Genomic DNA, 57,671 nt, shown 5'->3' on the forward strand with positions numbered 1-57,671 from the left:
ATCTATAAACTTACGTCTGACCAGCAGCCGCGACGCCGGCTGCGATTTACTGCGTGCCCTGCATCCACAGGCTGAAGTACTTAAGGCCGACTGGTACGACCCCGGTAGTCTGCCCGCCGCCTTTACCGACGTAGACAAGGTGTTTATTGTCTCGCCGGATTTTTACACCGACGAAAATATTGTCACCCCCAACCTGATTAACGCCATTCAGGAAGCCGGCTGTGTTGCCCAGGTACTGCGCTTGATCTCCCTCCCGCCAGGGCTGACGGCTGATCAATTGGAGCCGGACATTCTGGCCACCCGATGTGGGGCCAACCTCTCGGTTGTCGCCAAACCACTGTTTGATGCCAGTGGCTTACCCATGACCTACCTCAATGTTGCCAGTTGGCTGATGTTCAATGTGCCCTGGTTCCTGGCTGCCGAGATTAAACAACACCGGCGCCTGGCCATGCCGCAGGCCACCCATGCATCACGCCTGTGGTTGTCTGAGTGCGACGTTGCCGCAGCCGCCGCCAGGATCCTCGCAAGCGATGCCGCTCTCCATGTGGGTCACGAGTATCTGCTTACCGGCACTGAGCGCATCGACTTTACCCAGCTCGCCGAGCTACTGGGCGAAGTGATCGGTGAGCCGGTCACGCTGGTGGACGATGACCAGCCCCTGCGCACCGCCACCGGAGAGGCCTTCGATTTGCTCATGACCTACTTCCGGCATGAAACCCGCGATTACCTCGACATTCCTGTCACCGACAGCTTTGCGCAGTTGACCGGTCGACCTCCCATGGCCTTGCGCGACTATCTGATAGCCAATCGAACCCTGTTTATCTGATTCACTGGCGCCGCTGGAAAGCTGTGCGAACGCCGCCCAGCCCTGCGCTCCGACCTCTAACAATAATAGGAGACACCTCGTGAATAGCATGTTCAAACGGACTTTGCTGTTTAGCGCCCTGCTTGCATGCTGGGGCCTGAGCACGGCACAGGCGGCCACTTCAGCTGAACTGGAACAACTCGGCAAAAAACTCACCCCCTTCGGCGCGGAGCGGGCTGGCACCGTGGATGGCAGCATCCCGGCCTGGGAGGGAGGCCTGGCCCGTGCCCCGGCTGGCTGGGAGCCCGGCCATGGTGACCCCTATGGGGCTGACAAGGTGCTTTTCAGCGTCAATGCACAGAATCTCGCTCAACATCAGGCAAAGTTGCCCGCCGGACAGATTGAACTGATCAAGGCCTATCCCGGCTACCGCGTGGACGTTTATCCGACCCATCGCAGTTGCACCTTCCCGGACGCCGTGGCGCAGCGCACCAAACAATTCGCCGCACAGAGCAAGGTTGGCGCTGACGGTTGGCAGTTGGAAGCCGCGGCCGGCGAAGCGATTCCGTTTCCGCTACCGGCCAGCGGTGTCGAGGCGATGTGGAACTACAAATTGCGCTACATCGCCAAGGGTCGGCAATTCGATGCCGCGTTTCTGATGCGGGACAAAGGGGGGACGCTGACACAAGTCGAGCAAAAATCCTACGAGTTCTACCCCTATAACGACCCGGCCGTAAAAGCCCCGGCAGATACCGGCAATATCGAAGCCAAGCTGATGTATGACCTGCTTTCACCCTCGTCCCGGGCGGGCGAGATGTACCTTGTGCATGCACAATTGGATAAGCCGCAGGATGCCTGGATCTACTTCCCTGGCCAACGCCGCGTGCGGCGTGCCCCCTCCTTTGCCTACGACAACCCGATTGCTGGCTCCGACAGCCTCTACTACGTTGACCAGATCAATATGTACACCGGTGCGCTCGATCGCTACGACTACAAGCTGGTCGGCAAAAAGGAAATGATTGTTGCGTACAACTCTTACAAATTGGTCGATAAGTCGAACCGCTATGAGCAGTTGATCGGTCAGGACTACCTCAATCGTGACGTGCAGCGTTACGAGCAGCACCGGGTCTGGGTGGTGGAGGCAACGGTGAAAGCTGACAAGCGTCACTCCCTGGCCAAGCGGGTGTTCTACTTCGACGAGGACAGCTGGGCATTGCTGCATGTCGATATGTTCGACGCCAAGGGCAACCTTTGGCGTGCCCAGGAAGGCAGCGTCTGGGCCAATCCACAGATCCAGGCATGCACCTCCATCGAGTACGTCAGCTATGACCTGATTGCCCGTCGCTACATCGCCGACGGCTTTACCCAGGAAGGCAAGGTGCTCGACCTGACCGCAGGCCTCGAAGGACGGGTCAACGACAAGATGTTCAACTCCGACGAACTGCGTCGCCGCGGCGAACGTTAAGTCCGACCTGAGGAAAAGCTCATGCATAACAAAAATAAAGGCGCGGCCCTTGCCGCGCCGGGCTTCCCGCGTGTCAAAAACAACCTGACCCTGCTGATGATGGCGGCCTGCAGCCTGGTCTGGAGCGCGCCGAGCCATGCGTTTCGCTTCGGCTCGGACGCGGGGATATCCGGCAGCCTGGATTCGAGTCTGTCCTATGGCTTCGCTCAGCGCCTGGAGCCGCAGGACTGCCATATCCTCGGCGGCGACAGCGGTGGCTGTAACAACGGCACCCAGACTCAGACCGGGCGCTTCTACAATCTGAGCAAAGGGAATGGCTACGCCAACGCCGATATCAGCTACAGCAATGCTGACGATGGCAACCTCAACTACAACAAGCACGATGTCTTCTCGCACGTGATCAAGGGCAACCATGAGTTGAGCCTGAAACTCGGTGAGGGTTGGAGCGCACTCGGCCGGGTCGCCTGGGCGAAAGACTTCAAGATGGATGACACCCGAAATACCGAACTGGATGACGACGCCAAGCGGGAAGCCACCGAGCGCCTGGAGCTGCTCGACCTCTGGGTGGCGAAGAGTTTCGACCTGGGTGAGATGCCAGCCAAGGTCAAGGTCGGCAACCAGGTGATCAGCTGGGGCGAGGAAATCTTCGTGACCGGTGGCATCAACCAGATCAACGCCATCAACCTTGCGAACTACCACACCCCCGGCACCCAATTGAAGGAGGTGTTCATCCCGGCACCTATGGCTTCGTTCAACCTCGGGCTGAGCGAGACCCTCAGCGTTGAGGCCTACTACCAGTTCAAGTGGAACGCCTATGGCATCGACCCGGTGGGCACCTACTACTCGGGGAGCGATGTGGTGGGTGAAGGCAATCTGCCGATCTACCTCTCGACCAGCTTCGTCAACAATATCTTCAGCCCCTTGCTTGGCCTGACCTGCGCCGACCTGACGCCCACTGGACGCTGTGGCGCGCCAAACATCAGCGGCCTGAGCGACGAGCAGATGTTCGCCACGGGACTGGCGATTCCCTACGCCGGCAAGCGTGAAGCGAAAAACAGTGGTCAGTACGGCATCGCCCTGCGTTGGACGGCGGAAGAGATCGAGACCGAGTTCGGCGTGTTCTACCAGCGTTACCATGACAAGTTGCCCTTCGTCGGCTACACGGCCACCCGCTCCCCCGATACCCTGCTGGTCGACAACTACTTCATCAACTATGGCGAAGACAAGAATCTGTTCGGCCTGTCGATGAACACCATGGTCGGACCGGTGGCGGTCGGCGCGGAGCTGTCCTACCGGCCCAACGACAGCGTCAGCATCGACCCCCTAGTGCCCTTTGGCGCGGCCTTCACCGGCCGGTTCAATGAATTCAGCGTGTACGACAACGGCGTCAGCAAGGGCTATGTCGAAGAGAAGAAATGGCAGGCACATGTGAATGCCGTCTACAGCTTCTCGGCCAGCGACCCGCTGGGCTTCATTCCCAGGAGCCTGGGCGCCTCCGATGGCTTCCTACTGACCGAGGCGGTCGTCACCCACTACCCGGATCTGGATACCTCGGGCGAGACGCCGTACCTCCTCCCGGACTATTCGCTGCCGGACAAAACCTCCTGGGGATACGTCGCCGAGATGGGCATCAACTACCCGAATGCGTTCGGTAGCGGTATCACCCTCACGCCGCAGCTGGACTTCTACCACGACGTCAATGGCACCACGCCGAACGCATCGCCGTTCGTCGAGGGCCGTAAGTCGCTGACCAGCGCCTTGCTGTTCAACTACCGCGACCGTTGGAAGGGTGGCCTGCAGTGGGTGCAGTACTGGGGCGGCGGCGACAACAACCTGATGACTGACCGCGATTTCATCAGCGGCAACATTTCCTACTCGTTCTGACCGCCGGCGCAAGGCGGGCCAGTCCCGCCCTGCTCCGTTCGCTTGGTAATTTCAGGAAGGCGTAACCATGCTGACTTCCCTGGTGCTCGGCCTCGAGCGCTTCTTCTTCCGTCATCGTCTTGCCACCCTCGGCGTGCTGGCCCTGGTTACCCTGGTGATGGCTGGCTTCGCCGCGCAACTGCGCATGTCTGCCGGCTTCGACAAGCAGCTGCCGCAGCAACACGAGTTCATCAAGACCTTCAACCAGTACCGCGACGTGCTGTTCGGCGCCAATCGCATCATCGTGGTGCTGCACGCCAAGCACGGCGATATCTGGAACAAGGAGGCACTGACCAAGCTCAACGACCTGACCCAGACCCTGTTCTTCATGCCCGGCATCGACCGCCGCACGGTGACCTCGCTGTGGACCCCGAACACCCGCGCGGTACAGATTACCGAAGAGGGCATGAAGGCCGAGGATGTGGTGGGGGGCGACGTCACCGTTGCCACCCTGAACGACCAGGCCATAGCCGGCATTCGTGAGCGCACCCTGATCGGCGGCTTCGTCGGTAGCCTGGTGGCCAACGACTACTCCGGGGCCATGGTGTTGGCCGAGCTGGCCGATCCTGACCCACAGACCGGCCAACGCCTGAACTACCTTGAGTTCAGCCAGCGCCTGGAGGACGAAGTGCGGGCCAAGTACGGCGACGACCAATACGAGGTGCAGATCATCGGTTTCGCCAAGCAGATGGGCGACATCGGCGCTGGCGCCACGTCGGTGATGGGTTTCTTCGCCCTGGCGTTCCTGCTCACCGTACTGGCGGTCTATTGGTACACCCGCTCCTGGGCGTTGACCTTCCTGCCGCTGTGCTGTTCGCTGGTGTCAGTGGTCTGGCAGTTCGGCACCATCACGCTGCTCGGCTTCGGCCTCGACCCGCTGGCGATCCTGGTGCCTTTCCTGGTGTTCGCCATCGGCGTGTCCCATGGCGTGCAGCAGGTCAACTTCATTTCCAAGGAAGTCTGCGCCGGCGCCGATGGCATGACCGCCGCGCGCCGCAGCTTCTCCGGATTGCTGATTCCCGGCACGCTGGCGCTGATCACCGCGTTCGTCGGCTTCGCTACGCTGGTGCTGGTGCCAATCCCAATGATTCGCGAGCTGGCGATCACCGCCTCGGTTGGGGTGGCCTACAAGATAGTCACCAACCTGATCATGCTGCCGGTGCTGGCCAGCTATTTCCGCTTCGATCAGGCCTATGTGACACGCGTCGATCGACTTCGCCGCGGGCGTGACGGCGCCATGCTCAAGCTCGGGCGCATAGCCGAGACGCGTAATGCGGCAATCGGAGCGGTGCTGTGTCTGGTGCTGCTGGTCGCCGCCGTGTGGCAGAGTCAGGGTCGGCATGTTGGCCATGTCCTGCCGGGCGCGCCGGAGCTGCATATCGACTCGCGCTACAACAAAGACGTGGAAAGCGTCGTCAGCCATTTCGGTCTCGGCCTGGATCTCTTCACCGTCGCGGTGGAAACGCCGCAGAACAGCTGCTATCAGCACGAGGTGATGGCCTACATCGACCGCCTGACCTGGTACCTGGCCAATGTGCCGGGTGTGCTCTCGGCGCAGTCGTTGCCTGTACTGACCAAGCTCACGGCCTCCGGAGTCAACGAGGGCAATCCGAAATGGGTGGCGCTACCGGCGGATGAGCTGTCACTCGGTGAGGCGGTGCGCCAGGTACCCGAGGGACTGCGGCTGTACAACGCAGACTGCAGCTTGCTGCCGATCAACCTGTATCTGGCCGACCACAAGGCCAGCACCCTGAAAACCGTGGTGGAGGCCGTGCAGCAATACCGCGCCGAGCACCCAATGGTGGGGGTGAACGTGCGCCTCGCCAGTGGCAATGCCGGGGTGCAGGCGGCCACCAACGAGATCGTCGAAAGCTCCGAGCTGCCGATGATGCTCTACGTCTACCTGACCATCGTGCTGCTGGTCTTTCTGGTTTACCGCGACTGGCGAGCGATGGTCGCCTGCTGCCTGCCGCTGACCTTGGCCACCTTTCTCGGTTACTGCTTCATGAAGGCGCTGGATATTGGCCTGACTGTCGCCACTTTGCCGGTGATGGTGCTCGCGGTCGGCATCGGCGTGGATTACGCCTTCTACATCTATAACCGTCTGCAGTTGCACCTGGCCGAGGGGCTGGACATCGCCAGCGCCTTCAAGCTGGCGCTGCGCGAGGTCGGCGTGGCGACCATCTTCACGGCCATCACCCTGTCCATCGGTGTGGCTACCTGGTCGTTCTCGGCGCTGAAGTTCCAGGCTGACATGGGGCTACTGCTGACCTTCATGTTCATGGTCAACATGCTGATGGCGATCACCCTGTTACCGGCCATCGCAGTGATGCTGGATGTGCTGATTCCGCGTCGGGGGCCAGTTTGCGCGCCTCTGGTTGCGCACTGATTGGAGGACACGAAATGCCCAAGAGAGACTTCACTCCCGTGCGTTTGCTGCTGGTTTGCGCCTTGCTGGCAGGCGCCAACATGGTCCTCTACAGCCATGCATCTGAACGGACTCCCTCCATGCGCCAGACCCAAGCACAACACGCCCCGCTGGTGGCGGTGAGCCAGGCCGGTGAGCGCCTGGTCGCGGTGGGCGATTATGGCGTCGTGGCGCTCTCCGAGGGGGGGCAGGACTGGCGGCAAGCCAGGGCGGTTCCTGTCGATACGCTGTTGACTGCGGTTAGTTTCGCCGACGCGCAAAATGGTTGGGCGGTCGGTCATGGCGGCGTGCTGTTGCACACCCGCGATGCTGGCGAGAGCTGGACTCTGCAGCAGCGCCTGGAAGGCAACCCCGTACTGCTTTCCGTCTGGTTCGAGAACACCCGCCACGGCATAGTCACCGGTGCCTATGGCTACGCCAGCGAAACCCAGGACGGTGGCCAGAGCTGGCAACGCCTGAGCCTGGGAGCGAACGATGATGACTATCACCTCAATCACATCTTCTGCGCACCGGATGGCAGCCTGTTCATCGCCGCGGAGGGCGGCAACGCCTACCGCTCGCGCGACAACGGTGTGACATGGGAGGCGTTGGATACCGGCGTCAGTGGCTCGTTATGGAGCGGCATCACATTGCGCGACGGCCGCGTACTACTGGCTGGCATGAGCGGGCGGGTGCTGCTCAGCGAAGACCGCGGCGATTCCTGGCGCGAGCTGGACAGCGGCAGCCAGGAGGCGATCACCGCCGTGACCCAGTTGGCCGATGGCCGCGTGGTGGTGGTTGGCAATGGTGGGCTGGTCAGCGTCGCAGATGCTGACCTGAAGCATTTCAGTACCGCGATTCGTGAAGACCGCTTGAACCTTTCTGCGCTGCTGGCTGTGGATGACGATCAATTGACATTGTTCAGTCAACAGGGTGTGTTGCATCAGCGGCTGTCATCGCGGCAATGAGTTGCTCAGGCCGACCCAGTAAGGACAGCAGTCGACTCAAAGCAGCCCTTCGAGAAGGGCTGCTTTCGACCGATTCTGTTGAAAAATTCGATCTGCCCAAACGGCCTGATCATTGACTGGTGAAAACGCCTTTTTGTACGACTCCAACAACCGCGTCCTCCTGCTGACTGGCGCCAACGGTGGTATTGGCCGTGAAGTGGCGAAACTGTTCTATCAGTACGGCGCCTCGCTGGTTCTCACCGACCTGGACGGCGACGGGCTGGTGGCATTCGCCCAGCAACTTGATCCCAGCGGCGAGCGCATCGCCACCTTGCGAATGAACGCGGCCGACCCCGATGACTCGAGCACGGCCGTGCAGCTGGCCGTCGAGCGCTTCAGTGGCATTGACTTCCTGGTGCCGTCGGCCGGCCTGTACCAGTCACAGCCGATTCGCGAAATGACCGATGAACAATGGCGCCAGACCCTGGGCATCAACCTCGACGGCGTATTTTACCTGTGTCGCCGGGCGATCCCGGCATTGCGCAGCAACAGCGCAATCGTCAACCTGACCTCAGTGGCCGCACACCGCGGCGCGTTTTCCAACGCCCACTATGGCACCTCCAAGGGCGGACTGCTGAGCCTGACCCGCGCCCTGGCTCGGGAGTTGGGGCCGCAGACCCGGGTAAACGCGGTGTCTCCCGGGATCATCGAAACCCCGATGACCCAGCACCTGATCCCGACTCGCGGCAACGATTCGCTGGAGCAGACGCCGCTCAAACGCCTGGGTCACCCGAGCGAAATCGCCTCGGTGATCGCCTTTCTGTGCAGCAATGGCTCAAGCTTCATGACCGGCGAAGTACTGCACGTGAACGGGGGGCTGTACATCGCCGGATGAACCATACGCTCCTCGTTTTTTGAACGTTGAGCGTTCAAGGGAGTCGAGCACGCGACTGCGAAGTGAGCGCGCCCTTCAGGGGCGCAGCTTCATGGGGCCAGAGGCAGCACTTAGGCGCTCGCTACCTGCAAAGCGCTACGCACCTTGCCTGGATTGCTGCCGGTGATGCGCCGAAACCAATGACCAAAAGAATCCCCCGAAACAAATCCCAGGTGCTGCGCCAGGGTCTCGTTGGAGTGCTAAACGCATACCTAAATCGTGGGGCTGTGCAGGAAAATACGGGGATATTCAGACACAAAAAACCGGCTATAGAGCCGGTTTCTCTAGGCCTCAGCTGTTTACGGGAACATCTGAAACCATACTATTGGTGCCCCGAGCCGGAATCGAACCGGCACGCCCTGCGGCGGCAGATTTTAAGTCTGATGTGTCTACCAATTTCACCATCGGGGCATGGGAAATGCTAAAGCAGGCGCTGATTTAACCCTAAAACAAAACCAGAATCAATCACTTAGGAAACCAGGCAGACCTTACTACCATGAAAGTCAATGTTACCAAGTCCCCGTTGGGCGATATGACGTGATCAGGCGGAACTGCAACTGAGTTACACCCTACAGAGAGATCGGCGGGATGTAACCTGGGAGTTAGCCGCAACGAAGGCCGCTACCTCAGCCCACCGCCCGCAACCAATCAAGTAAATCCATTTCCAAGCTGCCTGGCTTGGGTGCGGTGGGAGATAGCAGGCAGTAGCGTGAGCCATCTTCAACAAATCCCAATGGCGCGACCAATACACCGCTCTGGATATCGTCGCGCACTAAGTGCCATGGACCAATGGCCACTCCGAGGCCTGCAACAGCCGCTTGGATGCTGAAGTAAAAGTGTTCAAAAGTTTGCACTTCCATGGAAGGCGTGGGCAGCCCTTTTGCACAAGCCCACTCCTGCCAAGCCATAGGTCGGCTGGTCGTCTGAAGCAGTGGGGCCGTGGAACGCAGACATTTCCTGTTTTTGCTGAACCATTGATCGGCCATATCTGGCCGGCATACAGGGCCGACCTTTTCTGGGAACAGGCTCTGCGCATGATAGCCAGGGGGACGAGGAAAATCGTCCCGCCGAATGGCCAAATCGATGCCATGGTCGAACGAAAAGCTGCCGCCGCCGGCCACTAAATGAATGCCTGGCCCTCGATGAAGTGTTTGGAAGTCGCTCCAACGAGGGATCAACCACCGCATCAACAGCGTTGGCTCGCAGGATAGGACAAGCTGACGAGCACGACGGGCATCGCTGCGTATCTCGCGCACTGCCTGGCTCATCACTCCAAGCCCTTCACTCACGGCTTTGGCCAGGCGTCTTCCGGCGTCCGTTAAAAAGACCCTTCGGCTGCGCCGCTCGAACAGGTCAACCCCCAGATCCTCTTCAAGCAAGCGCACTGCCCGGCTTATGGCGCCGGGTGTCAGATGCAGTTCTTCAGCCGCACGGGCGAAATTTTCGAACCTTCCTGCCGATTCGAAGCAACGCAACGCGAGCAGTGAAGGTGTCCGAGCTTCAGAGATTGGTGAGTTGTAGTCACTATTTCCTTCAGAAATCATCGTTATTACCAGAGCACAGGATCTGTAAAAATTGGCTTTTAACAGCACCAATGTGAAGGGTACCCCATGAGCGAATGGATAGCAGTAATCACCATTACACTACTTGCCTGCATCAGTCCCGGGCCGGATTTCGCCATGGTGTCTCGCAACGGATTACTGCTGTCTCGACGGGCGGGCGTCCTCACCGCGGTGGGAATTGGATTTGGGGTACTTGTCCACGTCTGCTATACGCTGCTCGGACTGGGGCTGGTGCTTCAACAATCGCCTTGGTTGTTCAATGCGCTCAAGCTGGCCGGCGCTGCATACCTCGTCTACCTAGGCATCAAAATGCTTCGTTCCAAGCCAGCGATTGAACAGCTAGACGCGCCGTCACCTGCCTTGTCGGACCTGGCGGCTCTACGTACGGGATTTCTCACAAACGCGCTGAACCCGAAAACGTCGATCTTCATCGTTAGCTTGTTCATGGGCGTGGTACGACCGGACACCGCCGTGACAGTGCAAGTCGCGTATGGACTGTTCATCGCGGGCGCCCACGCGGCGTGGTTCAGCCTCATCGCCCTGTGTTTCTCGGCCGGGACGGTGCGCGAGAAATTAGTGGCTTCACGACAATGGATTGATCGAATTTTTGGCGGCCTACTCGTGAGCTTCGGGGTTCTGCTGACAATCGCTCAGCGTTCAGCCTGAGTTGAGCGCAGGGGGGGCAAGCACACCGTATGTCAGCTAATCCGAGTACGATCATGCAGATACAACGGGGTAGCCTTGGCTTGCTCAAGCAGCCAGTCAATCAGTAGCACTATCTCGGGCACTCCACGACTTTCTTCGTTACAAACACAGTAGTAATCCATCCCAGCAGGCACTTTCATGGCGAAGGGTTGTACCAATCGACCCTCCTCCAGGTCCCGGGATGAGTTGATCTCATCGCTCAGTGCTACTCCGTAACCGTCTCTCGCTGCCTGCAGTGCGATTCCCAGGTCTTCGATATGAACATCCGCGTCTCCCGGATATGGCAAACCTGCCTCGAGAAGCCAGCGGCGCCATTGAGAACCATCATCTTCGTGCAACAGTCTATGGTGCCCCAAGTCCGACGGCTGGCGTAAAGCATGCTGGCCCCGCAACAACTGCGGACAACAGACTGGAAACATGTGTAGGGGTTGCAAGGGGCGCCACCAGAAACCCTCCCAGATCGGCGCATCATAGAGCACAGCGATGTCAGCTCTGCGCCAGTCCACTAAGTCCAAGCCGTCGGCGCTGATCACTCTGAGCTTGATATGAGGATGTTTCGCACGAAAAGCGAATAGCCTCGGCATCAGCCAAGATGCGCCAAAAATGGGCTCAGTAGAGATCGTCAGCACTTTGGCTGGAGGCACTTTAAAGTGATCCTGCGATATCAGACGCACGCCTTCAGTGATCTCTTGAATACCTCGACTAACTGAGCGTTGTAACGCTAACCCGCTTTGGGTCAGGACTAAATGACGACCCTGCTTGCAAAACAGATCAATCCCCAAGGTGCTTTGCAGCATCCTTATCTGCTGACTGACTGCGCCAGGGGTCACGTGCAACTCGGCGGCAGCGGCACCAACATGACCGAGGCGTGCAACACATTCAAATACTCGAAAGGCATGTAACGGAGGCAAGGGCATGGGGGTCAACCGTTTAGTTTTACTGCTCTGCGAAATGGCAATTTATATAGATTGATTGCCGTTGAAACAATATCAACAATCGCAGGGTGGTCAAGCCAAAACAACAACCCTAAGGGCCCCTCCTATGACAGTCGCTCAGATATATCGAAAACAAGGAGGCAAGCGAGCAGATGCGCACGGCTTGCTCCGTCACTCGTTGCGGGAGCGTGAATCATGAAAGCCATCTCTGTGCTGATGTTGGCGGTTCTGGCCTTACCTGTCAGCGCAGCTGAACGGATCGTGCAGTTCTACGGGTGGGCCGAGTATGTAGGGGCATCAACTCTCAAAGCCTTTGAGGCCGAGACGGGTATCAAGGTCCAGTACGACACCTTTGATAGCGCTGACGTGCTTGAGACCAAACTACTCACTGGACGCAGCGGTTATGACGTAGTGGTTCCCAGCATCGCCATGCTGGATCGACTGCTACAGGCCAAAGCACTCCAGCCGAGCCACATTCAGCAGACTGAACGGTTTGCTGAAATGGACCCCGTACTGTTGTCGCAACTGGCCACGGTCGACAAAGGTAACCTCTACGCGGTGCCTTACACTTGGGGTACCACTGGCATGGCAATTAATCGTCAGGAAATCGATAAGCGAATCCCTGACGCGCCAATAAGCAGCCTTGATTTGTTGTTTAAGCCCGAATATGCGAGCAAGTTAAAAGACTGCGGAGTTTCGGTGATTGATGCGCCCCAGGAGGTCATCAGCATGGCACTGAACTATTTGGGTAAATCGCCGTACAGCAAAAATCGGTCAGACCTCGTAGCAGCTCAGAAGTTACTGACGCTACTGCACCCCTCGCTGCGCTACATCGGCACAGGCACGCAAAGTAGCGACCTTGCCAATGGAGACTTGTGTCTTGCACTGACATACAGCGGCGACGCAGTCCTCGCCAGGATGATGGCTGAAAACGCAAAAAAACCGTTTGAAGTCGACTACATGATTCCCCAGGAAGGCACCCTCAACTGGATCGATACGTTAGCCATTCCTGCCGACGCGCCTCACCCAGAGGAGGCCAGGGCTTTTATTGAGTTCTTAACGCGACCGGAGTCTCTCGCGGAGCTTACTAACAATTTCTATTACGCAAACTCCAACACTTCAGCAACCAAATTGATCGATAAGCCTATTACTGAAAACGGCGGTATCTATCCCTCCGACGCTGTACGTAACAGTTTGTTCGGTGAAGAACCCATGACTCTGTCACTGATGCGCGAACGCACCAGGATCTGGTCCACCTTTCGTAGTCAACGCTGAGTACCCTCATGGAAAACAACAACCCAACCGATCAGGCAATCACCCGCACGAGTCTTTATGGCACTGAGGCTGAATCTACGTATGGCGGGATCACCAGCTTCATGCGCCGGCGTTACAGCCGAGACCTTCAAGGTGTAGATCTTGTGATCAGCGGGATCCCCTTCGATACTGCAACCAGCAACCGCCCTGGTAGCCGATTCGGTCCACGCGCCATACGTGAAGCCTCGGTCCAGTCGGCCTGGGCCCGACACTGGCCCTGGGAATTTGACCCCTTTGACTTGCTGGCTTGTGTCGATTACGGCGACTGCCACTTCGATTATGGTTCACCTCAGGACACCCCTGCTGCAATCAAAGCGCACGCGGATAAAATCTTGGGAACCGGTGCAGCCATGTTGACGCTGGGTGGCGATCACTTCATCAGCTATCCGCTGTTGCAATCCCACGCCGAGAAACATGGTGCGTTGTCCATGATTCATTTCGATGCACATCACGACACGGAGTCTGATGGAGATGAAAAACGCATAGATCACGGTTCAATGTTTTATCACGCGGTCAGGGAAGGATTGATCGATCCAAGCCGATCAATTCAGATCGGTCAGCGCATGACCAACGATGACCTGATGGGATTCCAAGTAGTAGATGCACGGCAAGCCAACACAAACTCTGCAGAACATATCGCACGCATTATCCGTGAGCGGGTTGGCGACCATCCGGTGTACCTAACATTTGATATCGACTGCCTAGATCCGGCGTTTGCACCTGGCACTGGTACTCCGGTATGCGGAGGTTTATCTACTTTTCATGCCTTTGAGATTTTGCGTGGGCTGCGCGGGATTAATGTCATAGGTATGGATGTGGTAGAGGTTGCACCTGCCTATGACCACGCAGAGATAACCGCGCTGGCGGCCTCCGCGCTGGCTATGGAAATGATCTGCCTTTATGCAGCTCGACATAAATTCTAATGAGGCAAATGCGTCTTGCAGCTGCAATAAATAGCCTGAGTGACACTTCGGCTCTTTTTTGCAAAAAACGTAGTCTGACGACAGCATCATCCTATTGAGGGTGATGCTGTCGCCAAGTGCGAATCAATCAGAAGCGCGAGTGGGCCCACAGCCTAAGCAGCCCTTGGCTTATGCCCGCCTTCTTTGCGACGATTACCGCCAGCCATCACCCCGGCCATACATCCCCTCAACGTTCGCAGTTGCGGAACACCCCCCAAACTGCGGAACACTTCACTTTCCTGCAAGCAAAAAAAACCCGTAACTCATTGAGTTACGGGTTTTTTAAGAGTGGAGGCCGAGGTCGGAATCGAACCGGCGTAGGTGGATTTGCAATCCACTGCATAACCATTTTGCTACTCGGCCTCAAACGTCGGATGCCTGAAAAACAACACCAAACGCAAACAAACTGGAGAGGGAAACTAGATTTTCGTCTACTTCCAACCCTTTGAAATCTAAAGGGTTTTTCTCGTCCCCTAAGCGGGAATGGACGCAATTCTGGACTGCTTCCGATGTCCTGTCAAGGACGCAAAGTAAAAAAATCTCAAGGTTTTCAATTCCCTGGCCCAGGGTGAGCCGGGCCAAGGGGAGATTATAGATACCAGCGGTATTCCCGTGCGCTTATTTCCTGTTGGAAGGCCAAGTGGTCCTGGCGTTTGTTTTCGCAGTAGACGTCGACGAACTCGGCGCCCAGCCCTTCGCGCAGTTGTGGCTGGTGTTGCATCTGGCGTACTGCCTCGAGCATGTCCAGGGGGAAGTCGGTGCCGCTGTTGCGGTCTTCGTTGAGGGGCGGGATGGGTTCGCGGCCGGCATCCAGGCCCTGCTCCAGGCCGACCAGGATCGCGGCCAGGACCAGGTACGGGTTGGCGTCGGCGCCAGCCAGGCGGTGTTCGATGCGCAGGTTTTTTGCGTCGGATTCGGGGATCCGTACACAGGCGTCGCGATCTTCGAAACCCCAGCTGGCGCGGGTGGCGGCGTTGACGGTGCCGCCCAGGCGGCGGTAGGCGTTCTGGTTGGGGGCGAAGATCGGCATGCAGTGCGGCAGCAGTTCCAGGCAGCCGGCGACGGCGTGGCGCAGGGCCTGTTGCTGGTTGGCCGCCAGCAGGTTCTGGCCGGCGCCGTCGTACAGGCTGACGTGCACATGCATGCCGCTGCCGGGGTGCTGCAGGTACGGCTTGGCCATGAAGCTGGCGCGATAGCCGTGCTTGAGGGCCACGCCCCGGGTGCTGCGACAGAACAGAGCGGCCCAGTCGGCGGCTTGCAGGCCGTCGTTGAGGTGGCCGAAGTTGATTTCGAACTGGCCCGGGCCCAGTTCGGCGGTGATCACGGTGGTGTCGATGCCCTGGATGCGAGCCGCTTCGACCATTTCGTCGAGCACCGGGGAAAACCGCGACAGGCGCTCGATGTGCATGTTCGGTTGATCGTCGGTGTCGTCGGTCAGGCCATCGCGGGGGAACTGCGGCAGACCGTCACGCAGTTGCTTGTCGAACAGGTAGAACTCCAGCTCGAAGGCCACCACCGGGTGAATGCCTTTGCCGCGCAGGCGCTGCAGCACTTGGGCCAGGACTTCCCGGGGTTCGAATTCGATGGGCTTGGCGGTGCCGTCGGAGGTAATCAGCATCTGCCCCAGGGGCTGGGACTCCCAGGTCACCGGCTTGAGTGTGCCCGGCACCAGGCGCCGCACAGCATCCGGGTCGCCGTCGTGGAAGCAGTAGTCGCCGATCTTGAACAAGCCACCCTGCACACCCAGCAGCACGCAGTTCTGCGGCAACTTTAAGGCCGTGCCGGCGGCGACTTTTTCCAGCATGTCGATCGGATAGCGCTTCCCGTAGAAGTGCCCCGGAATGTCCAGGGAGATGAGGTCGACATACCGCACCTCAGGGTAGCGTTGGCGAAAAGCCCGTACTTCGGCCAACAGATCAGAGCAGGCAGCGTCCATCTTCAAAGTTCCCGTTGTAGTGATCAGGTGTAAACCCACAGCACACGCGTGAGTTGGTCAGTGAGGTTGCCGTAGCGGCAGCGGGTGTGGCTGTCGAGCTGGAAACTGTCGCCGGCCAGCAGGGTGACGGGCTCGTCGTCCTCGTCCAGCCACAGGGTCAGCTCGCCTTCGAGCACGTAGCCGCCCTGCTCCGAGCTGTCGCTCAAATGCCGCTCGCCGCTGTTGGCCCCGGCCTCCAGGCGGCTTTCAAGCATCGAGAAGCTGGCGCGCATTTTCGGCGAGACCAGGATGTCGGTGATGCCGTTGGCGTAGTACAGGGTGCGGCGCTCATCCGGCCGGGTGACCCACGGCAGGACCTTGGGTTTGGGCAGGCTGTAGAAATAGGTGGTCGGCACCCCCAGGGTCTCGCTGATCGCCGTCAGGTCGGCCACGGTCGGGCGGGACAGGCCGCGCTCGACTTGCGAAAGGAAGCCCACGGAGCGCTCGATCTTGTCTGCCAGTTCCTTGAGGGTGAATTTCTTGTGCTTGCGCAGGTCGTGGATCAGGATCGCCAGCGCGGCAATTTCTTCTTGCTTGTTCATGCCTGAAATTCCGGAAGAGGATTGATCAAATGCTGTCGCGCAGTCGGTACCAGGCCTTGCCGATGGCTTCCAGCGGCGCGGCCAGGTATTTGCCGCCGGGAAAGCGCTCGTTTTGCAGGCCCTGGTACAGGGCCAACTCGTCGGTCTGGCCGAGGATGGCCGCCGATACCGCGCGCGCGGCGGCCAGGGTCGGCAACACACCGTGTCCCGAGTAGCCCTGCAGCCAGTAGAGATCGCCGCGGCGGCCGATGTCTGGGGTGCGCTTGAGCGTCAGGTCGATGTGCCCGCCCCAGGCGTACTCCAGCTCGACGCCTTGCAGTTGCGGGAACACCCGTTCGAGGAACGGCCGGGTTGCCGCGCCAATGTCCCGGGGCATGCCACCCAGGTAGGTGCAGCCGCCACCGAACAGCAGGCGGTGGTCCGGGGTACGGCGGAAGTAATCGAGTACGAATTGGTTGTCGGTGACGCACACATTGCTGGGCAGCAATGCTTTGGCCAGGGCGGGCGCCAGCGGCGCGGTGGCGACCTGGTAGGTGCCCACCGGTAACACACAACTGGCCAACTGCGGGTCGAGTTGATCGAGGTAGGCATTGCAGGCCAGCACCAGCACATCCGCGCGCAGGCGGCCCTGCTCGGTCTCGACCACGTACCGGTCACCCACTGGGTGGTAGCTCAGGGCCTTGGATTGCTCGTAGATACGCCCGCCTGCGCTTTCGATGGCGGCGGCCAGGCCCAGGGCCAGTTTCAATGGGTTGAGGTGCCCGCCTTCGGGATCGAACAGCCCGGCCTGGTAACGCTCGCTGGCGACCCATTCCGGCAACTGTTCGCGGGGGATGAATTGCAGGCCATCGTGGCCCCATTTGTGGCTGGCCTCATGCTGCCACTCGGTCAACAGACTGACCCGCCGCGGCATGACGGAAGTCCACAAATGCCCGGGGCGATAATCGCAATCAAAGCCGTGGCGCGCCGGCAGTTCACGTAACTCCCGGGCGGCCCAGCGCATGCTGTCCCACAGGCGGCGTGCGCGCTCATGGCCGAGCGCCGCCTCCAGGGGTGGCATGTCACAGGACCAGCCGAGAATCGCCTGGCCGCCGTTGCGTCCGGACGCAGCCCAGGCCACCCGACTGGCTTCCAGCACCGTTACGCGCTTGCCGGCCAGAGCCAGGCGCAACGCGGTGTGCAGGCCGCTGAAACCGGCACCGATGATCACCACCTCGGTGTCCTGCTCGCCCGAAAACACCGGACGTTCCAGCAATCGATCGGCGCAACTGTGGGCGTAGTAGCTGTCGACGTGTTGCTTGGATTGCTGAAACATTCGAACACCATGAAATTATGTTTTTATAATTTCATGAAAAACTACAGCATAATTTTCATCAACGCAATCGCTGCCCCCACCTCAAAAGGCAAAGCACGAACAACCGAAGGCCCCCCAGAATCCCTGGAAGTCGCTCACCGGGACGTTCGACAGACGCGCGCGCTGGTGACCGTGGCCATGCACGCCACAGGGCCCGCTGCACTGGTGCACCTGGGTCTGCAACGGCGCAGCGGGCCGCCAATGCCCCGGAACCTTGACCACCGGCGACCAGTCCGGGGTCACCGGCAAAGTCGGCGGCGCCAGCCGCTGAAAATCCCCCGCCGCGTGTACCACCTTGCCGCCAACCACCGTCAGCAGCGACTCGATCCACTTGATCGCCTCATCCTCGACACTGAAATAGTCCGCTGACAGCGCCACCAGGTCCGCCAGTTGCCCGACCTTGATCTGCCCTTTCTTACCCTGCTCCGAGGAGAACCAGGCGCTGCCGTGGGTGAACAGCTGCAACGCGGTGTCCCGGGGCAGCCCTTGCGGATACAGCGCCAGCCCGCCCACGGTGCGCCCACTGACCATCCAGTACAGCGAGGTCCAGGGGTTGTAGCTCGACACCCGCGTGGCATCGGTGCCAGCCCCCACCGGCACGCCCTCGGCGAGCATGCGCTGGATCGGTGGGGTCAGCTCGGCCGCCTTGGCGCCGTAGCGTTCGACGAAGTACTCGCCCTGGAACGCCATTCGATCCTGGATCGCGATACCTCCGCCAAGCGCCCTCACCCGCTCGATGTTGTTCGGGCTGATGGTTTCGGCGTGATCGAAGAACCACGGCAAGCCATTGAACGGGATATCCCGGTCGACCTTCTCGAACACGTCGAGCATGCGCGATATCGATTCGTCATAAGTGGCGTGCAGGCGAAACGGCCAGCGCTGCTCCACCAGGTGTCGCACCACTGGCTCCAGTTCCTGTTCCATGGTCAAGGGCAGGTCCGGGCGCGGTTCGAGGAAGTCTTCGAAATCCGCCGCTGAGAACACCAGCATTTCCCCGGCGCCGTTGTGGCGCAGGTAATCATCGCCCTGGTGCAGGGCAACGCTGCCGGTCCAGTGCTTGAAGTCGTTGAGCTCTTCCTTGGGTTTCTGGGTGAACAGGTTGTAGGCGATGCGGATCGTCAGTTGGTCCTTGGCCGCCAACGCGTTGATCACCGCGTAGTCGTCCGGGTAGTTCTGGAAACCACCGCCGGCATCGATCGCGCTGGTGACCCCGAGGCGATTGAGTTCACGCATGAATTGGCGGGTCGAGTTGAGCTGGTACTCCAGCGGCAGCTTCGGTCCCTTGGCCAGGGTCGAATAGAGGATCATCGCATTGGGCCGTGCCACCAGCATCCCCGTCGGCTCGCCATTGGCGTCACGTACGATCTCGCCACCGGGCGGGTTCGGCGTATGACGGTCGTAGCCCACCACCCGCAGGGCCGCGCGGTTGAGCAAGGCGCGGTCATAGAGGTGCAGGACAAACACCGGCGTATCGGGGGCGGCCTTGTTCAGTTCGTCGAGGGTCGGCAGGCGTTTTTCGGCGAACTGGAATTCGTTCCAGCCGCCCACCACCCGCACCCACTGCGGGGCCGGTGTGCGTTCGGCCTGGTCCTTGAGCAGGCGCAAGGCATCCACCAGCGACGGCACCCCTTCCCACCGTAATTCCAGGTTGTAGTTCAGGCCGCCGCGGATCAAGTGCAAGTGCGAGTCGTTGAGCCCGGGGATCACCGTGCGTCCCAGCAGGTCGATCACCTGGGTGCCCGCGCCGCGCAGGGCCATGGCCTGGGCGTCGTTACCCACCACCACAAAGCGCCCGTCCTTGATCGCCACCGCGCTGGCCCGGGGCTTTGCCCGATCCACTGTGTGCAGGCGACCGTTGTGCAGAATCAGATCGGCAATCACGTTATTCATCACAGGCTTCCTGGGTCGATGGAATAGGCAAACAACCGCCGCGTGTCAGGCGCTGGGGGCTTGCAGCCATTTGCTGAACAGCCGCGTCACCCGCGGCATGAAGACGTAGACCACCAGCAACACGATGCTTGCGGTGATCAGCACGTTGGCCTGCACATGACCGCCCAACCACGGCACACGATTGAACAGCGGCTTGAACAGCATCGGCACCAGGAAACTCAGCGGCAGGATCACCAGAAAGGTCACGCACGCCTGCTTCCAGCGCGGTGGTGCCGGCGCGCCGGCCTCGACCGGAGTGAACCAGAACTCGCGATCGGCGTTGATTTCGGTCTGGTCGCCATCGGCAAGCATCGGCTGTGCTTCGGCGACCAGGCTGCGACGGTCCGTGGAGTCGAGCCAGTGCTGCAGTTGCTCGGTGCTGGCAAAGCGCAGGACGCTGGTGAACTGCGCCAGGCCCTGGCGGTGGCCGCGCATCACGTCGATCCCCAGGTGCCCGGGGTAACTGCGCGCCATGGCGATGGTGCGGCGCAACCAGTGCTCGTAGGCCTGGTCCTGGCCCTTCTTGATGGTGTGGCGCACTAGCAGGGTGACCACCCCGTCGGACAGTTCGACATTCATCACTGGCACTCCCCGGTATCGGCGACTTTCAACGATAGTTGAACAACACCCCGGGCATGCTGGATTACTCAGCCCAGACGATCACCGGTCGTGCCCATCCACCGTCGGCAACGCCTGCGCGCCCTGGAACCGTGCCCGATAACGCCCCGGGCTTTCCCCCGTCCACTTCTTGAACGCGCGGTGAAAGGCGCTGGGCTCCTGGAAGCCGATCTGCTCGGCAATCGTGGTGACGCTGGCCTGGGTGCGGCGCAATTGCTCAATCGCCACCGCGCGGCGCACTTCGTCCTTGATCTCCTGGAACGCACAGCCTTCGCGCTCGAGCTTGCGCCGCACGGTGCTGGGGCTCAGGTGCTGCTCGCGAGCAAAGGCTTCCAGGGTCGGCCACTGGCTGTAATCACTGTTGCGCAGCCGCTGGTGAACCTGCGCCGCCAAGCCGTGCTGATTGCGAAAGCGGATCACCAGCCATTGCGGGGCACTGCGCAAAAAGGCCTTGAGCGACGCCAGGTCCTGGGTCACCGGCAGTTGCAGGAAGCGGCTGTCGAACTCGATTTGCGTGCGTGCCGCGCCAAAGGTCAGGTTGGCGCCCCAGAGCAAGGCATCGTCCGCCAGGGACAGACGCGGGTGCTGGAAGTCGGCGCGGTCGATGGCAATCCGTCGTCCGCCCAGCCAGCACAGCAGGCTGATCATCAGCACCAGAAAGGTCTCTTCCCCAAAACGCGCCAGCTCAACGCTTTGCGCCTGGGTCTGCAGGCTGATCACCGCGCGTTTGCCGCGCACGGTCAGGGTGCCGCGAAAGTCCCGCAGAAACAGGGCAAAGTTGGCCAGGCACTGGCGCATGGCTTTTTCCAGGGTCGGCTCCTGGATCAGCGCCCGGCAGATCAGGGCGAAGCTGCCAGGTGGCATGCCGTGGGAATCGAGGCCAAAGAATTCGTCCTGCAACTCACCGATCTGCGCCAGCCACAACGCGGCAAACGCCGAGGCCGGAACCCGTGCCGCCGGCTGCTCCAGCAGTTGCGGATCGATCCCCACTTGCCGCAACACCGCGTGCAAACGCTGTGGGTCCGCGCGCAAGGCCTGGATCATCGGGTACACGAAGTACACCGCTACCGAATCCGTCTCCCGCATGTATTTCCCTGGCTCCCGATCATCTGAACATGGCAAAAAACGCCACCACCCTTGCGCAGTTTTGGCATAGGCGCCGTGGCGCGGCTGACTCTAGACTCAGCGCCATAAACCAGCCTCCCCCAGCGCGCCCATACTACGTGAGCCGCGCGCTGCCCACGATACCCAGGGAATATTCATGAAGCATTCCGATATTTTTGTCCTCAGCGCCGTTCGCTCCGCCATTGGTGGTTTTGGTGGTTCCCTCAAGGACGTCTCGCCGATCGACCTGGGCACCGCCGTGTGCCGCGCCGCCATCGAGCGTTCGGGCCTGGCCCCCGAGCACATCGGCCACACCGTGATGGGCCATGTGATCCCGACTGAAGCCCGTGATGCCTATATCTCCCGGGTGATCTCGATGAACGCCGGCCTGCCCAAGGAAACCCCGGCCTTCAACGTCAACCGCCTGTGCGGTTCCGGCCTGCAGGCGATCGTCAGCGCCGCCCAGAGCCTGATGCTCGGTGACGCCGGCGCGGCAATGGCCGGTGGCGTGGAATCCATGAGCCGTGGCGCCTACCTGCTGCCACAGGCACGCTGGGGCGCGCGCATGGGCGACATCCAGGGCATCGACTACATGCTCGGCGCCCTGCACGACCCGTTCGCCGGGATCCACATGGGCATCACCGCGGAGAACATCGCTGAGCATTTCGGTATCAGCCGCCAGGCCCAGGACCAACTGGCCCTGCTCAGCCAGCAGCGCGCTGCCCGGGCCATCGCCGAAGGGCGTTTCGAGGGGCAGATCGTGCCGATCGAAATCGCCACCCGCAAAGGCACCGTGACCTTTGCCACCGATGAACACGTGCGCGGCGACGTCAGCAGCGAACAGCTGGAACGCATGAAGCCGGCATTCAAGAAAGACGGCAGCGTCACCGCCGGCAACGCCTCGGGCCTCAACGACGGTGCCGGTGCACTGATCATGGCCACCGGCAAAGTGGTGCAGGAGCAAGGTCTCAAGCCGATGGCACGCCTGGTGGGTTACGCCCACGCCGGTGTCGAGCCGTCGATGATGGGCCTGGGTCCGATTCCCGCCACCCGCCTGGTGCTTGAGCGCGCCGGCCTGACCGTGGCTGACCTGGATGTGATCGAGTCCAACGAAGCGTTCGCCGCCCAGGCCTGCGCCGTGGCCCAGGAGCTGGGCTTCGATCCCGCCAAGGTCAACCCTAACGGTTCCGGGATTTCCCTCGGTCACCCGGTGGGCGCTACCGGCGCGATCATCGCCACCAAGGCCATTCACGAACTGCATCGCGTGCAGGGCCGTTACGCCCTGGCAACCATGTGCATCGGTGGCGGCCAAGGCATCGCCGTGCTGTTCGAACGCGTATGAGCAAGGATACCCACATGACTCTGCAACACATCGGCGTGATTGGCGCCGGCACCATGGGCAACGGCATCGCGCAGGTCTGCGCGGTGGCCGGCTTCCAGGTGACCCTGATCGACATCGCCCAGAGCGCCTTGCAAAAGGCCCTGGCCACCGTCGGCAAGAACCTTGATCGCCAGGTGGCCAAGGGCAGCCTGAGCCAGGAGCAGAAACTCGCGGCCCTGGACAAGATCAACACCAGCACCGACTACGCCAGCCTGCACGGCGTGCAACTGGTGATCGAGGCCGCGACCGAGAACCTCGAGCTGAAACTGCGCCTGCTGCAACAAGCCGCAGCCCAGGTCAGTGCCGAGTGCGTGATTGCCTCCAACACCTCGTCGTTGTCGATCACCCAGTTGGCGGCGAGCGTCAGTCACCCAGAACGGTTCATCGGCCTGCATTTCTTCAACCCGGTGCCGGTGATGGCGTTGATCGAAGTGATTCGTGGCCTGCAGACCAGCGACGCGACCCACGCCCTGGCCCTGGACATGGCCCAGCGCCTGGGCAAGACCGCGATCACCGCGGGCAACCGCCCGGGGTTTGTGGTCAACCGGATCCTGGTGCCGATGATCAACGAAGCGGTGCTGGTACTGCAGGAAGGCCTGGCCAGTGCCGAAGACATCGACGCCGGCATGCGCCTGGGCTGCAACCAGCCGATCGGCCCGCTGGCCCTGGCCGACCTGATTGGCCTGGATACCTTGCTGGCGATCATGCAAGCCTTCTACGACGGCTTCAACGACAGCAAGTACCGCCCGGCCCCGCTGCTCAAGGAAATGGTCGCGGCCGGCTACCTGGGTCGCAAGACCGGACGCGGCTTTCATGTCTACGACTGAGCGCTGCTCGCGCTTTGCCCAAAGCCGGGACAAGGCCCTGGAGCTGTTCGCCAGCAAGGGCTTTGGCCAGGTCGGGATGCGTGAACTGGCGGCGTACCTGGGGCTTACCCCAGGTTCGCTGTATCACCACTACCCGAGCAAACAGCACCTGCTGCTGGATTTGATCGAAGAATTCTACGAAGAACTGCTGGCCACCCTCACCCGCATCGAACGACGCTCGCGCACCTCCCAGGGCAGCCTGTTGCCGCTGATCCAGGCGCACCTGAAACTGCATCAGGACATGCCCTGGCACTTTCGCCTGGTGGAACGCGACAGCAGTTGCCTGAACGACGACCAGCAAGTGCGCGTCCGTCAGCTACAGCAACGCTACGAGCAACAGCTGATGCGCATGCTCTGCCCGGCCATCCGACTCGGTGACCAAGCCCTGCTGGCCGCCGGACACACCATCGCCTCCCTGCTCAACAGCGCCCCCGGCTGGCTGAGCCAACACCCCCTGCCCCCGCGGGAACGCGACCGCCTGCTGCACAGCTTGCTGGTCGGCGCCATCGAACGCATCCTGGCCGACAACGCGCCGCTGCAAGCCAACGTCGCCTGACGGCTCCACAGGTTTGGCGGGTGTACGGACAATCTGCGAACAACCTGGATTAATGTGGGAGCGGGCGCCCGCTTGCGGCGCCCGCTTGCGGCTTGCTCGCGATGGGCGTCAACAATGACGCGTATTGCCTGGATATATGCGGTGCCTGGAAGACCATCGCGGGCAAGCCCGCTCCCACAAAGACATCCCACAGAAATATTCCAGTCAGGGAAAGCAGGCCGGCCGGTAAGCCCCATCGGCAGGCTGAGCGAAGGTATTCATCCGGGGGGAGGCGCGTAGCGCCGTGCGGCGAAGCCGCATGCATCGAGAGCAGGTGCAGCGAAGCAAACCGGAGGCGATGCCCCCGGATGGATACCGTAGCGAGGGGCCGTACGTCAGGGTGGAACCCTAACCCGCCACTACCGCAGCAACGGATCCACCCACAAATCCAAGCATGAACCTCCTACAGGGCCAAATGTACGCAAGGCCCTGCAGGCACAGCTAGCCTCTGCTACCAAAGCGCCAAGGTATAGCTGACGATCAAACGGTTCTCATCGATGTCGCTGGCGAAGCTGGACCGGTAGGTCGCATTACGCCATTTGAGCCCGACGTTCTTCAGTGCGCCACTCTGGATCACATAACCGATGTCGGTGTTGCGCTCCCACTCCTTGCCTTGTCCTGGGGCGGCGCCCAGGTTGATTTCATCACCCTTGACGTAACGGGTCATGAAAGTCAGCCCGGGAATGCCAAGGCCGGCGAAGTTGAAGTCATAACGCGCCTGCCACGACTGTTCGTCCTGGTTGGCGAAGTCGTTGATCTGCAGCAGGTTGACCAGGTAAGGGTCGGTGCCGTTGACGTTGGCAAAGCCGGTGTCGCCACTCATGTCCTGATAGGAGATGCCAAACGCATGGGCCCCCAGCGAGTAGGTGAACATGGCCCCCAGCATGCGGTTGTCGACGTTGCTGTTGCCGTCATCGGTGGCGCTGGACCAGCGCAGGTCGGACTTCAACGACTGTCCTTCGGTCACCGGCAAGGTGTGGGTCAGCGTCAGGTAGTGCTGTTTGTACAGATCGTCCAGGTGCGCATAGTGGTACCCGGTGGTCAGCGCGCTGTTCCATTTGTAGTCGCCGCCGATGAAGTCGAACTGGTCAGTCAAGGGGTTGGCACTGGTGACGATGTTGCGCCGCGGCCCCTTCATCAACGTCATGTCTTCACGGTTGCTGGAGTTGCGCTGGCTGACCTGGGTCAGGCGGCCGGCGTTGAACGACAGGTTCTCCAGATCCAGCGAGTTCAACTGCCCGCCCTGGAAGGTCTGGGGCAACAAGCGCGATTCGTTGGGTACCAGCACCGGCAACTTGGGCATCAGGGTGCCGAGCTTGAGGGTGGTTTGCGAGACTTTGAGTTTGCCAGTCAGGCCCAGCTCGCTGTAGTCATCCGGGGCCCGTTTGGAGACCGGCCCCTGGGGCAGCAGCCCGGTGACACCAGCGCGATCCGGGCTGGAATCAAGCTTGATCCCCAACTGCCCGAGGGCATCGATCCCGACCCCCACCGGCCCCTCGGTGTACCCCGACTCCATACGCAGGATGAACCCCTGGGCCCACTCCTCGCCTTTGCTTTGCGCAGCGCCGGATTGGCGGAAATCCCGGTTCATGTAGAAGTTGCGGGTTTCCACACTGGCCTTGCTGTCGTCGACAAAGGCCGCCGACGCCGGCGCGCACACCCCGATGACCCCGGCGATACCAGACAACTGAACAATACGGACAGAACGTTTGACGTACATAAGGCTCTCTTTTTTATTGTTGTTGTGAAGCGCACCCGCGCAACCCTGCGCGGGCTCCAGACAGCAATCGCAGCGAATCGACGATTAGAAGTTGCGGCGGCTGAGCTTGAGTACCCAGCCGACAATGCCGACCCGGAACAACAGCACGCAGATGACAAAAATCAGCCCCAGGATCACGTGTACCCATTCCCCCAGCGGGCCGTTGGACAGATAGCTTTGCAGGGTCACCACCACCGTGGCGCCCACCAACGGTCCGAGTACCGTGCCGACACCCCCCAGCAAAGTCATCAGGATCACCTCGCCGGACATGTGCCAGTGGGCATCGGTCAACGACGCCAACTGGAACACCACGGTCTTGGTCGAGCCCGCCAGGCCGGTCAACGCCGCCGAGATGACGAACGCCAATAGCTTGTGGGCATCGACGTTGTAGCCCAGGGAAATCGCCCGTGGCTCGTTCTCGCGGATCGCCTTGAGCACCTGGCCGTAGGGCGAGTGAATGGTGCGCTGGATCACCGCGTAGCCGAACACGAACACCGCCAGCACGAAGTAGTACAGGGTCAGGTTGTTGTTCAGGTCAAACAGCCCGAACAACTGGCCGCGCGGCACCCCGTGCAGGCCATTCTCACCGCCGGTGAACGGCGCCTGGACGTAGATGAAGAACACCAGCTGGGCCAACGCCAGGGTGATCATTGCGAAGTAGATCCCCTGTCGGCGGATCGCCAGCAGACCGAACAGCAGCCCCAGCACCGCCGAGGTCAGGGTGCCGGCGAGAATCCCCAGTTCGGTGCCCAGGCCACTGTAGTGGCTGAGCAAAAAGCCGGTGACATACCCCCCCGTGGCGAGAAACGCCGCATGCCCGAAGGACAGCAGGCCGGCATAGCCCAGCAGCAGGTTGAAGGCACAGGCGAACAGGGCAAAACACAGCAGCTTCATCAGGAACACCGGGTAGATCGCCATCGGCGCCACCAGTGCCACGGCGAACAGGGCCAGGTAGAACCAGCGCTTGCGGCGCGTGGCCGCCTGCTGTCGTTCCAGCACTGCCTGGGGTTGCAGGCGCGCAGCGCCCGTCTTGATCTGCAGACTCGTCATCTTCACGCCTCCTTACCGAACAGTCCTGCCGGACGCACCAGCAGTACCAGTACCATCACCAGGAATACCACGGTGTTGGCCGCCTCGGGATAAAACACCTTGGTCAGCCCTTCGATCAGGCCCATGGCCAGGCCCGTGACGATGGCACCCATGATCGAGCCCATCCCGCCGATCACCACCACGGCAAACACCACGATCAACAGGTTGGCGCCCATGGTCGGGGTCACCGAGTAGATCGGCGCCGCCAGCACCCCGGCAAACGCCGCCAGGGCCGCGCCGTAGCCATAGGTCAGGGTGATCAGCAGCGGCACGTTGATCCCGAACGCCTGCATCAGCTTGGGGTTCTCGGTGCCGGCGCGCAGGTAGGAACCCAAACGCGTGCGCTCGATCATGAACCAGGTCACCAGGCACACCGCCAGCGCCGCGACGATCACCCAGGCGCGGTAGGTCGGCAGGAACATGAAGCCCAGGTTGTAGCCGCCCTTGAGTTGCTCCGGCATCGGGTAGGACGAACCGGACACCCCGAACAGCTTGACGAAAGAACCTTCGAAGATCAGCGCCAGGCCGAAGGTCAGGAGCAGGCCGTAGAGGTGGTCCTCACCGGCGATGCGCCGCAGCAGAAAGCGCTCGATGAGCACCCCGACCACACCTACCAGCAGCGGCGCCAGCACCAGCGCCATCCAGTAGTTGACGCCCAGGTAGTTGAGCCCCATCACCGCGGCGAAAGCGCCGAGCATGTATTGCGCGCCGTGGGCGAAGTTGATGATGCGCAGCAGACCAAAAATGATCGCCAGGCCAAGGCTGAGCAAGGCGTAGAACGCACCGTTGATCAGGCCCAGGAGCAACTGCCCGGACATGACGCTCAGGGGGATACCAAAAATCAAAGTCATGATTCACCACTCGCAGGAAATCCGTGACACCCGGCTGCCAGCAGCCGGGCAACAAGCGTTTGCAGCGCCGCGATCAGCCTTTGGTCAGCAGCTTGCACTTGCTTTCGGATTCCGGGCGGTAGGCCTCGGCGCCAGGAATAGTGCGCACGATTTTGTACAGGTCCCACTCACCCTTGGACTCGGCCGGGGTCTTGACCTGGGCCAGGTACATGTCGTGGACCATGCGGCCATCGGCGCGGACCTTGCCGTTCTTGGCGAACATGTCGTTGACCGGCGTCGCCATCATCTGCGCACGCACGGCCTGGGCTTCGTCGCTGCCGGTGGCCTTGATCGCGTTGAGGTAGTTGGTGGTTGCCGAATAGATGCCCGCCGGCACCATGCCCGGCATTTTGCCGAAGCGTTTGTGGTAGCGCTGGGCCCAGGCACGGCTCTCGTCGTTCATGTCCCAATACCAGCCGGTGGTCAGCATCAGGCCCTTGGTGACATCCAGCCCCATGGCATGGATATCGTTGAGAAACACCACCATGCCGGCCAGTTTCTGCCCGGACTGGGCCACGCCGAACTGGCTGGCGGTCATCAGCGAGTTGACGGTGTCGGAGCCGGCGTTGGCGAAGGCGATCACGTCCGCACCGGAGCCCTGGGCCTGGAGGATGTAGGAAGAAAAGTCGCTGCTGGGGAACGGGTGGCGCACTTTGCCGACCACCTGGCCGCCATCGGCTTCGACCACCTTGGTGATGTCCGCTTCCATTGCATGGCCGAAGGCATAGTCGGCGGTGAGGATGAACCACTTCTTGCCGCCTTCGGCCAGCACCGACTTGGCCGTACCGTTGGCCAGCGCGTAGGAGTCATAGGTCCAGTGGATGTGGTTCGGCGAACAGTACTCGTTGGTCAGGCTCGACGCCGCGGCGCCGGAAATCAGCGCCAGCTTGCCGGACTGCTCGACCACCTTGCTGGCGGCCAGTACCACCGAGGACGCCACCATGCCGGTGACCATGTCGACGTTGCGCTCATCGACCCACTGGCGCACGGTGTTGGCGCCGACGTCCGGCTTGTTCAGGTCATCGGCGCTGAACACCACGATCTTCTTGCCGTTGACCTGCCCACCGAAATCCTCGATGGCCATGTTCAGGGCTTCCAGGCCACCGGGGCCGGACAGGTCGCGATAGGTGCCCGACATGTCCGCCAGGTAGCCGATGCGAATTTCGTCGTCACTGATCTGCGCCTGCGCCGCACCGGCAATCAGGCTGGAAATCAGGATGGCGCTTGCTGTGTGCTGAAAAACCTTCATGTAGTTCACCCACTGTCCGAAGTTATTTTTATTGTTCCAGGCAAAGCGGCCCCGTGCCGTCGAGCCTCAAGACTCGGCGACCTGCGTGATGCGCGGGGTAAAACGGGTTCAGACGCCCAGGCAGCGGTGCAGCAGTTCCTGTTTGGCGTCCAGTTCAGCGGCACTGATCTGCTCGACGATCTGACCGTGCTCCATCAAGTAATGGCGGTCAGCCAACGGCGCAGCAAAACGGAAATTCTGTTCCACCAGGACAATGGTCAGGCCCTTGTGCTTGAGCTTGATCAACACCTCGGCGAGCTTCTGCACGATCACCGGGGCCAGGCCTTCGGTGATCTCGTCCAACAGCAACAGGTTGGCGCCGGTGCGCAGGATGCGCGCCATGGCCAGCATCTGCTGTTCGCCGCCAGACAGGCGCGTGCCCTGGCTGAATCGGCGCTCATACAGGTTGGGGAACATCTCGTAGATTTCATCGAGGCTCATGCCGTCGCTGCGCACGGTCGGCGGCAACAGCAGGTTTTCCTCGACATTGAGACTGGCGAAAATGCCCCGCTCCTCCGGGCAGAAGCCGACGCCCAGGCGCGGGATCAGGTGGGCCGGCAGGCCGATGGTCTCGGTGCCGTTGACCACGATGGAGCCGGTACGGCGACCGACCATGTTCATGATCGCCCGCAGCGTGGTCGAGCGGCCGGAGCCGTTGCGCCCCAGCAGCGTGACCAACTCGCCACGGCGCACTTGCAGGTCGATACCGTGCAGGATGTGCGACTCGCCGTAGAAGGCATGCAGGTCATTGACCCGCAGTTGTTCGAATTCAGGGCTGTGCAGCGCGTTCATGCTTGCGCTCCCTCAACCACCGCTTCACTGCCCAGGTATGCCTCGCGCACCTGCGGGTTGGCGGAGACACTGGCGTAGTCGCCCTCGGCCAGAATCGCGCCACGGGCCAGCACGGTAATGCGGTCGGACAGCTCACTGACCACGCTCAGGTTGTGCTCGACCATCAACACTGTGCGCCCCACCGCTGCGCGCCGCACCAGCTCAATCACCATGTTCACATCCTCGTGCCCCATGCCCTGGGTCGGTTCGTCGAGCAACAGCACACTGGGGTCCAGCGCCAGGGTGGTCGCCAGTTCCAGCGCGCGTTTACGGCCGTAAGGCAGTTCGATGGTCTGGGTGTGGGCGTAGTCGAGCAGGCCCACCTCGTCGAGCATCTGCATGGCCCGCTCATTGAGGGAATCGAGGCTGCTTTCTGGCTTCCAGAAATGGTAGGAATCGCCACGCTTGCGCTGCAGGGCCACGCGCACGTTTTCCACCACACTCATGTGGCCGAACACGGCGGATATCTGGAACGAGCGCACCAGGCCCAAGCGCGCAATCTCGTTGGGCTTGAGGCGGGTGATGGGTTGGCCCAGGTAGAGGATCTCGCCGCGGGTCGGCGGGAGAAACTTGGTGAGCAGATTAAACACGGTGGTTTTACCGGCCCCGTTGGGACCGATCAAGGCGTGGATGTGGCCCTTCTGCACACGCAGATCAACCGAGTCTACGGCGGTAAAACCGCGAAACTCCTTGGTCAGGCCGCGTGTTTCCAAGACAAACTCTGGTGACATGTGGAGCCCTCTAACCTTGATTGTTTTTATTGGTTATGGCGCTGCTGGCACACTGTACTTCCTGTTTACGCTTACGTAAACGTTATGGAATATACAAAAGTCCTACAGGGACTACAGAAACAACTTGTGAGCAAATGTATCAGAGCTGCAACAAATACTGGCCAGTGGCTCAAGCACGGGCATCGGCGGGCTGATCGAGGCCGTATAAACGCGTTTATAAAGGCCTTGCACGCCGTTCATTTCGCAGCTCTTGGCACACGGCCCATCAGGTAGAACTCCGGGTTGGGCGGCGTGCCGGCCAAGGACACCAGGCGGTTGGAGAGACTGAAAAAGGCCGTCACCGCGCCGATGTCCCAAATGTCCTCGTCACTGAAGCCCACCGCCTGCAGGCGCTCGCGCCAGGCATCGTCGAGCGCGCCGCCAGCGGCGCCCAGGTGGAAGGCAAAATCGAGCATCAACCGCTGGCGCTCGCCAATCGGCGCAGTGCGGTGGTTGATCGCCAGTTGATCGGCCAACAGCGGGTCCTTGCTGTAGATGCGCAGGATCGCGCCATGGGCCACCACGCAATACAGGCAACCGTGGCGCGCGCTGGTGGCGACCACGATCATCTCCTTCTCTGCCGCCGTCAGGCTCTCGGACTCACGGTCCATCAAGGCATCGTGGTAGGCAAAAAACGCGCGAAACTCCGCCGGCCGGTGGGCCAGCATCAGGAACACGTTAGGGACAAAACCGGCCTTGTCCTGCACCGCGAGGATACGCTCGCGCAGGTCGGCGGGGAGTTGCTCGAGGGTATGGGGAACCGGGAAATGACTGATGCCAGAAGACATGGGACGTCCTTGATCGATGACCACGGTGAGCGAAAGACTCAGGCGCACAACAAACATCAGGACCCGAGCCGGGTGTTACGCAGACCTTACGTTAACGTAAAGGTAATTCTGCGACAACCGGCTTTTTCTTCGGCGCAGGTGTAACGTTTAGGCCTCCAGGCTCAGCGCTGGCTGAGTTTGTCGGCGGGTTTGTTGTCCCGACGCGCTTCGAGCAGCGTCCTGGGCAAGGCGAACCCTTCGAAGCTGCGCTGGGTGATCGGGTTGTTGGCCTTCTGGGCCCCGATGCGGTAGCGCATCAGTCCATCGGCAATGGCGAAGGTCAGGTCCACGCTGGTGTCGGTGCGTGCGTTGAGGTGGCCCCGACTGAGCAGGCGAAACAGCGACCAGGGGCCGCGATAGCTCAGGCTGGCGGTATTGCCGGTGCTGTGGACGAGGGTCAGTTGGCTGCCGCTGACGCTGCCCAGGTTGTTCGGCCAGACCAGGCCAGTACGCTGGGGAGCGCCGTGCTGATAGGGGATCAGTTGGCCGTCGACGCTGAGTAGGCTGCTCAGGCGCGTGGCACTCAAGGCCAGGGGCTCGACGGTCAGTTGCACCGCGAGATGGCCGCGATGGTTGAAGAAGGTGTCGCGGATACGCTCGGATTTTTGCAGTTGCTCCAGCACGTCGCGCCGCACCAGGTAGCCGCCGTGGCTGTCAGAGTAGAGGGCGTCCAGATTGTCCTTGAGGAACACCTTCAAGTACTGATCGTGGAACTGTTGCAGTCTTCCTTGCGGACCGAAGAAGGCTTCGAAGTCTTCCAGTGAAGCATCTTCACCACTGGCCTTGAACGGGTAGCGACCGGCCAGGCGCTCTTGGTAGAAGCTGTAGATGTCGCTGTCCCAGCGTTTCTCCAACTCCCGCAGGGCGGCAATCACCAGCACTTGGGAAGTTTGATCAGCGAGTTTTCTGACCTGCTGATTCAACGGTTCAGGCAGGCCTACCGCGACGCGCTGCAAGTTGGCGATCGGGTCGGCACCTTCCAGGGCAAAGCGGCTGAGCACGGTTTTCAGGGCCGCCTTGCCAGGGTCCGGATTATCGTGGACCGCCTTGGCATAGTCATACACCGCGGTGACGGAGCGCAGGGCTTCTTCGTAGTAGGACGGCCGCTCGCCCTGGGGGGTGATCAGCTCCGCCAGGCTGACGAAAGCCCGGCGAATACCGGCGGCCTGTTGCTGCGCATCCGACACCGGCTCCAGGCTGGTGGCTGGCTGCCCGTCCACCAACGGCAAGGCAGGATAGATCACGGTGTTGTCACGCAGGGTTTCCAGCAGTCGCCGCAGCGGCGCGGCCGGGCCGGTGACTTGTTCCAGCACCGCCACGCCATGGCTGAGGTCCTGGAAGTCGGTGACCGCAAACTGGTTCAACGCCCGCCGCCAGCTGTCCACGTAATCGGCGCTGTACAGGGCGCGCAGGCGCTGAGTCAGTACCTTGCGGTCTTCTTCCGAGTAGTCCAGGCGCTGGCGCTCGCCGAGCACCCACTGGTCAATCATTGCCAGGTCGATGATGTTCTGCGTACCCGGCTCGAAGTAGTCCTTGAAGCCCTTGGCGGTGAGCAGCGGCGCCAGTTGCAGGCCACTGCCCTCGCCCTCCTGGGTCTCGAGCAGCGGGCGATACACGATGTCGAAGGCCGGCCCGACCTCGGTGCGCAAGTCCAGGCACGGATCGCACTGCACCGCGGCCTCGTGCTGACGCTCTTGTTGCAAGCGCCGGTAACGGCCACGTACCGCCCATGCCCAGAACAGCAACGGAATGACCACCACCACGACACTGGCCGATATCCGCCTGTACTTCCATACTCTCCCAATCACGTAGACGAGATCTATCTTGAACTGCCGCGAGCAACATTCAGAATGAGGGGCGTTAGTGTGTGGGGCGCGGTTGTTTTTTTTATTGCTTCTGTTCTGGCCCTAATGATTATGATTGTTGCAGCATTAGCAGGACGGGGCATATCCACGCCAACTATTAACTTGGTCGGTTTAATCGCATTTATCGTTCCTTTATGGTTAGGAGTATATTACTGGCGAATGGACACCGAGGCCCCACGCGACGAACCCATCCGTTTCAACCGTCTACGTCGCAAAGTCTACGTCTATCGCTTCCACCACGACGGACTTCATCCTTTCAGCCGCACTACCTGGGGTGTACGGGCCGAAGTCTATGATTGGGACGACCTGCGGGCCGAAGCCTGCAGCATCTATGGCCCCATGGGCACTGGCGGCCTGATCGAAACCGTCACCCTGGCCGTGGTGAAACCCGGTACCAACAAAGTGATTGAGCGGTTTCATTTCGCCCATGGCATCCAGCAGGGCGAGACCTACTGGGCCATGGCTCAACTGTTTATGCAGCAAGGCCCACACGCCCTGCCGACCTTTCCCAACCCACCCCGCGATTGGAACAACGAGAACGTCCAATTTAACCTCGCTCGACGCCTGGCGCCCAAGGTGCAATGGCCTGCGGAGATGGACCTAGAATCACGGACGGCGCCTTGATGCTATTCACAGAACCGCTACTCGACGAACCAGCTCCATGCTGGAAACATGATCTGCCAGGACCCAATCAGGCACCGGACACGGAACCCTATCCACCGGCACTGACAAACGCACCTAACTACATTAACGATGTGTACCTCGACCTAGCCTGCTCCACTATGAGAGTTCGTGGCGTTTGTGTTTGGTTCGCAATATGCTTTTTCCTACTGTCCCTCGTCGCGCCAATTTTTTTCTTCACCTTCATAGTGAACGTTAAAGCTTTTCCTCCTATTGTTCCAAGCGCGGGCTTGCTCTTAGCGTTTATTGCTGCTCTATGGGGAGGAGTCTACTTCTGGCGAATGGACACCGAAGCCCCACGCGATGAACCTATCCGCTTCAACCGTCTACGTCGCAAAGTCTACGTCTATCGCTTCCACCACGACGGACTTCATCCCTTCAGCCGCACCGCCTGGTTTGTACGCGCCGAAGTCTATGATTGGGACGACCTACGAGCTGAAGCCTGCAGTATCTATGGCCCCATGGGCACTGGCGGCCTGATCGAAACCGTCACCCTAGCCGTGGTGAAGCCCGGTACCAACAAGGTGATCGAGCGCTTTCATTTCGCCCATGGCATCCAGCAGGGCGAGACCTACTGGGCCATGGCCCAACTGTTTATGCAGCAAGGCCCACACGCCCTGCCGACCTTTCCCAACCCACCCCGCGATTGGAACAACGAGAACGTCCAATTTAACCTCGCTCGACGCCTGGCGCCCAAGGTGCAATGGCCTGCGGAGATGGACCTGGAATCACGGACGGCGCCTTGATGAATACACCTCGGACTTGCTCGGCAATCTGGCTTCAAGTTGAAGTTAGGGCCTGCGCAGAACCAACCAAGAACCGAATGTGAGCAGTCATCATCCATGCCTGCGCCCACTGGGTGTCGTTGCTGCTGTGTTATGAGCCGAAGTTTCCACGGTCCATCGAGAAGGCCGGGCGGGGCGGGAGAACCCGCGCACCGGCAGGTACAGGTATTCCCCCCGAATGAAAACCCTGGTTCATGCCCGCCCGTGCGCCTTATCCGGCGGTTTGAATCACGTTCAAAACCGCCGGACGCTCATTCACACGTTGCTGAAAATCCCGGTGACCGGCTCGATATTGCCACCATAGGGCACAGTGGTTCCGGCGGCTTTGGCGAGGGTTGCCCAGATCCGCTGCATATCGACGAAGTTTTTCCCAATGACCGGGTTTCCCGAATGATGCTGTCGATCAGCCTGTGCGGTGATGTTGAAATAGCGTCCGGCGCCCTCTCCACTTTTGAGCAGCCCACTCGCGCCCCCCATGAGTACCAGGGGCATGTCGATCATATGTTCAGGTGCACCGTCGGCCATCTCGCTGGTCAGCACCACCAAGGTATGGTCGAGCAGGCTGTCACCGGGTACATGGGGGTCCTGATAGCGGGCCAGTTCATCCATGAACAGTTTGACCTGGCGGGCATACCATTGCCGTGTGCCCTTCCAGAAGGCCTCCCCGGAGTACCGATGGGCACAATCATGGGGATTGCTGGAGGTACTGACGTCGATGATGTTCAGCGACTCCGCCGAACGCCCGATCTGAATCGTCGCGACCCGGGTGATCCCGCAGCTCAAGGCGGTGGCGACCACCTGGTGATGGTTGGCCTGGACACGCGTGCGGTCCCGCGCGGACCGGAAGTCCAGCGGCTCCAGGGTCACTGGCTTGCATTCACCCACTGGCGGTTGGGTCATATCCAGGTCCTTGATCACCTGTTCCACGGAGTCCAGATGAGTATCGAGCTTCTGTCGCTCGGCACCGGACAGCTTGCCCTTGATTTCCTGGATATCCGCCAGGGCCGTTTCCAGTAGCGCACGGCTCTTGGGCTGCGGACCTTCGGCAAGCCGCACAGGCTCCTTGAATAACGCCTCAGCCATCAACACCGGGTCGCGGTGAGGGGTGCGAATGACCCCGCCCTGGAAGGAGACGAACCAAGGCGTGCCATCCACACCGGCATGCGGCCCGGCAAACAGACTGCGATGGGAGGGCTCGGTGCCCGGCAAGGCCTGACCCAACAGGATATCGATCGAGGACTGGCTCGAACCGCTGTCGCGCAAGACCCAGTTCCAACCGCTATGACCCACGTTTCCCGGCCCCAGGATTATCCCGCGCAAGTACAGCGATTGGTTGCGATAGGCCTCAAGCTCTGCACTGATTTCGTTCAAGGTAAAGGTCGTGGTGTCCATGCCCTGTGCCGTGGGATGCCACAACCCGCGCCCATCACCAAAGCCGCCCCCGGTGTAGGAGTCCACCGCCAGGCCATCGGGCACCACCACCAACACCACCTTCAACTTGGATTGTTCGGCTTGCCCGGCCAACGCCATGCGCGCCAGGCCGAATTGGCTCAGCGGACCATAGACACTCGCCGCCGCCAGACCCTGCAGAAAACGCCGCCGACTTTTCAGAATATCCATGATCAATTCCTCTCGGTCTTGTAGATGAACGCCTTGGACGTCCCCAATGCCTTGAGCATCTCGGCCAGCGAGCCCGTCGATTTCAAACCATCGGCGATCGCCTTGACCGTGCCCGATGTCGAGGCGTCGGACTTGTTGCCAAAGACAAACCGGAAGTAACTGTCAGCCATGCAGAACTGCGAAGCCGGGTTGCGCGGAACGATGTTGGCGATGTCGCGAACATCGTTGATCGGTTCGGTTCCGGTAGCCATGAGGAACGGACCGGACGCCTTGATCGGCAGCATCTGCGGGTACTGAGCGTAGTTGTGGGCTTGCTCCTCGAGTCGATAGCGTCCAGCCGCGTCGTAGTGCTCCATCGAGGACCCGGTGTCGTTCATGTATTGGTGGCACTGCCAGCAACGTCCGCCGGAAGCCTGCTCACCGTTGACCGAGTCCCAGTACTCGCGGGTCGTGATGGCGCGTGGCGGATACGTTGGATCGGTAGGGTCGGCCTCCACTGGCGCGCCGAACTCACGGCAGAACATCTGTTCGCGAATCATGATGCCGCGCTTGACCAGCGACGTGGCCTGGTAGTCCGAGGTGGCAGCCTGGGTCATTCCCAGGTGCAGCAGCCCGCCGCGCTTGTCATCGACCGCGACCTTGCGCATCTCGCTGCCCGACACGCCGCCGATCCCGTAGTGCGCGGCCAGGGCCTGGTTGAGGTAGGTGTAGCGTGGGGTGAACATCTCCTCGAAAGTGCCGTTGTTCAACATCAGGTTGCGACTCAACAGGTACTGTTCCTGGGCCATGAGCTGAATCATCGGCCCACTCAGCCCGGGTTTTTCCTGCACGCCACGGTTGGTCTTGACGTAGTAGCTGACAAACCGGTTGAACTGCTCGATGCCCCGCTCCGTGCGCATCATGCGCTCGATCTCGGCACCGAGCTGTTGCTCGGTCTGCAGTTCGTTACGCTGCGCCTTGGCCAGCAGTTCGGCATCCGGTGTGGTGCCGAGGAAGCCATAAGAGAGTGCGGTGGCGACTTCGAACGGGGTCAGTTGATAGACGTTACCGCCCTCGGCGGGGGGCGACCCCAGTTCGAAGCGATAGAGGAAGTTCGGCGACAGCAGCAACGCGGCGATCAGCCCCGGCGCGCCCTCCTCGTCGAACAGCGCTTGATAGCGCACACGCTCGGCATCACTGACCGGACGCCGGAACAACTGGTAGCCCAACGACGTCACCAGGTCCGATCCCGCCTTGGAAGAGGTCAGGGTCAGCAAGCGCGCCGGCGTCACACGCTCGGCTACCCACAAGGCCATGTCGTAGAACGCCTTGACGTCTTCGACCTGCAGAATGCCCAGGCTCGCCTCGCCCGGGTACTTGAAGTCTTTCTCCGACTTGTCCGCCGGCAGCTTCTCGGGGTTGATCTCGACCGCCAGGACATCCTTGACGCTGGCAGCGTACTCATCGGGCGTCAGCAGGCGCACCTGCCGTACCCCGTGAGACTCGCCCGGGTCCAGATACGGTTTCCAGACCACGTTGTACAGATGCTTGCTGATTTCCGTGGCGCAGGTGGTATCACAATGCCCGGACACCGGCATGCTCTTGATCTGCCGGACCAACGCATCCTGCCCCGCGACACTCCAGGCCAGGGCCATGCGCAAGCTGTCGAAGTACTCGACCGCGTGACATTTGGTGCAGGCCTGGGCCATGACCGTTTCGCCCAGGTTGTCCACGGCACGGTACACCACCGCCGGCAACTGGCTGTTCTCGCTGGACTCATCAATTTCCAGCAACTGCAGTTCAGGTTCAGGCTTGGCCTTGGCGTAGAACGGGTAGACCACCTTGTACTTGCCATAGTTGAAAATCTGCGTGGTGCTCGCGCCCCACGGCACCTGGATCACCCGCGCTTCGCCATCAGGCCGGGCCTCGTCGACCAGGCTGACGTGCCATTGCGCATCCGTCACAGAAGCCGGCTTGGCCGGGGCCTTGATTGTCACCTCGACCTCGAGCTGGACCGGCCGCTCGCGGTAATTAAGGACTATCTCCTGGCTCTTGTGGCTCGCCGACAGGGTAAAGACGGTGTTTCGCACTTGCGGAATCCAATCCCTCACATCATTGAGGCGCAATTGATATTCACCATAGGGCAGACCGTCGAGGACCAGGCTGGCCGCGCTGTTCGCCGGGTTCCATGACACATGGACCAGGCGGCGATTGCCATCCGCAGCGGTCAGGTAACCACTGATCATCTCTTGCTCGTAGCCTGCTGGCGGCAACGACGGGCGCAACGTCAATTGGGTGGGCGGCAAACCGCTGGCGTCATAGCGCACGCGATAAATCACCCCGGCCACATCGTCACTGATCAACAGGCTGCCGTCGGCCAGGCCCAGAAACTCGGCGGGCCGGCCAATGCAGGAATTGTCCAGGCAATACACGTCGAAGCGGTCGGGATCCTGGACAAAGCCATTGATCAGCGGGATCTGATTGACCACCTGCTTGGCGTCCTGAATCGTCAGCATCTGCACATTCATGCCGGGGTTTGCACTTGAGCCGGCACCGTGCACGGCCACCAACAGGCGTCGGGTATTACTGGCGCCGGGATAGCCGCTCCAGAACTTGACCCCCAGTGGCGCGGTGTTGGTCCCCAACTCGAAAGCCGCTGGCACGTAGTCGGCCGGGTTGACCTGGGCTGGCGCCTTGTCCGAGACAATCGCGCCCGGCACCAGCGGTGGCTGGATCACGCCGGGGTTCTGGTACTCCTGCTCCGTGAACCCGGGCGTGGCCTTGCCGAACAGATAGGGCACGCCGAAGTGCAAGTCGGGGTCGCTGATCACGTTGACTTCATCGGGGTTGGGAAAACCCTGGCGATTGTTGTCACTGAACCACAGCTTGCCGTTATCGGGGTTGAAGTCAAAACCCACCGAATTACGCACGCCCCTGGCGAGGATTTGCGATTCACCGGTCTCCAGCGAGTAACGTAACAGCGTGCCGTAGCGTTGATCGGCGGGGATCATGCACAGGTTGCAGGGAATGCCGACGGCGGTGTACAGCCACTTGTCCGTAGTCACCGGGCTGAAGCGCAACGGGTGTTTCATGTGCCAGATACGGGTGTTGGAACCGCTGGCCAGGGGCGGCAGGGGAAACAGTTTGTCATCGGCGGGGAAGTCGAGCACTCGCTCAGGCCTGGGGTCCTTGTAGTGGTTATCGGCATCGCGCAGGCGATACAGTCCGCCCGTGGTCGAGTAATACAGATCACCGTCGCGCCAGGCCACGCCATGGGGTTCTTCCAGGCCACTGGCGATCACATGGATCGCGGTCGGCCGGCCGGCGGCATCCAGTGGCAAGGCGTAGATCATGTCGGCAATCTTGCCGTCATAGACATACGACGGAATTGCGCTGGAGCCGACATAGAGCACGTTCTTGCCCATGGCCATCTGCCGAGGCTGAATCAGGCCCTGGGCAAACAATTCGATCTTGATTCCGGGCAAGCCGTTGAGCTTGGCGACGTCCACCGGCGGCCGGTACTTGACCTCCACGACCTGTTCTTCGCCCGCGTCCTGCTTGAACGAAACGATGCGCGGCGTGTTCAGCGGGACGAAACCGTCGGCGACATTCATCACCAGTTGATAGTCACACGCCTTGAGCTGGTCCAGGCGCAGGGTTTCATTGGCCTTGACACTGATGGGGATGTCCTCGGCCTTGCAGCGCAGCACCCCGGTCAACACTTGATCGGCCCGCGCCACACCAGGCACCGCCGGTTTCAGAGGCGCCTTGCCGCTCAGGGTGGCGAAGCTCAGCGTCAGTTGATTGCCTTCAAAGCCACCGCACGCGCCCAGGTCTTTCCAGGCATGAGACCAGTGATCATTGGGTTTTCCCGGTTCATAAGACGGCTGTTTACACCAGGCCCAACTGCCAACCCCCAAAGGGGCCTCGGCATCTTTCCAGCATTCGTACGCATGCTCGTGGTGAGTCACCTGCTGGCCCTGCTGGTACTCGGTGTTGGCGACATAGGCCGGCGCCGAACAGGACTCACGGGGAACAGGCGCGGACTCAGCCGACAGGGGAAAAAACACCACACCGATGATCACGCCCAACGCGACCAGTCCCAAATTCAGCAGCACGCGACACACACCGACGGACTTTTCCATGACTCAGGCCTCATGCGTCAGCCAAGCGCTTCGTCGCCCCGCAAGAACTGCTGATCGAGCGTTGCGAACCACCTGACCCTGGGCTGCCGCCGTATGGCGAGCCTAGCCCGGTGTAGTTATTGGAATGTCTTCCAATGCGGTTCCACTGCATGACCACAACATGGCTGGACAGCCATAGAGACAGGAACTGACAGACACTCGTCCTTGCACAACCACCCGTGGGTACGGGTGCTGCAATCAATTGTTGGAGCACGTGCTACAAACGCTTTTATGAAAGCGCCAATTGACAGGACGCGTCTACTGTCAGAGTTGACAGGTACTGGCTTGTGAAGCCGCCCGCAGACTTGCACGCCCCGGACGGCCCCCAAGCAGAGAATCAGCGATTGCGCCTAGAAATACTTGAGCCAGGCAAGGTCACGGCGGCGGCTCTTGAGCCGAGAGAACCAGCGCACCGGCAGGTACAAGGCCAACGCCAACAGCCCCGCCGCCAACCACACCGCCCACACTGAATCAAACCCGTAGTAGCTGCCCTGATTCAGGCCAAAGCACACCACTGCCAACAGGTAGGCGAACTTCAGAACGTACAGGTGCAGCAGATAGAAAAACATCGGTGCCGAGCCGAACACGCTCAATGCCAGAATCCAGCGACTGCCCTGGCGCCATTCGAAGCCGCGCAACAGCAGCAGGCCGAGGCTCAGGGTCAGGGTGATGAACAGCAGGGACGGCGGGTACTTGGTGATGTTGAAAAAGCTCATCAGCGTCTGCAGGGCACTGTCACCCTGGACCCAGGGTCTGTCGCCGTAGCCGTTGAGCAAGCGCAACCCGACGAAGCCCACCAGCCCGGCGATACCGCCGATCAAGAGTGCACGTTGGCGCCAGGCGGCGTCGCTGGCCTGGGCGAACCAGGGGCCGATGGCATATCCCAGGCCGATCACGCCGATCCACGGCAGCACCGGGTAGGAGGTGCGCAGGCGCAGGCCGTCGGAGAACTCGATCCAGCCGCGGTCATGCAACACCGCCCAAGGCACATGCAGCGCCGACTCCAGCGCGAAATGCAGGCCGTCCAGCAGGTTGTGCCCGGCAATGATCAGCACACTCAAACCCAGCAACAGCGGGCGTGGCAGCCAGACCAGCGCCGACAGGGCCAGCATGCTCAGGCCGATGGCCCAGATCACCTGCAGGTAGATCACTGTCGGTGGGATCTGGAAGGTCCAGGCGAAATTCACCAGGGTGATTTCCAGCAGTACCAGGAACAACCCGCGCTTGAACAGGAAGCTGCAGACATCGGCCTTGCCCGCGTATTTTTCGCCATACAGGTAGGCGGACAGGCCCGTGAGCAGCACAAAGATCGGTGCACACAGATGGGCCAGGGTGCGGCTCAGGAACAGCGCGGGTTCGGTGGTGGCAATGTCCATGGGGTCGCTGACCTGGCGGTGCAGCAGAAACGTTTCACGCACGTGGTCGAGCAACATAAACAGAATCACCAAGCCCCGCAGGGCATCGATGGAAAGCAACCGGCCAGCGCCGGAGGGTCGGAGAACAGCATTTGTCATGGGGGGGGTTCGCAACGCAGAGGGTGGGAGGAAACGGCCTGTCTCAAGCCATTGGGCTTGATATTTAATGTAATAGTATTACATTGCACAGCCCATTCAAAACCCCGTTGCACAGGCAGGCGTTGTCAGCCTGCCCAAGGTGTATGCAAGGACCCCATACATGATCAGATTCAAGCGCCTCGCCCTGCCCTTCGCCCTGCCCTTCGCCCTGGCCGCGCAGTCCACCACGCTGCTGGCCGGCTCGGCCCAGGAACAGTCTCGCGGGCTGGTCGAGGACAGCCGCTGGAGCCTGCTCAACCGCAGTGTCCTGGATCACCGCGAGTACCAGCACGGCGCGCGCAATAACGCTGCACGCAATGCCTACAAGCCGCGCAACGAACGCAGCGGCAACGCCCAGGAGTGGGGATACGGGTTGATGGGCAGCCTGCAGTCCGGGTTTACCCAGGGTCTGGTTGGGGTGGGCGTCGATGCCCATGCCTATGCCGCCTGGCAGCTGGACAGCGGCGGCGGTCGGGCCGGCAAGGCGCGGTTGCTCGGGCTCGACAACGACGGTCATCCCAAGGATCAGTTCGGCCGCGGCGGCGCGGCGCTCAAGCTACGCGCCTCCTCGACCACCCTCAGTTACGGTGAGCAACGGGTCAAGACCCCGGTCTTCAGTTCATCCGACAGTCGCCTGCTGCCGGAAACCGCCACCGGCTTCTATCTCAACAGCCAGGAGTTCGCCGGGTTCAAAATACTCGGCGGCCACTTCAACGAAAGCACCGACCGCAATGCCAGCAGCCACGACCAGGGGTTTGTGGTGAATTACTCCAACGCCAGGCAAGGCAACAACTTCGACCTCGCCGGCCTGGTCTTCGACGGCATTGAAGGGCTCTCCACCAGCCTGTACAGCGCGCGCTACGAAGACAACTGGCGCCAGCATTACCTGGGCAGCACCTACAGCCATGACCTGGGGCTCGACCAGACGCTGACGCTGAACCTCAACCTGTACCGCACCCTCGACACCGGCCAGGCCTGGTCGGGCACGATCGACAACACCACCTGGAGCCTGCTCTCCAGTTACCGCAATGGCGCCCACACCTTCAGCCTGGGTTACCAGAAGGTCGATGGCGACACCCCCTTCGACTACGTGACCCGGGGCGCGATCTACCTGACCAACGCCATGCAACTGTCGGATTTCAACGCCCCCCACGAACAATCCTGGCAGGCTCGTTACGACCTGGGCATGCAGGCGTTCGGCTGGCCCGGCCTGGTGCTCAGCGCCGCCTATGTGCGCGGTAGCAACATTGATGGGCGCCACGTCGACCCGGCAGGTGGTTATGCCTACCTGGGTTACGGCGCGGGCGGCAAGCATTGGGAGCGCGACCTGGAAGCCCGCTATGTGGTGCAAAGCGGCCCGGCCAAGGACCTGGCCCTGTCACTGCGGCACAACCTGCACCGCGGCAATACCGCCCAGGCAGAGCTCGACACCGAGCAGATTCGCCTGGCCGTCGAGTACCCCCTCAACGGACGCTTCTGAGTCTGCCAGCCAACCACAGCCATTGGCCCATACAGGTCAGTGCTCGTTGGCCACGCCCACTTGCACTTGCCCATCGTTAAGGCGCACCGGCCAGACGCGCAGACGCTGCTGCGGATACTCCAGGCAGCACCCGTCTTCGAGTCGAAAGTGCTGCTTGTACAGGGGCGACGCCACCACCAGTTGACCCTTGAGACTGCCCACCAGCCCGCGACCGATGACATTGGCCCCCGATTGCGGATCGTGGTTATCGATGGCGTAGAGCGTCTTGCCCTCGGCCTGCGGCAGGTAGAACAGGGCCACTTGTGCGCCGTCCAGCCACACCACCACCCCCGAGTTGCAGACCAGATCGTGCTCGCTGCACACCGACTGCCAGCGGGGGGAATGGGCGTCGGCGCGCTGGGAATTGGACAGGTTCATCAGGCAAGCTCCTCGGTGACGGGAATAAGGTTGAGTTCGGCGGCCATGATCGGCCGGCGTTGCCCACGCTCCTCGACAAAATGAATGCTCGGGTCGGGACGTTCGTCGTTGACGAAGGTGCGGAAACGCTTGAGTTTGTCCGGGTCCTTGAGGGCGTTGGCCCACTCGCACTCATAACGATCGACCACCAGTTGCATCTGCGACTCCAGCTCCTCGCCCAGCCCCAGGCTGTCGTCAATGATCACCTGTTTGAGGTAATCCAGACCGCCTTCCAGACTCTCGCGCCAGACCGAGGTACGCTGCAATTTGTCGGCGGTGCGGATGTAGAACATCAGGAAGCGATCGATGTAGCGGATCAGGGTCGCGTCATCCAGGTCAGTGGCAAACAGCTCGGCGTGCCGCGGGCGCATGCCGCCGTTGCCACACAGGTACAGGTTCCAGCCCTTCTCGGTGGCAATCACCCCGACGTCCTTGCTCTGGGCCTCGGCGCACTCACGGGTGCAGCCGGAGACCGCGAACTTGAGTTTGTGCGGCGCGCGCAGGCCCTTGTAGCGGTCCTCGATCACCAAGGCCATGGCCACGCTGTCCTGCACCCCGTAGCGGCACCAGGTACTGCCGACGCAGGACTTCACCGTGCGGGTCGACTTGCCGTAGGCATGCCCGGTTTCAAATCCGGCTTCAATCAGCTCGCCCCAGATCTGCGGCAACTGGTGCAACTGGGCGCCGAACAGGTCGATGCGCTGGCCACCGGTGATCTTGGTGTACAACTCGTACTTCTTCGCCACCTGGCCGATCACGATCAGTTTCTCGGCGCTGATCTCGCCCCCGGCGATACGTGGCACCACCGAATAGGTGCCGTTTTTCTGCATGTTGGCCATGAAGGTGTCGTTGGTGTCCTGCAACGGCACCAGCGAGGCATCCATGATCGGCTGGTTCCAGCACGAGGCGAGGATCGAGCCCACGGCCGGCTTGCACACATCACAGCCGGTGTGCCCACGGCCATGACGGGCCAATAGTTCTTCGAAGCTGTGCAGCCCTTCAACCCGCACCAGGGCGTATAGCTCCTGCCGGGTGAAGGCGAAGTGCTCGCACAGGCTCTTGTCGACACTGACGCCACGGGCGATCAACTCGTGCTCGAACACCTGCTTGAGCAGGCCGGCACAACCGCCACAGCCGGTGCAGGCCTTGGTTTGCGTCTTGAGCTGGGCCAGATCGCTGCAACCTCCGTCGATGGCCGAACAGATCGCGCCCTTGCTGACGTTGTGGCACGAGCAGACCATGGCCGACTCGGGCAAGGCGCCCGGGCCCAGAGTGGGCGCGCCGGTCGAGGATGGCAGGATCAGGCTGGCCGGTTCGGCCGGCAGGGCAATGCCGTTCTGGGCGTATTGCAGCAAGGTGTCGTAGTAGCTGTTATCGCCCACCAGCACCGCCCCCAGCACCTGCTTGCCGGTGGCGTCGACCACCAGCCGGCGGTAGCTGGCGCTGGCTTCGTCGATGAACTGGAAGCTGCGCGCACCCGGGGTGTGGGCATGGGCATCGCCGATGGAACCGACGTCGACGCCCAGCAGCTTGAGCTTGGTCGACATGTCCGCGCCGATAAAGGGCTCAGCGTCCTGATTGCACAGCTGCGCCGCGACACTGCGGGCCATCTGGTAGCCCGGCGCGACCAGGCCGAACAGGCTGCCATTCCACGAGGCACACTCGCCAATGGCATAAATGTGCGGGTCGCTGCTCAGGCACCGGTCGTCAATCACCACCCCACCGCGCGGGCCGATGTGCAGCGCGCATTGGCGAGCCAGGGCATCCTGGGCACGGATCCCGGCGGAGAACACGATCAGGTCGGTCTCCAGGCTTTCTTCGTTGGCAAAGTTCATCCGGTAGCGGTACTGCTCCCCGGCACTGATCGATTGCGTGGCGCGGGACAGGTGCACGCCGACGCCCAGCCGTTCGATTTGCGACTTCAGCGCCAGGCCACCCAGTTCGTCCAGTTGCACCGGCATCAGGCGCGGGGCAAATTCCACCACATGGGCTTCCAGGCCGAGGCTTTTCAGGGCATTGGCCGCCTCCAGGCCCAGCAGCCCCCCGCCCACCACCACACCGCGCCGCGCATTGCTGGCGGCGCGCCGGATGGCATCGAGGTCCTCGAGGGTGCGGTAGACCAGGCGTGAGTCGCCTTCGGCGCCGTCGATGTCCGGTACAAAGGGATAGGAACCCGTGGCCAGGACCAGGGTGTCGTAGGCGACGCTGCCCTGGGCGGTGATCACCTGGCGCCGGGCACGGTCGATTTCCAGCACCGGCACTCCCAGGTGCAGGGTGACACCCGGCGTCTGGTACAGCGCCGCGTCGGACAACGCCAGTGACTCGGCATCACGTCCCGTGAAGTACTCGGACAGGTGTACCCGGTCATAGGCCCGTACCGGCTCCTCGCTGAAGACATGCAGCTGATAGCGCCCAAGGGCGCCGCGCTCGATCAACTGTTCCACACAATGATGGCCGACCATGCCGTTTCCGATCACGACCAGGGTTTGCAAGGTGTTCAACGCGGCAACATTGGAGTTCATAAGTAGCACCCGATCACTGTTCTAAAAGCAAAAAAAAACGCCTGAAACCTTACGGTTCCAGGCGTCTTTGCCTGTTCATTTGCGTTGTGCAAACCCGACTGCTGTGCCCGGTTCAACGCTGCTACCCACGACCTGTGCGGCCAATCGATCGTCGTTGACCGAGGGGGCTGCCTGGACGACGGTGTTGCTGCGCGCCAGGCCTGCGGGATGTATTGCAGCCTTTGTGCCAGAACCGCAGCCAGCCCCCCACAGCCCCTATTCCGGGCGCTTGCAGCCCATGTGCGGTGGCACCCGACCGGGAGCTCCCCCTCGCGGCGTGACTTGGCTTAGTGCACGAAAGGTCGCGCGGGCTTTATAACAGTGCATGGCCGAGCGACGCGCCACTTGCCCGCGATGGCGCCAGCACAGCCAACATCGATGGCGCCTGACACATCGCTATCGCGAGCAAGCTCGCGTCCACACAGGCTGGGTGGGCGCATGCAAAATCTGCGGGCAGCAATAATCACCGTGGGAGCGGGCCTGCCCGCGATGCGCTCAAAGCCGCCCTCAGATCGAGCAACTGCTGGCGCCCCGACGCGCCGTCGGTGGTGAGGCAGACGCGGTATCCCGGCAAGGATTGAAGGCCGGGTTCACCCCAGCTGTTTCACCATGGGCACACAGGCCAGTTGCAGGCCCGAGGGCGAATGGTAGATGGACGTTTGCTCACCACGGTAACCGCAGCGCCGGTAGAAGTCGGCAGCGTTCAAGGTCGCGTCGAGTACCACCTGTTCCAGGCCCAACTGCCGCGCCAACTGTTCAAGGAACGCCAGCATCAATACACCAATCCCCTGCTGCATGAACTCGGGCAGGACGAAGATCGCGCCGATTTCCCGCCGCGGCAGATCGAGCATGCCGGTGGCCACGGCCACGCCATCGACATACCCCATGTAGAAGTGTGAATCCATCAGCGCACTGTAGCCGTCCGCCGCCGAACCTGCGGTCCAGGTCAGCATCTGTTGTTCGGTATAGGCGCCGATGCATTGGTGACGGATCGCGCGCAGGCGAATCTCGAAAGCGGCCTGGGCGTCGTCCTGGGTGGCGCGGCGAATTTGCAGCATATCGTTCTCCATTGGCCAGCTTCGGACAGCGCAAAAAAAGCCCCGTCCATTGCTGGCGGGGCCTTGGGTCATAACGTCATATCCTGAACGCGCCTGACCTCATGACCCGCCAGCGGCGGTCATGGAGCAGCACATCATGTTCAGGCGGTGGGTTCTGGTCATGGCTCGATACTGTTGGCCCAGCTCCCCTTCTGTCAATCCCGCGCGCACGACAAAGCTGACAACACCTGTTCCCGGGGCCCCACGGTGTATCAGATGAGCCGAGGGGTGGCTGGCGAGTGCTATGCACTCGGACGCAGCCTGCGGCAGCGGATACGGGGATCTGCGTTTGCCAGGCTCAATCCGCCTGCACCGTCACCTGCAGCTGTTCTCCCAACCCGGCGATGCCCAGGCGCATGGTCTGGCCGGGGCGCAGGTAGACGGGGTCGGGCTTGATGCCCAGGCCGACGCCCGGTGGGGTGCCGGTGGAGATGATGTCGCCGGGTTGCAGGCTCATGCAACGGCTCAGGTAAGCGATCAGTTGCGGCACCGTGAAGATCAGCGTACGGGTGTTGCCATTCTGGTAGCGGTGGCCGTCGACTTCCAGCCACAGGTCCAGCGCATGGGGGTCGGCGACTTCATCGCGGGTGACCAGCCACGGGCCGATCGGGCCAAAGGTGTCGAAGCCCTTGCCCTTGTCCCAGGTACCGCCGCGTTCCAGTTGCCAGGCGCGCTCGGAGACATCGTTGATCACGCAGTAACCTGCCACGTGATCCATGGCATTGGCCTCATCGATGTAGCGCCCGCCCTTGCCGATGACCACGCCCAGTTCGACTTCCCAATCGGTCTTGAGCGAGCCACGGGGGATCTCGATGTTATCGTTGGGGCCGCAGATGGCGCTGGTCCATTTGCTGAAGATGATCGGCTCCTTCGGCACTTCCATGTTCGACTCGGCGGCATGGTCGGCGTAGTTCAGGCCAATGCAGATGAACTTGCCCACCTGGCCGACGCAGGCGCCGATCCGTGGCTGACCGAGCACCGGTGGCAGGCTCGCGGGGTCGATCGCCGCCAGGGCCGCCAGGCCTTGTGGGGTCAGGGTCTGCCCGGCAATGTCCGCAACGTGGCCAGAGAGGTCGCGAAGCTGTTGGTTGGCATCCAGCAGGCCCGGCTTTTCCGAACCCTTGTCGCCATAACGCACTAATTTCATATCTCGCTCCTGCTACTTAAAGGGGTGCCCGGTGGCGCTCAGATACTCATGCCGCCATCGATGACATGCACGCCACCGGTGGTGTAGGCCGAGGCGTCGCTGCCCAGGTACAAGGCCAACTGGGCGATCTCCGTGGCGCTGCCGATGCGGCCCATGGGCTGGCGGTCGAGGAACTGTTGGTACACCTGCGCCTCGGCCACGCCCTGCTGCGCCGCCTGTTCGGCGATCCGCTGGCGCAGCGACGGCGACTCCACGGTGCCCGGGCAAATCGCGTTGCAGCGAATGCCCTGGCCGATGAAGTCGGCGGCGACCGCCTTGGTCAGGCCCACCACCGCCGCCTTGCTCGCAGCGTAGGCAAAACGATTGGGCACGCCTTTGACACTGGAGGCCACCGAGGACATGTTGATGATCGAACCACCGCCACGCTCGAGCATGCCCGGCAGCACCGCGCGGATCATCCGGTACATGGCGGTCACGTTGACGTCCATGGACCGGGCCCAAGCCGCTTCATCGCACTCCAGGATGTTGCCGCTGTGCACATACCCGGCGCAATTGAACAGCACATCCAGGGCACCGATTCGCTGGCACGCCTCGCTGATGGCGCTGGCCGAGGTGACGTCCAGGGTCAGGGCTTCGATGCCCGGGATCCCTTGCAGCCCACGCACATCGATATCGCTGGCGAACACCTGCGCACCCGCCTCGGCAAAGGCAATCGCACTGGCCAACCCGATGCCCTGCCCGGCCGCCGTCACCAGCACCCGCTTGTTCTGCATCTTCATACTCGCTCCAGGTTAGCGCTGCCGGCCGCGGTTTTCGCCGTCCGCCCGAGCATCGCCGCAGGGATCGCCAGGATCAACGCGCCGCTGATGAACAGACACACCGCCAGCACGTAAGTACCGTTGTTGATGTTGCCCGTGAGGTTCTCGGCCACGGCGGTAATCATCGAGCCGGTGAAGCCGGACAGGTTGCCGATGGCGTTGATCATGCCGATCCCGGCCGCAGCCGCCACACCCGACAGCACGGTGCCCGGCAAGGTCCAGAAAATCGGCATCAGGCTGAGGATCCCCGAAGCGGCGACGCTGAGGAACAGCACGGACAGCACCAGGTTGTCGGCAAAAAAAGCACTGAGGATCAGCCCGGCGCCGCCGATGAAGGCCGGAATCGCCGCATGCAGCCGACGCTCGCCGGTACGGTTGGAGTGGCGTGCATTGAGCAGCATCGCCACCGTGGCCACCGCATAGGGAATCGCTGTCAGCAGGCCAATGTGCAGGCTGTTGGTGATGCCGGTGCTCTTGATGATCGACGGCATCCAGAACGCCAGGCCATAGAAACCGGTGTTGAAGGTCAGCAGGATCAGCACCAGCAACCACACACGCGGGTTGAAGAACACCTCGCCCAGGCGCGATACCTTGCCCTGGTTGTCGGTCTGCAGATTGGCCTTGAGCATGGCTTTTTCGGCGGCTGACAGCCACTTGGCCTTGTCGATGTTGTCGGCCAGGCAAGCGATGACCACGAAGGCCATGATGATCGACGGAATACCCTCGATGATCAGCATCCACTGCCAGCCCGAAAGGCCATGCACCCCTTGCATGCTGTTCATCAGCCAGCCGGAGAGGATACCGCCCAGGGTCAGGCTGATCGGCATGGCCATCAGGAACCCGGACATCACCCGGCTCTGGCGATGGGTCGGGAACCAGTAGTTGAGGTACAGGATCACCCCGGGAAAGAAGCCCGCTTCACAGATCCCCAGCAGGAACCGCAGCACATAGAACATGGTGCTCGACTCAATCCCGAAGATCCCCGCCAGCGGCACCGTGTAGGCCACGGCCATGGAGATCACCGCCCAACTGAGCATGATCCGGGCGATCCAGAAGCGCGCGCCGAAGCGATGCAGCAACAGGTTGCTGGGCACCTCGAAGAGGAAGTAGCCCCAGAAGAACATGCTGGCGCCAAGGGCGTAGACGGTGTTGCTGAATTGCAGCTCGTTGAGCATGTCGAGCTTGGCGAAGCCGATGTTGACCCGGTCCAGGTAGGCGGCCATGTAGCACAGCAGCAGCACCGGCAGGATGCGCCAGATCACTTTGCGGTAGGTGCGGTCTTCAAAGTCGAGTTCGCTGGCTTGCGCCTGCGCAGGCAGATGCTCGGATATCGTTTGCATGGAGGTAACCCCTGGGCATGTGGACATGCCTGATTGTTTTTATCGAATGGGTCATGCCGGGCGAGCAATTCACCCGGCGTTGCTGCTTGGACTAGAGTGCCTGGGTGGTTTTTTCTCCGTTGACCAGGCGCGTCAGCCCCAATGGATTGCTGTTGCGCAGCGCTTCGGGAAGCAAGGCATCCGGGAAGTTCTGGTAGCACACCGGACGCAGGAAGCGGTCGATGGCCAGGGTGCCCACCGAGGTACCACGGGCATCGGACGTCGCCGGCCAGGGGCCGCCGTGGACCATGGCGTCACACACCTCGACACCGGTCGGGTAACCGTTGACCAGCACCCGGCCGACTTTTTGCGCCAGCACCGCCACCAGGTCGGCAGCGTGTGCAAGCTCGGCCGGCTCACCCAGCAGGGTGGCGGTCAGTTGTCCGCGCAGCCCCTGCAAGGCCGCCAGCAATTCAGTGCGATCAGCCACTTCGACCACCACCGTGGCCGGCCCGAAGATTTCCTCCTGCAGCAGTTCGTCACCGCCAAGCAGCAACTGGACGTCGGCCAGGAACAGTTGCGCCCGGGCTTGATTGCCCGCCTGCGCCTGCCCGGCCAGGTGTGTGACCTGGGGATGGGCGCGCAAGGTGGCGCAGCCTTCGACATAACTGCGCAGGCCGCCGGCGTTGAGCATGGTCTGCCCGGGCTGTTCGGCGATCAGCGCGCTGAGGGACTGCAGCAAAGCGCTGAACTGCGGTGAACGAATGCCGATCACCAGGCCCGGATTGGTACAGAACTGCCCCGCGCCCATCACCACCGAGGCGGCCAGTTCGCGGGCGATCTGCTCGCCGCGCACCTCTAGTGCCTGCGGCAACACCAGTACCGGATTGATGCTGCTCATCTCGGCGAACACCGGGATCGGCTGCGCCCGGGCAGCGGCCATGTCGCACAGCGCCCGGCCACCCTTGAGCGAACCGGTGAAGCCGACTGCCTGGATCAGCGGATGCTTGACCAGCGCCTCACCGACGCCGGCACCGAAGATCATGTTGAACACCCCGGCCGGCATGCCGGTTTTCTCGGCGGCGCGAATGATAGCCAAGGCCACCTGTTCGGCCGTCGCCATGTGCCCGCTGTGGGCCTTGAATACCACCGGGCAGCCAGCGGCCAGGGCCGCGGCGGTGTCGCCACCGGCGGTGGAAAAGGCCAGGGGAAAGTTGCTGGCCCCAAACACCGCGACCGGGCCGACGCCCAGGCGGCACTGGCGCAGATCCACCCGAGGCAGGGGCTGGCGCTGAGGCAGCGGCAAATCGATCCGCGCGCCGAGGAAGTCACCCCGGCGCAGGGTCTGGGCGAACAGGCGCATCTGCCCGCTGGTACGGGCCCGTTCGCCCTGGATGCGTGCCGCTGGCAACGCGGTTTCGCGGCAGACCAGGGCCACGAACTGCTCGTCCAGGGCGTCCAACTCGCTGGCGATGGCGTCGAGGAATTCGGCCCGGCGCTCGGCCGGCAAGTTGCCGTAGATCGCGCTGGCTTGATGGGCCGCGGTGGCAGCGGCATGCACTTCCTCGGCCGTGGCCTGGATGAAGGCGTTGGGCAGCGGCTGCCCGGTAGTCGCATCAACGCTGTGCAGGACCACGGAGCCGGCGGCGCTACGGCCACCGGCGATGAAGTTGTGACCGGACAGTTCGGGCATGACAGTCTCCTGACCCAGAGGGAAATCTGGTCGGTACTCTACTGCCGCGAATCGATTCTTTCCCAATGGCATTTTTGGATTAACCGATAACCAAGCGTTATCGAATTTGCCCTTCGCCTGCCCCGTTTGCTGCCCCCTGATCCCTGGCCAGGCGCGCGTTTTCAGTGAGGATTTGCGCGAACTCCAGGGCCGCTCCCACCAGTTGCTCGCCCTTGCGGGTGAGGATGCCGTAGTCCTGAGGCGCCAGGTGCAGGGGGGTGTCGAGGGCTTTCAACTGGCCGCTTTCCAGCAGCGGATGGACCATGGCATCCGGCAGCATGCCGATCATCGGCCCGCGCTGCAGGACCTGGAGGAAGGTCTGCATGGAGATGGTGTCCACGGTATTGCGCGGCAGCGCTACCCCGGCGTCGGCGAACGCCAGTTCCATGCGCGCACGAATCGGCGTGCCCACTGGGTACAGAATCCACGGCAGGTCGACCAACTGTTGCAAGGAGATCGGCCCGGCGTCGGCCAGCGGGTGGCGGCTGTTGACCACGATGCAGAACGGTTCCGGGGCCAAGGGCTGGAAGTCGTAGCGTTGTGCCTGGCTGTGCTCGGTGAAGCGGGCTACCGCCAGGTCGAGTTTTTTCTCTTCGAGCATCTCCATCAGGTGGTTGCTGGTCTGCTCCACCACCTCGATCGACAACAGCGGCCAGCGCTGTTTGATCTGCAAGATGGCCTCGGGCAGGGCGATGGCGGTGGCGGCAAAGATCCCGCCGACCTTGAGATGACCATGGCCCCCCTCGCGCAGGCTGCCGATCTGCTCGACGAACGAACGCGCGTCATTCAGGGCGATCTGCGCGTACCGCAAGACATGCTCGCCCAGCGCCGTGGGCGGCATGCTGCGCGGCTGGCGTTCGAACAGGGCAAAGCCGAGCAGGCTTTCGATTTCCTTGAGCATCTTGCTGATGGCCGGCTGGCTGAGGTTCATCTGCTGCGCCGCCAGGTGCATGTTGCGGGTGCGGCCCAGGGTGTCGATCAGCAGCAGGTGGCGGAATTTGAGCCAGCCACAGAAGCTGGAGAATGACAGTTCGGACATGGGTGCGCCTCGTCAAACAATAACCAGGAGTTATCGATTACTGAAAATATCTCATTGGAGTTTATCGAGTGCTGGTCATAGCGTGAAGCCTTTACGGACCAGGAAGATTTGCCATGTCGTTACTGCTTACTCCCGAGAACACCCTGCCGGTCGATGGCGTGGCCGGCACCTTGATTGGCCGCGCCTGGGTTCCAGGGCCGATTGCCGGCCCTTCGCTGATTGTCTTGCGGGCCGATGGCGTGTTCGACCTGTCGCAGCGCTTCGCGACCCTGAGTGATTTGCTGGAGTCGGACAGCCCCCTGGCCGATGTGCGCCAAACCCCCGGCACCTTCCTGACCAGCGTCGACAACCTGCTGGCCAATACCGGCCCTGACGCCGACCCGAGCCAACCCTACCTGCTGCCACCGCTGGACCTGCAAGTGATCAAGGCCGCTGGCGTGACCTTCGCCGCGAGCATGATCGAGCGCGTCATCGAAGAGCAGGCCGGTGGCGATGCCGGCAAGGCCGAGCAGGTGCGGGCGATCGTCCATGGGGTGATTGGCGACAACCTGCGCTCGATCGTCCCCGGCTCCGCACAGGCGACGCAGTTGAAGGCACTGTTGATCGAACAGGGCATGTGGTCGCAGTACCTGGAAGTGGGCATCGGCCCGGACGCGGAAATCTTCACCAAGGCGCCGGTCCTTTCCGCCGTCGGCAGCGGCAGCCAGATCGGCATTCATCCCGGCTCGATCTGGAACAATCCGGAGCCGGAAGTGGTGCTGGCGGTCAACAGCCGTGGGCAGATCCATGGCGCGACCCTGGGCAACGACGTCAACCTGCGAGATTTCGAGGGGCGCAGCGCGCTGTTGCTGAGCAAGGCCAAGGACAATAACGCGTCCTGTGCCATCGGCCCGTTCATTCGCCTGTTCGACGAGCAGTTCAGCCTGGAGGATGTACGCGCCTGCGTGGTCGACCTGCAGGTCGAGGGCACGGACGGCTACCGGATGCACGGCTCCAGTTCCATGAGCCAGATCAGCCGCGACCCCGAGGACCTGGCCCGGCAGACTCTCAACGCCAATCACCAATATCCCGACGGTTTCCTGCTGTTTCTCGGTACCCTGTTCGCCCCGACCGAGGACCGTGATCACGTCGGCAGCGGCTTCACCCATAAACTCGGTGACCAGGTGCGTATCAGCAGCCCGTTGCTCGGCAGCCTGCACAACCAGGTCACCCACAGTTCAGTCGCCACGCCATGGACCTTTGGCGTCGGCGCCTTGTTGCGCAACCTGGCGTCCCGAGGCCTGCCCGCCCTTTGAGCCCGACGGCGGTTGTCGAATCATCCAATTATAAGAGAGCCATGAATCATGACTGACACCCCGAAGCGCCCGCTGCGTAGCGAGCAATGGTTCAACGACCCGGCCCACGCCGACATGACGGCGCTGTATGTCGAGCGCTACATGAACTACGGCATGACCCGCGAAGAGCTGCAATCGGGCCGCCCGATCATCGGCATCGCCCAGACCGGCAGCGACCTGACGCCCTGCAACCGGCACCACCTGGAGCTGGCGCAACGGGTCAAGGCCGGGATCCGCGATGCCGGCGGCATTCCCATGGAATTCCCGGTGCACCCGATTGCCGAGCAGACTCGCCGTCCCACCGCCGCGCTGGACCGCAACCTGGCCTACCTGGGGTTGGTGGAAATCCTGCACGGCTATCCACTCGATGGCGTGGTGCTCACCACCGGGTGCGACAAGACCACGCCAGCCTGCCTGATGGCGGCCGCAACCACCGACCTGCCGGCGATTGTGCTGTCGGGCGGACCGATGCTCGACGGTCACCACAAGGGTGAACTGATCGGCTCCGGCACCGTGCTCTGGCATGCGCGCAACCTGCTCGCCGCCGGCGATATCGATTACGAAGGCTTTATGGAAATGACCACCGCAGCCTCGCCTTCGGTGGGTCACTGCAACACCATGGGCACCGCCTTGTCGATGAACGCCCTGGCCGAAGCGCTGGGCATGTCCCTGCCCGGCTGCGCGAGCATCCCGGCGCCCTATCGCGAGCGCGGCCAGATGGCCTATGCCACCGGCAAGCGCATCTGCGAACTGGTGCGCCAGGACGTGCGACCGTCGCAGATCATGACCCGCGAAGCCTTCGAGAACGCCATTGCCGTGGCCTCGGCCCTGGGCGCCTCGAGCAATTGCCCGCCGCACCTGATCGCCATCGCCCGGCACATGGGTGTCGAGTTGAGCCTGGATGATTGGCAACGGATTGGCGAAGACGTGCCGCTGCTGGTCAACTGCATGCCGGCCGGCAAGTACCTGGGCGAAGGTTTCCACCGCGCTGGCGGCGTACCGGCGGTGATGCACGAACTGCAAAAGGCCGGGCGCCTGCACGAGGACTGTGCCTCGGTCAGCGGCCAGACCATCGGCGAGATCGTGCGCAGCACCCTGACCAGCAACACCGATGTGATCCACCCCTTCGACACTCCGCTCAAGCACCGCGCCGGCTTCATCGTGCTCAGCGGCAACTTCTTCGACAGCGCGATCATGAAGATGTCGGTGGTCGGCGAAGCGTTCCGCAAGACTTACCTGTCCGAGCCCGGCGCGGAGAACAGCTTCGAAGCGCGGGCCATTGTGTTCGAGGGGCCGGAGGACTACCACGCGCGGATCAACGACCCGGCGCTGGAGATCGACGAGCGCTGCATCCTGGTGATCCGTGGCGTCGGCACCGTGGGTTACCCGGGCAGCGCCGAGGTGGTGAACATGGCCCCGCCCGCGGCGCTGATCAAGCAAGGCATCGACTCTCTGCCCTGCCTGGGCGACGGCCGCCAGAGCGGCACTTCGGCGAGCCCGTCGATCCTCAACATGTCCCCGGAAGCCGCCGTGGGCGGTGGCCTGGCCCTGCTCAAGACCAATGACCGGCTGAGCGTCGACCTCAATGCGCGGACGGTCAACCTGCTGGTGGACGAAGCCGAAATGGCCCGACGCCGGGCAGCCTGGGAGCCGAACATTCCGGCCTCGCAAACCCCGTGGCAGGAACTTTACCGGCAACTGGTCGGGCAGCTGTCCACCGGCGGCTGCCTGGAACCGGCCACCCTGCACCTGCGCATCATCGCCCGCAGCGGCGAGCCACGACACTCTCACTGAGGGGAAGACTGGACCGCTCTCATCGCGAGCAAGCTCGCTCCTACCGTGGGTTTTGGGGGTTCGCAAGTGTTGCGTACACCTACCAAACCTGTGGGACCGGGCGCCCGCTTGCGGCTTGCTCGCGAGGGCGGTGGGTCAGGTATCGGCGATGTTGGCGGTGCCTGGCCGGTCTTTTTTCCAGGTAGTATTTTTGTTCATACCAGCCATTAGCATTACTCGTTAGTTTCATGCCCTGGATTTCTCTACTGTCGCGAAAAAAGAAAAATCCGCCGGTGAGGAACCTATGAGTATCGAATCGAGCATCTGGAACCAGTGGTATCCACTGGCCGTCGTGGAAGACCTGGTCGACGGCAGGATCTACCGTACCTCGCTGTTGGGGCACGAGATCCGCTTTGGCCGTGATGCCGAGGGTCACTTCAGCGCCACACGCGACGACGACGGCGGCTCGCC

The 57,671-nt window shown here is 61.8% G+C and carries 44 protein-coding genes, 2 tRNA genes and 1 pseudogene (1 of these 47 running past the window's edge); 18 read left to right on the top strand and 29 right to left on the bottom strand.

The window, feature by feature from the left end; translation table 11 throughout:
• The 6 genes from H7995_RS17095 to H7995_RS17120 all read left to right on the top strand — a co-directional run.
• Positions 1-826, top strand: an 826-nt coding sequence (locus H7995_RS17095; protein ID WP_185818651.1) for a Rossmann-fold NAD(P)-binding domain-containing protein, incomplete at its 5' end; no start/stop codon positions are given.
• 88 nt (positions 827-914) lie between these two features.
• A complete protein-coding gene (locus H7995_RS17100) occupies positions 915-2,270 on the top strand; it encodes a DUF1329 domain-containing protein (protein WP_159996671.1) in 1,356 nt (451 codons plus the stop codon).
• A 21-nt stretch (positions 2,271-2,291) separates the two neighbouring features.
• Positions 2,292-4,154, top strand: coding sequence for a DUF1302 domain-containing protein (locus H7995_RS17105; RefSeq protein ID WP_166589353.1), 1,863 nt, complete (start codon positions 2,292-2,294; stop codon positions 4,152-4,154).
• Between the two features lie 67 nt (positions 4,155-4,221).
• Positions 4,222-6,582 carry an efflux RND transporter permease subunit gene (locus H7995_RS17110; RefSeq protein WP_166589354.1) on the top strand — a complete coding sequence of 787 codons (2,361 nt, stop codon included), beginning with the start codon at positions 4,222-4,224 and terminating at the stop codon, positions 6,580-6,582.
• A gap of 14 nt (positions 6,583-6,596) precedes the next feature.
• The gene (locus H7995_RS17115; RefSeq protein ID WP_182344402.1) at positions 6,597-7,568 is read left to right on the top strand and encodes a WD40/YVTN/BNR-like repeat-containing protein; all 972 of its coding nucleotides are present in this window, start codon (positions 6,597-6,599) and stop codon (positions 7,566-7,568) included.
• Between the two features lie 133 nt (positions 7,569-7,701).
• Complete coding sequence (locus H7995_RS17120) at positions 7,702-8,442, top strand: SDR family NAD(P)-dependent oxidoreductase (protein ID WP_185818652.1); 741 nt, start codon at positions 7,702-7,704, stop codon at positions 8,440-8,442.
• Between the two features lie 365 nt (positions 8,443-8,807).
• Here the strand turns inward: H7995_RS17120 and H7995_RS17125 are convergent.
• Both H7995_RS17125 and H7995_RS17130 read right to left on the bottom strand, forming a co-directional pair.
• A tRNA-Leu gene (locus tag H7995_RS17125) sits at positions 8,808-8,892 on the bottom strand.
• A 215-nt stretch (positions 8,893-9,107) separates the two neighbouring features.
• Positions 9,108-10,025 (bottom strand): LysR family transcriptional regulator, encoded by a 918-nt coding sequence (locus H7995_RS17130; RefSeq protein ID WP_185818653.1) that lies wholly within the window; start codon positions 10,023-10,025, stop codon positions 9,108-9,110.
• A gap of 66 nt (positions 10,026-10,091) precedes the next feature.
• Between H7995_RS17130 and H7995_RS17135 the strand changes: the two genes are divergently transcribed.
• Entirely contained in the window at positions 10,092-10,709 is a 618-nt protein-coding gene (locus H7995_RS17135; protein WP_185818654.1) for a LysE family translocator, read from the top strand.
• Positions 10,710-10,741: 32 nt separating this feature from the next.
• Here the strand turns inward: H7995_RS17135 and H7995_RS17140 are convergent, their stop codons facing one another.
• Positions 10,742-11,665 (bottom strand): LysR substrate-binding domain-containing protein, encoded by a 924-nt coding sequence (locus H7995_RS17140; protein WP_185818655.1) that lies wholly within the window; start codon positions 11,663-11,665, stop codon positions 10,742-10,744.
• Positions 11,666-11,878: 213 nt separating this feature from the next.
• On the opposite strand from H7995_RS17140, the gene H7995_RS17145 reads away from it, so the two are divergent.
• Both H7995_RS17145 and speB read left to right on the top strand, forming a co-directional pair.
• A complete protein-coding gene (locus H7995_RS17145; RefSeq protein ID WP_185818656.1) occupies positions 11,879-12,958 on the top strand; it encodes an extracellular solute-binding protein in 1,080 nt (359 codons plus the stop codon).
• 8 nt (positions 12,959-12,966) lie between these two features.
• Entirely contained in the window at positions 12,967-13,920 is a 954-nt protein-coding gene (speB, locus tag H7995_RS17150) for an agmatinase (RefSeq protein ID WP_185818657.1), read from the top strand.
• 328 nt (positions 13,921-14,248) lie between these two features.
• Here speB and H7995_RS17155 read toward each other — a convergent pair.
• The 7 genes from H7995_RS17155 to H7995_RS17185 form a co-directional block, all read right to left on the bottom strand.
• Positions 14,249-14,322: transfer RNA gene (locus H7995_RS17155), tRNA-Cys, on the bottom strand.
• Positions 14,323-14,548: 226 nt separating this feature from the next.
• Positions 14,549-15,895 carry a glutamine synthetase family protein gene (locus H7995_RS17160; protein WP_185818658.1) on the bottom strand — a complete coding sequence of 449 codons (1,347 nt, stop codon included), beginning with the start codon at positions 15,893-15,895 and terminating at the stop codon, positions 14,549-14,551.
• Between the two features lie 23 nt (positions 15,896-15,918).
• Entirely contained in the window at positions 15,919-16,476 is a 558-nt protein-coding gene (locus H7995_RS17165) for a helix-turn-helix domain-containing protein (RefSeq protein ID WP_166589434.1), read from the bottom strand.
• Between the two features lie 25 nt (positions 16,477-16,501).
• On the bottom strand, positions 16,502-17,791 hold the full coding sequence (locus H7995_RS17170; RefSeq protein ID WP_185818659.1) for an NAD(P)/FAD-dependent oxidoreductase: 1,290 nt from the start codon (positions 17,789-17,791) through the stop codon (positions 16,502-16,504).
• A gap of 81 nt (positions 17,792-17,872) precedes the next feature.
• Positions 17,873-19,711, bottom strand: coding sequence for an amidohydrolase (locus tag H7995_RS17175; protein ID WP_185818679.1), 1,839 nt, complete (start codon positions 19,709-19,711; stop codon positions 17,873-17,875).
• Positions 19,712-19,765: 54 nt separating this feature from the next.
• Entirely contained in the window at positions 19,766-20,338 is a 573-nt protein-coding gene (locus H7995_RS17180; protein ID WP_185818660.1) for an antibiotic biosynthesis monooxygenase, read from the bottom strand.
• An 81-nt stretch (positions 20,339-20,419) separates the two neighbouring features.
• Positions 20,420-21,463 carry an AraC family transcriptional regulator gene (locus H7995_RS17185; protein WP_182344392.1) on the bottom strand — a complete coding sequence of 348 codons (1,044 nt, stop codon included), beginning with the start codon at positions 21,461-21,463 and terminating at the stop codon, positions 20,420-20,422.
• Positions 21,464-21,638: 175 nt separating this feature from the next.
• Here H7995_RS17185 and H7995_RS17190 point away from each other — a divergent pair, with 175 nt between their 5' ends.
• Genes H7995_RS17190 through H7995_RS17200 form a run of 3 tightly spaced genes read left to right on the top strand, consistent with a single transcriptional unit; the run spans position 21,639 to position 24,284 of the window.
• Positions 21,639-22,823, top strand: coding sequence for an acetyl-CoA C-acyltransferase family protein (locus H7995_RS17190; protein ID WP_182344390.1), 1,185 nt, complete (start codon positions 21,639-21,641; stop codon positions 22,821-22,823).
• Positions 22,824-22,837: 14 nt separating this feature from the next.
• Entirely contained in the window at positions 22,838-23,689 is an 852-nt protein-coding gene (locus tag H7995_RS17195; RefSeq protein WP_166589439.1) for a 3-hydroxybutyryl-CoA dehydrogenase, read from the top strand.
• Positions 23,676-24,284, top strand: a complete 609-nt coding sequence (locus tag H7995_RS17200) for a TetR/AcrR family transcriptional regulator (protein WP_166589440.1) — start codon at positions 23,676-23,678, stop codon at positions 24,282-24,284. The genes H7995_RS17195 and H7995_RS17200 overlap by 14 nt, the downstream gene beginning before the upstream one ends.
• Positions 24,285-24,774: 490 nt before the next feature.
• On the opposite strand, the gene H7995_RS17205 is transcribed toward H7995_RS17200, so the two are convergent.
• The 8 genes and pseudogenes from H7995_RS17205 to H7995_RS17240 all read right to left on the bottom strand — a co-directional run.
• On the bottom strand, positions 24,775-26,043 hold the full coding sequence (locus H7995_RS17205) for an OprD family porin (protein ID WP_166589441.1): 1,269 nt from the start codon (positions 26,041-26,043) through the stop codon (positions 24,775-24,777).
• Positions 26,044-26,127: 84 nt separating this feature from the next.
• Positions 26,128-27,132, bottom strand: coding sequence for a branched-chain amino acid ABC transporter permease (locus tag H7995_RS17210; protein WP_166589442.1), 1,005 nt, complete (start codon positions 27,130-27,132; stop codon positions 26,128-26,130).
• A gap of 2 nt (positions 27,133-27,134) precedes the next feature.
• Positions 27,135-28,022: a branched-chain amino acid ABC transporter permease gene (locus tag H7995_RS17215; RefSeq protein ID WP_166589443.1), complete on the bottom strand. Its 888-nt coding sequence runs from the start codon at positions 28,020-28,022 to the stop codon at positions 27,135-27,137.
• A 73-nt stretch (positions 28,023-28,095) separates the two neighbouring features.
• The gene (locus tag H7995_RS17220) at positions 28,096-29,310 is read right to left on the bottom strand and encodes an ABC transporter substrate-binding protein (protein WP_185818661.1); all 1,215 of its coding nucleotides are present in this window, start codon (positions 29,308-29,310) and stop codon (positions 28,096-28,098) included.
• Between the two features lie 108 nt (positions 29,311-29,418).
• Positions 29,419-30,141 carry an ABC transporter ATP-binding protein gene (locus tag H7995_RS17225; protein ID WP_166589445.1) on the bottom strand — a complete coding sequence of 241 codons (723 nt, stop codon included), beginning with the start codon at positions 30,139-30,141 and terminating at the stop codon, positions 29,419-29,421.
• Positions 30,138-30,911, bottom strand: a complete 774-nt coding sequence (locus H7995_RS17230) for an ABC transporter ATP-binding protein (protein ID WP_166589446.1) — start codon at positions 30,909-30,911, stop codon at positions 30,138-30,140. Before H7995_RS17230 ends, H7995_RS17225 begins: the two co-directional genes overlap by 4 nt.
• 236 nt (positions 30,912-31,147) lie before the next feature.
• Positions 31,148-31,738 carry a peroxidase-related enzyme gene (locus H7995_RS17235; RefSeq protein WP_166589447.1) on the bottom strand — a complete coding sequence of 197 codons (591 nt, stop codon included), beginning with the start codon at positions 31,736-31,738 and terminating at the stop codon, positions 31,148-31,150.
• Positions 31,739-31,899: 161 nt separating this feature from the next.
• Positions 31,900-33,435 (bottom strand): annotated as a pseudogene (locus H7995_RS17240) (ImcF-related family protein); the annotation flags it as partial.
• Between the two features lie 309 nt (positions 33,436-33,744).
• On the opposite strand from H7995_RS17240, the gene H7995_RS17245 reads away from it, so the two are divergent.
• Positions 33,745-34,266: a DUF6708 domain-containing protein gene (locus tag H7995_RS17245; protein WP_425312245.1), complete on the top strand. Its 522-nt coding sequence runs from the start codon at positions 33,745-33,747 to the stop codon at positions 34,264-34,266.
• Positions 34,267-34,553: 287 nt separating this feature from the next.
• Positions 34,554-35,069 (top strand): DUF6708 domain-containing protein, encoded by a 516-nt coding sequence (locus H7995_RS17250; RefSeq protein WP_425312244.1) that lies wholly within the window; start codon positions 34,554-34,556, stop codon positions 35,067-35,069.
• 294 nt (positions 35,070-35,363) lie between these two features.
• Here H7995_RS17250 and H7995_RS17255 read toward each other — a convergent pair whose 3' ends face one another.
• The 3 genes from H7995_RS17255 to H7995_RS17265 form a co-directional block, all read right to left on the bottom strand.
• Entirely contained in the window at positions 35,364-36,728 is a 1,365-nt protein-coding gene (locus tag H7995_RS17255; protein WP_185818664.1) for a DUF1552 domain-containing protein, read from the bottom strand.
• A gap of 2 nt (positions 36,729-36,730) precedes the next feature.
• Positions 36,731-40,852, bottom strand: coding sequence for a DUF1592 domain-containing protein (locus H7995_RS17260; RefSeq protein WP_166589450.1), 4,122 nt, complete (start codon positions 40,850-40,852; stop codon positions 36,731-36,733).
• 389 nt (positions 40,853-41,241) lie between these two features.
• The gene (locus H7995_RS17265) at positions 41,242-42,405 is read right to left on the bottom strand and encodes an acetyltransferase domain-containing protein (protein WP_185818665.1); all 1,164 of its coding nucleotides are present in this window, start codon (positions 42,403-42,405) and stop codon (positions 41,242-41,244) included.
• A 160-nt stretch (positions 42,406-42,565) separates the two neighbouring features.
• Between H7995_RS17265 and H7995_RS17270 the strand changes: the two genes are divergently transcribed.
• On the top strand, positions 42,566-43,924 hold the full coding sequence (locus H7995_RS17270) for an OprD family porin (RefSeq protein ID WP_185818666.1): 1,359 nt from the start codon (positions 42,566-42,568) through the stop codon (positions 43,922-43,924).
• Positions 43,925-43,960: 36 nt separating this feature from the next.
• On the opposite strand, the gene nirD is transcribed toward H7995_RS17270, so the two are convergent.
• From nirD to H7995_RS17310, 8 genes are all read right to left on the bottom strand, one after another.
• Positions 43,961-44,341, bottom strand: coding sequence for a nitrite reductase small subunit NirD (gene nirD / locus H7995_RS17275; RefSeq protein ID WP_166589453.1), 381 nt, complete (start codon positions 44,339-44,341; stop codon positions 43,961-43,963).
• Positions 44,341-46,902 carry a nitrite reductase large subunit NirB gene (nirB, locus tag H7995_RS17280; RefSeq protein ID WP_166589454.1) on the bottom strand — a complete coding sequence of 854 codons (2,562 nt, stop codon included), beginning with the start codon at positions 46,900-46,902 and terminating at the stop codon, positions 44,341-44,343. Before nirB ends, nirD begins: the two co-directional genes overlap by 1 nt.
• A gap of 629 nt (positions 46,903-47,531) precedes the next feature.
• Complete coding sequence (locus H7995_RS17285) at positions 47,532-47,999, bottom strand: GNAT family N-acetyltransferase (protein WP_166589455.1); 468 nt, start codon at positions 47,997-47,999, stop codon at positions 47,532-47,534.
• A 337-nt stretch (positions 48,000-48,336) separates the two neighbouring features.
• Entirely contained in the window at positions 48,337-49,185 is an 849-nt protein-coding gene (locus tag H7995_RS17290; RefSeq protein WP_166589456.1) for an ureidoglycolate lyase, read from the bottom strand.
• Positions 49,186-49,223: 38 nt separating this feature from the next.
• Positions 49,224-49,964, bottom strand: a complete 741-nt coding sequence (locus tag H7995_RS17295) for an SDR family oxidoreductase (protein WP_166589457.1) — start codon at positions 49,962-49,964, stop codon at positions 49,224-49,226.
• Positions 49,961-51,343 carry an MFS transporter gene (locus H7995_RS17300; protein WP_166589458.1) on the bottom strand — a complete coding sequence of 461 codons (1,383 nt, stop codon included), beginning with the start codon at positions 51,341-51,343 and terminating at the stop codon, positions 49,961-49,963. The genes H7995_RS17295 and H7995_RS17300 overlap by 4 nt, the downstream gene beginning before the upstream one ends.
• A 91-nt stretch (positions 51,344-51,434) precedes the next feature.
• On the bottom strand, positions 51,435-53,015 hold the full coding sequence (locus tag H7995_RS17305; protein WP_166589459.1) for an aldehyde dehydrogenase (NADP(+)): 1,581 nt from the start codon (positions 53,013-53,015) through the stop codon (positions 51,435-51,437).
• 97 nt (positions 53,016-53,112) lie between these two features.
• Positions 53,113-54,093, bottom strand: coding sequence for a LysR family transcriptional regulator (locus H7995_RS17310; RefSeq protein WP_166589460.1), 981 nt, complete (start codon positions 54,091-54,093; stop codon positions 53,113-53,115).
• 113 nt (positions 54,094-54,206) lie between these two features.
• Between H7995_RS17310 and H7995_RS17315 the strand changes: the two genes are divergently transcribed.
• From H7995_RS17315 to H7995_RS17325, 3 genes are all read left to right on the top strand, one after another.
• Complete coding sequence (locus H7995_RS17315) at positions 54,207-55,388, top strand: fumarylacetoacetate hydrolase family protein (RefSeq protein WP_166589461.1); 1,182 nt, start codon at positions 54,207-54,209, stop codon at positions 55,386-55,388.
• 48 nt (positions 55,389-55,436) lie between these two features.
• Positions 55,437-57,221 carry an IlvD/Edd family dehydratase gene (locus H7995_RS17320; protein WP_166589462.1) on the top strand — a complete coding sequence of 595 codons (1,785 nt, stop codon included), beginning with the start codon at positions 55,437-55,439 and terminating at the stop codon, positions 57,219-57,221.
• Between the two features lie 283 nt (positions 57,222-57,504).
• On the top strand, positions 57,505-57,671 hold the 5' portion of the coding sequence (locus tag H7995_RS17325; protein WP_166589463.1) for an aromatic ring-hydroxylating dioxygenase subunit alpha. The gene runs 709 nt beyond the window's last position; 167 of the gene's 876 nt are visible here — the first part of the coding sequence; it begins with the start codon at positions 57,505-57,507; its stop codon lies beyond the right edge, outside the window.

Source organism: Pseudomonas kielensis, from assembly GCF_014236655.1.
Lineage (GTDB): Bacteria > Pseudomonadota > Gammaproteobacteria > Pseudomonadales > Pseudomonadaceae > Aquipseudomonas > Aquipseudomonas kielensis.

Excerpts from the sequence above, each read along its gene's own strand:
- H7995_RS17320 (WP_166589462.1), top strand. The coding sequence starts at position 55,437 with ATGACTGACACCCCGAAGCGCCCGCTGCGTAGCGAGCAATGGTTCAAC.
- H7995_RS17160 (WP_185818658.1), bottom strand. The coding sequence starts at position 15,895 with ATGGACGCTGCCTGCTCTGATCTGTTGGCCGAAGTACGGGCTTTTCGC.
- H7995_RS17115 (WP_182344402.1), top strand. The coding sequence starts at position 6,597 with ATGCCCAAGAGAGACTTCACTCCCGTGCGTTTGCTGCTGGTTTGCGCC.
- H7995_RS17300 (WP_166589458.1), bottom strand. The coding sequence starts at position 51,343 with ATGCAAACGATATCCGAGCATCTGCCTGCGCAGGCGCAAGCCAGCGAA.
- H7995_RS17145 (WP_185818656.1), top strand. The coding sequence starts at position 11,879 with ATGAAAGCCATCTCTGTGCTGATGTTGGCGGTTCTGGCCTTACCTGTC.
- H7995_RS17195 (WP_166589439.1), top strand. The coding sequence starts at position 22,838 with ATGACTCTGCAACACATCGGCGTGATTGGCGCCGGCACCATGGGCAAC.
- H7995_RS17290 (WP_166589456.1), bottom strand. The coding sequence starts at position 49,185 with ATGAAATTAGTGCGTTATGGCGACAAGGGTTCGGAAAAGCCGGGCCTG.
- H7995_RS17105 (WP_166589353.1), top strand. The coding sequence starts at position 2,292 with ATGCATAACAAAAATAAAGGCGCGGCCCTTGCCGCGCCGGGCTTCCCG.
- H7995_RS17220 (WP_185818661.1), bottom strand. The coding sequence starts at position 29,310 with ATGAAGGTTTTTCAGCACACAGCAAGCGCCATCCTGATTTCCAGCCTG.
- H7995_RS17295 (WP_166589457.1), bottom strand. The coding sequence starts at position 49,964 with ATGAAGATGCAGAACAAGCGGGTGCTGGTGACGGCGGCCGGGCAGGGC.
- H7995_RS17305 (WP_166589459.1), bottom strand. The coding sequence starts at position 53,015 with ATGCCCGAACTGTCCGGTCACAACTTCATCGCCGGTGGCCGTAGCGCC.
- nirD (WP_166589453.1), bottom strand. The coding sequence starts at position 44,341 with ATGAACCTGTCCAATTCCCAGCGCGCCGACGCCCATTCCCCCCGCTGG.
- H7995_RS17285 (WP_166589455.1), bottom strand. The coding sequence starts at position 47,999 with ATGCTGCAAATTCGCCGCGCCACCCAGGACGACGCCCAGGCCGCTTTC.
- H7995_RS17185 (WP_182344392.1), bottom strand. The coding sequence starts at position 21,463 with ATGCGGGAGACGGATTCGGTAGCGGTGTACTTCGTGTACCCGATGATC.
- H7995_RS17165 (WP_166589434.1), bottom strand. The coding sequence starts at position 16,476 with ATGAACAAGCAAGAAGAAATTGCCGCGCTGGCGATCCTGATCCACGAC.
- H7995_RS17310 (WP_166589460.1), bottom strand. The coding sequence starts at position 54,093 with ATGTCCGAACTGTCATTCTCCAGCTTCTGTGGCTGGCTCAAATTCCGC.
- H7995_RS17210 (WP_166589442.1), bottom strand. The coding sequence starts at position 27,132 with ATGACGAGTCTGCAGATCAAGACGGGCGCTGCGCGCCTGCAACCCCAG.
- H7995_RS17205 (WP_166589441.1), bottom strand. The coding sequence starts at position 26,043 with ATGTACGTCAAACGTTCTGTCCGTATTGTTCAGTTGTCTGGTATCGCC.
- H7995_RS17260 (WP_166589450.1), bottom strand. The coding sequence starts at position 40,852 with ATGGAAAAGTCCGTCGGTGTGTGTCGCGTGCTGCTGAATTTGGGACTG.
- H7995_RS17255 (WP_185818664.1), bottom strand. The coding sequence starts at position 36,728 with ATGGATATTCTGAAAAGTCGGCGGCGTTTTCTGCAGGGTCTGGCGGCG.
- H7995_RS17100 (WP_159996671.1), top strand. The coding sequence starts at position 915 with ATGTTCAAACGGACTTTGCTGTTTAGCGCCCTGCTTGCATGCTGGGGC.
- H7995_RS17170 (WP_185818659.1), bottom strand. The coding sequence starts at position 17,791 with ATGTTTCAGCAATCCAAGCAACACGTCGACAGCTACTACGCCCACAGT.
- speB (WP_185818657.1), top strand. The coding sequence starts at position 12,967 with ATGGAAAACAACAACCCAACCGATCAGGCAATCACCCGCACGAGTCTT.
- H7995_RS17215 (WP_166589443.1), bottom strand. The coding sequence starts at position 28,022 with ATGACTTTGATTTTTGGTATCCCCCTGAGCGTCATGTCCGGGCAGTTG.
- H7995_RS17135 (WP_185818654.1), top strand. The coding sequence starts at position 10,092 with ATGAGCGAATGGATAGCAGTAATCACCATTACACTACTTGCCTGCATC.
- H7995_RS17130 (WP_185818653.1), bottom strand. The coding sequence starts at position 10,025 with ATGATTTCTGAAGGAAATAGTGACTACAACTCACCAATCTCTGAAGCT.
- H7995_RS17265 (WP_185818665.1), bottom strand. The coding sequence starts at position 42,405 with ATGACAAATGCTGTTCTCCGACCCTCCGGCGCTGGCCGGTTGCTTTCC.
- H7995_RS17110 (WP_166589354.1), top strand. The coding sequence starts at position 4,222 with ATGCTGACTTCCCTGGTGCTCGGCCTCGAGCGCTTCTTCTTCCGTCAT.
- H7995_RS17270 (WP_185818666.1), top strand. The coding sequence starts at position 42,566 with ATGATCAGATTCAAGCGCCTCGCCCTGCCCTTCGCCCTGCCCTTCGCC.
- H7995_RS17190 (WP_182344390.1), top strand. The coding sequence starts at position 21,639 with ATGAAGCATTCCGATATTTTTGTCCTCAGCGCCGTTCGCTCCGCCATT.
- nirB (WP_166589454.1), bottom strand. The coding sequence starts at position 46,902 with ATGAACTCCAATGTTGCCGCGTTGAACACCTTGCAAACCCTGGTCGTG.
- H7995_RS17200 (WP_166589440.1), top strand. The coding sequence starts at position 23,676 with ATGTCTACGACTGAGCGCTGCTCGCGCTTTGCCCAAAGCCGGGACAAG.
- H7995_RS17235 (WP_166589447.1), bottom strand. The coding sequence starts at position 31,738 with ATGTCTTCTGGCATCAGTCATTTCCCGGTTCCCCATACCCTCGAGCAA.
- H7995_RS17180 (WP_185818660.1), bottom strand. The coding sequence starts at position 20,338 with ATGAATGTCGAACTGTCCGACGGGGTGGTCACCCTGCTAGTGCGCCAC.
- H7995_RS17140 (WP_185818655.1), bottom strand. The coding sequence starts at position 11,665 with ATGCCCTTGCCTCCGTTACATGCCTTTCGAGTATTTGAATGTGTTGCA.
- H7995_RS17225 (WP_166589445.1), bottom strand. The coding sequence starts at position 30,141 with ATGAACGCGCTGCACAGCCCTGAATTCGAACAACTGCGGGTCAATGAC.
- H7995_RS17230 (WP_166589446.1), bottom strand. The coding sequence starts at position 30,911 with ATGTCACCAGAGTTTGTCTTGGAAACACGCGGCCTGACCAAGGAGTTT.
- H7995_RS17315 (WP_166589461.1), top strand. The coding sequence starts at position 54,207 with ATGTCGTTACTGCTTACTCCCGAGAACACCCTGCCGGTCGATGGCGTG.